Below are 55,237 nucleotides of genomic sequence, written 5' to 3'. Positions count from 1 at the left end.
AGATCGACTGCGCGCTGACGGGCACGTCGGTGCCGTCGATCGCGCGGATCACTCCTTCGCCGGCGAGGCGCACCATGCGCTCGGCGACCGCGACGGGGTCGTGCAGCACCGAGCCCGCCTCGGTTCGTGAGACGAGCTGGCCGTCGGGCTGATACGCCCGATCGGCGAAGGCCTCGGCCGCGATCTGCAGGCCCGCACGCTCGGCGACGTCGAGCACGACGCCTCCGGCCAGACCCAGCAGCACGAGGTTCGGGTCGATCGCGCGGATCGCCGCCACCACGTCCTTCGACTGCCGCTCGTCGCGGGCGATCGTGTTGTAGAGCGCTCCGTGCGGCTTGACGTAGGCGACCGTGCCACCGACGGCTGCGGCAAGACCGATCAGGGCACCGAGCTGGTACTCGACGTGCGCCTGCAGGGTGGCCGAGTCGATCTCGACCTTCGTGCGGCCGAAGTTCTCGTAGTCGCGGTAGCCGGGGTGCGCGCCGATCACGACGCCTCCGGCCACGGCGCTCTCGAGAGTCGATCGGATGCCCTCGGGGCTGCCCGCGTGGAACCCGCACGCCACGTTCGCGCTCGTCACGAGGCGCAGCATGCTCTCGTCGTCGCTGACCACCCGGTCGGGGACGTTCTCGCCGAGGTCGGAGTTCAGGTCGATCGATGTCATGGGGTCACGCTCCGATTCCGAGGAAGGCGAAGATGGGGCCGACCGAGACGATGCCCATGTACCAGGTCAGCAGCGTCACGAGCGTGCCGGCGATGAGCAGCCACAGCGGGTACTTCTTCGAGCCGAGCAGGTCACGGCGGAACCAGCCGATGTACATGAACACCGTGAGGCCGATGGGGAGGATGAGCCCGTTGAAGCCGCCGACGAAGACGAGGATCGCGGCCGGCGCCGTGCCGATCGAGAGGTAGACGATCAGCGACACGACGATGAAGGCGACGGTGGCCAGCTGCAGCGGCCACCCGCCCCGGAGCTTCTTCGTGAAGGTCGAGAGGAAGGTCGCTGACGTGTATGCCGCGCCGATCACCGAGCTGATCGCGGCGGCCCAGAAGATCGCGCCGAAGATGCGGAGTCCCGCGTCGCCGAGCACGGCGCCGAAGGCCTGTCCCGCGGGGTTCGCGGCCTGGCTCGACAGGTCGAGCGAGACGCCCGAGGCGACCACGCCGAGGATCGCGAGGAACAGCACGTAGCGCATGATGCCGGTGACGAGGATGCCGTTCGCCGCGGCGCGCATCACAGGACCCGCCTGCTCGGGACCCGTGTGACCCGAGTCGAGGTAGCGGTGGGCACCCGAGTAGGTGATGTATCCGCCGACCGTTCCGCCGACGATCGTGGTGATCGTGGCGAAGTTGAGCTCGTCCGGCGCGAACGTCTGGCGCAGCGCCTCGCCGATGGGCGGCTGGGCGATCACCGCGACGATCACGGTCATCACGATCATGCCGATGCCGAGCACGACGAGCACGATGTCCATCACCGGACCGGCCTTCTTGATGAGGAAGATGATGATCGCGAGGGCGGCGGTCAGCGCTCCGCCGAGCTTGGGATCGATGCCGAGCAGCGCGTTCATGCCCAGGCCGCCACCCGCGATGTTGCCGATGTTGAAGGCGAGGCCGCCGATGACGACGAGCACGGCGATCACGTGCCCGGAGAACGGGATGGCCCTGTTGGCGAGTTCCCCGGCGCGCATGCCGGAGGAGGTGATCATGCGCCACACGTTCAGCTGCACGGCGATGTCGACGAGGATCGAGACGAGGATCGCGAACGCGAAGGCCGCCCCCATCGTCGCGGTGAAGGTGGCCGTCTGGGTGATGAACCCGGGACCGATGGCGCTGGTGGCCATCAGGAAGATGGCGCCGATCACGGCGCTGCGGCCGGCGCGTCTCTTGGCGGCGGAGAGCCGGACTTCGTCTTCGGCGGGCAGCGGGGCTGCGGTGTTCTCTGACATTGCGGGGGGATTCCCATCGTCGTTGGTGGGTGTCGAGTGACACCCAGTGTAGAACGGATCGAGCAATATTGTTCAACAACTTTGTTTCCGCTGTGCTACGGCCGAGTTGCATTCGCGTGATGGCGGAGATGCTTCCTCGAACGATCCGCTCAGGCCGCCGCCTACGATGAAGGCATGAACCAGCAGGGCATGCTCGCCGATGCGCTCCGACAGCAGATCATCGACGGCGCGTTCGCACCCGGTTCCCGACTGTCGGAATCGGCCATCGCGGAGCACTTCGGCGTGGCACGCAACACGCTGCGCGAGGCGTTCCGCGCCCTCTCCGAGCAGGGTCTGCTCGAGCACGTGCCGCACCGGGGCGTCTCCGTCGCCTCGCCGTCGATCGCCGACGTGATCGACATCTATCGCGCACGTCGCATCATCGAGTGCACCGCGCTCCTGCACTCCGAGCCGGAGCATCCGGCGGTCCAGCAGATGCAGGAGGCCGTGCTCGCCGCCGAGGCCGCGGCGCACGACGCACTCCTCGACGACGCCGAGACGTGGCGCGCGGTGGGCAGCGCCAACATGGCGTTCCATGTCGCCCTGGTGTCGCTCGCGGACAGCCCCCGTCTGGCCCGCACCTACCGTGACCTCGCGGCAGAGCTGAGACTCGCGTTCCTGAAGATCGACGATCCTCGCTCGCTGCACGAGCCGTTCGTGCGCAAGAACCGCGCGGTGCTCGACACCTTCCTCGCCCGCGGTGCGGCGGCCGGTGCGGCCGAGCTCGAGCGCTACCTCGTGCAGTCCGAGCGCGTGGTGCTCGGGGCCTTCGCCCGGATGCAGCTGGGCTGACGCCGTCCGCGATGGAGGGTCGGCCGCAGCTCGGTCACTCCTCGTCCCGCAGAGCCCCCGCCGCCCTGGTCCTCGCGTCCGGATCCCGGGGCGCGAGATGCAGCGGAAGCGGCGCCTCGGGCTGGGGCAGGCCGTAGAGACGCCGCACCCAGCGTCGGGCGTCTTCGAGCGGGTAGGTGTCGCCGTAGACGGCGTACTTCATGAAGACGCCCTCGAGGGTGGTGCGCAGCATGATCTCCTCGAGCGGAGGATCGGCGGCACCCCTCTCGCGGAAGATCTCGCGGACGGCGTTCTCCGATGCGGTCGCCTGCTCGGCGAACCGGGTCTCGGCCTCGGCGAACATGCGGTGGGTGCTGGGCTGCTGCTGCATCGCGAACACCGCTCGCTGCACCGGGAGGGCGAAACCGGTGGCGGCGAGAGCACCGTCGATGATCCCGGCGAGCCGGACGTCGGCGGGCCCTTCGACCTGCGGGATCGCGAAGAGCGCCTCGTACCAGCGGTCGATCACGGCGGCCACGAGCTGGTCCTTGCCGCCGAAGTGGTAGCTCACGAGTCCCTGCGCGACCCCGGCGCGGCGGGTGATCTCGGCGATGCTCGCGCCGGAGACCCCACGTTCGGCGAACAGGATGATGGCCGATTCGAGAATGGCTTCGCGGGCGCGCTCCCGCGCGGCCCGGTTGTGTTCGTCTGAACGTGCCATCGGTGTCCCGCTCCCCAGCATCGGACGACTTCGGATTTCCCCCCGGAGGCTATATATTAGCGACTGAATAGCTGTTCAAGCTATGAGCGGCCCCAGGCCCCACCCTCAGGAGTGTGATGAGCCCGACATCATGGTTCACGCGTCCCCAGAGGCTCGCGCCATCCGAGCGGTTCTCCACCACCGACACCGAGGCGAACGAGATCGCGCTGGGCCTGCTGCAGATCAGCTCCCTCCCGTCCGGGCCCTGGAACGACCCGACGGCCCCCTCTCTGGGACCTGACGACAGGGCGCTCGTCGCCGAGACGTGGGGCATCCGCTCCCGTGACGACTGGCTCGGCATGATCGACCACCTCAGCACCGTGCGACGTCGACGCCAGGCCTGGATGCTCCGTCTGGCTGTCCGCAACGACCTGGACACCGCCCTCGGGCGTGTGCCGACCACGCGGGAGTGGCTCGCGGGGATCGTCGCCGAAGGCGGAGATGCGCGCGACGCGTTGCCGTTCGTGGCCGGCATCGAGCGCATCGAGCGCGAGGTGCGCAGACGAGTCGGGAAAGATGTCGTGACGCCCGATGTGTATGTGCGCACTCTCGACGCGTATGCGCTCGGTCAGGCCGTGGCGATGACGACGTGGGGTGTCGCGCTCGGATACGCCGACGTCGCAGAGGCCCGCCGCATCATCCACCGGATCAACGTCGACACCCGCCCGTCGTTCGTGTCATGGGTCGATTTCGGCCTGAGCTACATCGCCGGACGGGTCATGCACTGGAGCGACGGGAACCTCGACGCGGAGTCGTTCGAGAAGTACGGCGAGGTGTGGACGGATTTCGCGACGGCAGTGATGCCCAAGCGCAACGGCCCGTGGGCGACGATGCCGTGGCCCGCGACGATCGATCAGCGGTCACGGGACCGGATCGGCTGATCGCCCGAAGACCCACGGATGCGGACCGACCTGGAGGGGCGTATGGTCCGCATCCGTGTTCTTCGGTCGCACCCGTTCGATCCCGGCCCGCGCGAGGTCACGACGAGGCGCGCACCACCAGTTCGGTCGGCAGGATCGTCGTGTGCGCCGGGTCGCGCCCGGCCAGGCGCGAGAGCAGCACTCCGGCCATGGCCTCCCCCTGCGCGTACATGGGCTGCCGCATGGTGGTCAGCGGCGGGTCGGTGCTCAGCGCGACCGACGAGTCGTCGAACCCGACGAGCGCCACGTCCTCGGGAACACGGATGCCGGCCGAGCGCAGCGCCGTGAGCGCGCCACGGGCCATGAGGTCGCTGGCGACGAAGATCGCATCCGGACGCCCCGCCGCGAGGATGCGGCGCGCGGCATCCGCTCCGCTGGCTTCGCTGTAGTCACCGGCCTCCTCGGCGAACGGCGAGAGCCCTGCATCGGCCAGTGCCCCGCGGAAGCCCTGCACACGGTCGACGGAGGAGACCATCGTGATGGGCCCGGAGATCGTGGCGATCCGCGTGCGACCGGTCTCGATCAGGTGCTGGGTGGCGGTGCGGGCGCCGGCGACGTTGTCGACGTCGACCACGTAGTCGCCCTCGCGGATGCGCACCGGCCTGCCGCCCCAGACCACGGGCACGGCATCGGCGACCCGGTCGATGAACGCGTCGCTCGTGTGGTGCGAGACGATGAGCGCGCCGTCCACACCGCCGTTGCGCACGAAGCTCGTCATCTTGTCGCCGGGGTCGTCGCTCGCGATCAGCAGGTTGAGCAGGTAGTCCGAGCCGCGGAGCGCCCCTGTGATGCCCGCGACGATCGCCGCGAAGAAGGGATCTCCGAAGAACCGCGTGGTGTCCTCGGGCACGATCAGGGCGATCGCGTGGGTCTGTCGGGACGCGAGTGAGCGAGCCGCGCGGTTGGGCACGTAGCTGAGCTCCTCGATGGCCCGCTTCACCGACTCGAGGGCTTCAGGACTCACCGCCGTCGACCCGTTGACGACGCGTGACACCGTCGACCGTGAGACTCCGGCGGCCGATGCCACCTCTTCGATGGTCGCTCGTGACGACACGACTCTCCCTCCGTCCGGCGGCGAGGCCGGATGCTCCCTGGTGACGCCGCCCGGCGTCAGAGAGCGCGAGCGGCGATGATGCGAGCGTACTCCCGACCGGAGTCCTTCAGACTCCGCTCCTGGGTGTCGTAGTCGACGCGCACGATGCCGAACCGCTTGTCGTAGCCCCAGGCCCACTCGAAGTTGTCGAACATCGACCAGTAGAAGTAGCCGCGCACGTCGACGCCGGCATCCGCCGCATCGAGCACGGCGGCCAGGTGCAGGCGCAGGAACTCGGTGCGGTCCTCGTCGTGCACGCGGGTCTCACCGTCTTCGACGACCGCGACGTCGTCATAGGCGGCACCGTTCTCGGTCATGTACAGCACGGTTCCGGCGGGCTCGGCGTACTCGGTCCACACGCGCTGCAGCAGGCGGGTGAGCCCCTCGGGCTGCACCTCCCAGTTCTGCGCCGTGCGCGGCAGTCCGCGTTCGACGGGGTGGATGCCCTCGCTCGACGGATACGGGCTCCGACCGACCCGGTCGGTCGCGGGGCCGCCGCTGAGCGGGGTCCGCTCAGGGGCGGGAGCCGTACCCGAGACGAAGTCGCCGTGGTAGTAGTTGACGCCCTGCGTGTCGATGCGCTGAGAGATGACGTCGAGGTCGCCGTCGTGCACGGCATCCGTGAAGCGGGCGACGGCATCGGCATCCACCGACCGGATGTCCCGGATGATGTCGTCCGGGTAGACGCCCCGGTAGATCGGGTCGAGGAACCACCGGTTGAACTGGCCGTCGACGCGACGCGCGGCGTCGATGTCTGCGGGGTTGGTCGGATCGGCGGGGTCTGCGACCGTGTGGTTCAGCGTGATGCCGAGATTCAGGCTCGCATCCCGGCCACGCAGCTCACGGACCGTCTCGCCGTGGGCGAGCAGCAGGTGGTGCGCCGAGAGCAGACCCTCGGCGACGCTCGTGTGACCCGGAGCGTGCTCGCCGCCGGTATAAGAGAGGAACGACGAGCACCACGGCTCGTTCAGGGTCGTCCACACGTTCACCCGATCGCCCAGGGCGTCGTGCATCGTGCCGGCGTACTCGAGGAAGCGGGCGACGGTGTCACGGTTGGTCCACCCGCCGGTCTCCTGCAGCGCCTGCGGCATGTCCCAGTGATAGAGCGTCAGCCAGGGAAGGATGTCGTTCGCGAGCAGCTCGTCGACCAGGCGCTCGTAGAAGTCGACGCCCTTCGCGTTGACCGCGCCGCCGTCGGGCCGGACGCGCGACCACGAGGTCGAGAAGCGGTAGGTCTGCAGCCCGAGCTCCTTCATGAGAGCGACGTCCTGCGGATAGCGGTGGTAGTGGTCGCACGCCACATCGCCGTTGTCGCCGCCGATCACGGCGCCGGGCTCCCTGCTGAAGGCATCCCAGATCGACGCGGTGCGCCCGTCTTCGAAAGCCGCCCCTTCGATCTGGTACGCCGCTGTCGCGGCGCCGAACAGGAAGTTCTCGGGAAAGGCACGGGTCATAGGGGTCATCCTTTCACCGCGCCCGCCATGATGCCACTGACCAGCTGCCGACCCGCCACGACGAACAGGACGAGCAGCGGAAGGGTCGCGAGCACCGCACCGGCGAGCACGATGGAGTAGTCGATGTAATAGCCGGACTGCAGTTGGCTGAGGGCCGTCTGCAGTGTCGGGTTCTGCGGGGAGAGCACGATCAGCGGCCAGAGGTAGTCGGTCCACGCCGTCATGAAGGTGAAGAGGCCGAGGATCGCCATGGCAGGACGAGCGGCCGGGATGCCGACGGTGAGGAACGTGCGGAACTGGTTCGCGCCGTCCATCCGCGCCGCCTCGATCAGCTCGTCCGGGATCACGTCGACCAGGTACTGCCGCATGAAGAAGACGCCGAAGGCGGTGACCAGGGTCGGCACGATGACCGCGCCGATCGATCCGGTCCAGCCGAGCTCCCGCATCAGCATGAACAGCGGGATGATGCCGAGCTGCGTCGGGATCGCCATGGTCGCGATCACGAAGATCATCAGTCCGTCGCGGCCCTTGAAGCGCAGCTTGGCGAAGGCATAGCCGGCCAGCGTCGAGAACGTGACGACCGAGACCGTGATGATCGCCGAGATGAGGAACGAGTTGCCCAGAGCGAGCCAGAACGGGATCGCGTCGAACACCTTGGCGGCGTTGGTGAAGAAGTTGCCGCCGGGGATCAGCGGCAGGGTTTCGCCACGCGTGGCGTTCGTGCCGCTCGCCACGACGACCGACCACCACAGCGGGTAGACGCTGCCGATGATGAACGCGGCGAGCAGGCCGTAGGTGAGGAAGCCGGGGCGGCTGCCGATCCCGGCGTTGCCGCCCACGGCGCCTCGACGGCGGCGGATCTTCTCGGGGACGCTCAGCGCCTGGGTGGCGGTCATCGCGCATTCTCCTCGGTCGTGGTGGCGATCGTCGTGCCGGCGGCGGCCGTCGCGGCTGCCGCGGCAGCGGCGGTGCGGGCTCGTCGGCGCGCGGCGCGGCTCTTCGGAGCATCCCCGGTCGAGATGCGTCGGGAGATCAGGAAGTTGATGACGCCGATGCCGACGATGAGCAGGAACAGCAGGATGGCGACGGCGGACGCTTCGCCGAGGTCCCGGCGGAAGAAGGCGAGCTCCCACAGGAACAGCACGGTCGTCTGGAACTGCCGGTCGCTGCCGCCGATGCCGCCCGCGGTCGAGACGTCGAACAGCCGCGGCTCGGCGAAGATCTGCAGACCGCCGATCGTCGCCGTGATGATCACGAAGATCAGCGTCGGGCGGATCGTGGGGATCGTGATCGAGAAGAACCGGCGGGCAGCGCCGGCTCCGTCGAGGGCTGCCGACTCGTAGAGATCGCGCGGCACCGCCTGCATGGCGGCGAGGAGGATGAGGGCGTTGTAGCCGGTCCAGCGGAAGTTCACCATCACGGCGATCGCGAGGTGCGACAGGGCCGTGTTGTGCTTCCACTCCTGGTCGGCGATGCCGATCAGATTGAGCAGGTTGTTGGCGAGGCCGTCGGCCTCGTTGAAGATGCTCGAGAAGATGATGGCGACGGCGACGGGGGTGACGACGAACGGGATGAGAACGCTCATGCGCCAGAACGTCGGGGCACGCAGGCCGCGGTCGAGGAGGTAGGCGATCACCAGGGCGACCGCGAGCTGCGGGATCGCCGACAGCAGGAAGATGCTCAGGGTGTTGAAGATCGAGTTCCAGAACATCGGGTCGCCGAGGATCTCGACGAAGTTCCCGGCGCCGATGAACTCGCCCTGCCCCTTGAGCAGGTCCCACTCGTGCACGGCCACCCACACCGTGTAGAGCAGCGGGAAGAGTCCGACCAGCCCGAAGAGCAGGAAGAACGGCGAGATGTAGAAGTACGGGGAGGCGTTCTGGTCGAACCGCGAGATGCGGTGCCGCCAGGGACGCCGAGCCGCGGCATCCGTCTTCGGGCTCTTCGCGTCGTTCGACGACGCGGATGCCGTCTCCGAGCGCTCATGCGTGAGGGTCATGACTCTTCCTTGGTCCTGTTCCGGGCTTCCGTGGTGCTCCGGTCGCAGTCCGTGCCGCCCCGGTGAAGGCGGCGCGGCACGAACTGCGACCGGAACGGATGCGGTGGCTGGGTCAGTCGACCAGCTCGTTCAGGAGCTCGACCGCGGCATCCCAGGCGCCCTGGGTGTCGGTCTCGCCACGGTCGAGGCCGCTGAGGGCCGGACCGAAGACGTTCTCCTGGATCACCGAGTCATCGGCGCCCTTGAACTGGGCGACGACGCCCTTGGCGCGCTCGGCGAGGATGGCACCGGTGGGTGCGTCGTTGAAGAACGCGTTCGGAGTCGCCTCGGACGAGAGGGTCTCCTGCGCCTTGATCGTCGACGGGAAGTTGCCCGCGGCGGCGGACTGCTTGACCTGCTGCTCGGGCTGCGTCAGCCAGTCGGCGAGGTCGGCCGCGGCCTCCTTGTGCTGCGAGCTCTCGGGGATCGACAGGAATGCGCCGCCCCAGTTGGCTGCGCCGCCGGGGAAGACGTCGGCGAAGTCCCAGCCGGTGGAGGCGTCGCCGCCGCCGGCCTCGACCTGGCCCTGCACGACGCCGAGCATCCAGCCCGGGCAGACGAACGTGGCGAAGGTGCCGTCGACGAACGACTTGCCGCCGTTCCAGTCCCACGCGGTCTGTGCAGCGGACTGACCGCCTTCGGTCGCGGCCCCGAGCAGCTCGAAGCGCTCCTTCAGCTCGGCGTTGTCCTCGACGTTCAGCTCGCCGTCAGAGGTGTAGTACCCCTCGTCGAGCTGGTTGACCATGGCGTTCCAGACGAAGCCCGAGTGGTCGTACCAGGCCTTGCCGGTCTTGGCCGTGTACTCGGCGCCGACCGCGAAGTAGTTCTCCCAGTCGCCGTTCAGCAGCTCGGCGACGGACTCGCGGTCGCTGGGCAGGCCGGCCGCCTCGAAGGCGGCGCCGTTGTAGCAGATGCCGCTCGGGCCGATGTCGGTGCCGTAGCCGATCACGCGGCCCTCGGCGTCGGTCGCCTGTCCGTACTTCCAGTCGACCCAGTCGGACTTGCGGTCTTCGATGCCGTAGTCGCGCAGGTCGACGAAGGTGTCGGAGACGTCCATGATCGCGCCGAGCCACCCCTCCTCGATCGCGACGACGTCGCTGAGACCCGAGCCGGCTGCGATCTTCGTGAACGCGTCGGTGCGGGCGTTGCCGCCGGTGTCGATGTTGGTCGCCTCGATCGTGACGTTCGGGTTCGCCTTCTCGTACTCGTCGTAGAGGTCGTCGTATCCGAAGGTACCGAAGGTGGTGACGGTCAGTGTGACCTTCTCGTCACCGGAAGCGCTGTCGCCGGCATCGGCGGAGGCGCAGCCGGCGAGGGCCAGGGCGGAGACGGATGCGACGGCTGCTGTCGTCAGGATCCGCTTGCGGGCACGTGTGTTCACAGTTCACTCCTTTGTGGTGGGTCGTGCAGTGGTGGTGCGGGTGGTGCTCGGGGTCGTGCGTGGGCTTTCCGTGATGGCTTCCCGTGAGGATTCCTGTGGGAGCGCTCCCATGCACTGTCCAGTGACTCTATGGGAGCGCTCCCACGGTGTCAAGCCCGAGCCTTTCGCGTAGCCTTGACCGGTGCCCGACACCGATCTCTCCCCCGCCCTCGTCCGCGCCGAATCCCTGATCCGCAGCATCCCCGACTATCCCGAGGCGGGGATCATCTTCCGCGACATCACCCCGCTGCTCGCCGACGCCGAGGCTCTGCAGGCGACCACCGATGCGATCATCGCGCCGTTCGCCGGACAGTTCGACGTCGTGGCGGGCATCGAGGCACGCGGCTTCATCCTCGCCGGAGCGGCCGCGATCGCCGCAGGCGTCGGCCTCATCCCGATCCGCAAGGCCGGCAAGCTTCCCCGCCCCGCGGCATCCGTCGACTACGCCCTCGAATACGGCACCGCGACGATCGAGATGCACGACGATCTGCCCGCCGGATCCCGCGTGCTGCTCATCGACGACGTGCTCGCCACAGGGGGCACGCTCGCCGCCGGACGCGAACTGGTCGAGCGCCTGGGCAGCCACGTCGTCGGCATCTCCGTGCTGTTCGAGATCGACGGTCTCGGCGGCCGCGAGGCGATCGGCGACCTGCACACCGTCTTCCACGCCTGAGCCCCGTCACCCGGGAATCGGGCGAGTCCCGAGCCGGTAGACTGGACACGCCCGTCCGCCCGCGACTTCCGGAGCCGTTCATGCCCACCATCGTCGTCGACGTCATGCCCAAGCCCGAACTGCTCGACCCGCAGGGGAAGGCCGTGTCCGGCGCATTCTCCCGTCTGGGCGTCGAGGGCTTCTCCGATGTCCGCATCGGCAAGCGCTTCGAGCTCACCGTCGAAGGCGAGGTCACCGACGAGATCCTCGCCGAGGCCCGCCGCATCGCCGATGAGGTGCTCTCCAACTCCGTGATCGAGGACGTCGTCGGCATCGAGGTCGCCGAGTGACCACGCGCATCGGCGTCATCACCTTCCCGGGCTCGCTCGACGACCGCGACGCCCAGCGCGCCGTGCGCATCGCCGGCGCCGAGCCGGTCGCCCTCTGGCACGGTTCGCACGATCTCGAGGGCGTCGACGCCCTCGTGCTGCCCGGCGGCTTCAGCTACGGCGACTACCTGCGCGCCGGTGCGATCGCCGCGCTCTCGCCGATCATGGCGGAGGTCAAGGACGCCGCGGCCAAGGGCATGCCGATCCTCGGCATCTGCAACGGCTTCCAGATGCTGGTCGAGGCGCACCTGCTGCCCGGCGGGCTGATCCGCAACGACCACCAGCACTTCGTGCGGCGCGATCAGAAGCTGATCGTCGAGAACTCCGACACCGCGTGGACCAACCGCTTCCGCACGGGCCAGGAGATCACGATCCCGCTGAAGAACGCCGACGGCGGGTACATCGCCGACGAGGAGACGCTCGACCGTCTCGAGGGCGAGAACCTCGTGGCATTCCGCTATGCGGGCGTGAACCCGAACGGCTCCCTGCGCGACATCGCCGGACTCACCAACGAGGCGGGCAACGTCGTGGGGCTCATGCCGCACCCCGAGCACGCGACCGAGGCCGGCTTCGGCCCCGACACCTCGGCCGCCATGCGCTCGGGCATCGACGGCGTCGACTTCTTCACCAGCGCGATCGCCGCCGTCGCCCGCGTCGCCGCGTAAGCGGTAGGCGCGCGCAGCCGGGGCCAGTTCCGCACCCCGCCCGCAGCCGGGGCCAGTTCCGCACCGCGCCCGCAGCCGGGGCCAGTTCCGCACCCGCTCGCACAGCCGGGGCCAGTTCTGCACCCGCGCGCACAGCCGGGGCCAGTTCTGCACCCGAATCGCCGGTTTCGGATGCGTTATTGGCCCCGCATCAGCGGAGGATGCGCTTTTGGCCCCGCACCGGCGCGATGACGCCGGCCCCAGCACCGAGGGGGTCGGTTCCGCACCCGCTCGCGCAGCCGGGGCCAGTTCCGATCCCGCTCGCGCAGCCGGGGCCAATTCCGATCCCGCTCGCGCAGCCGGGGCCAATTCCGATCCCGCTCGCGCAGCCGGGGTCGGTTCCGCACCCGCTCGCGCAGCCGGGGCCAGTTCCGCACCCGCTCGCGTAGCCGGGGCCAGTTCCGATCCCGCTCGCGCAGCCGGGGCCAGTTCCGCACCGCGCCCGCAGCCGGGGCCAGTTCCGCATCCGAATCACCCGAATCCGGTGCAATAGTGACCACGCACCGCGCCGGAGGTGCACTAGTGACCCCGCACCGCGCTGGAGGTGCACTAGTGACCCCGCACCGCGCCCGACGTGGCGGCAGTGGTGACGGCGCGCGACGGGTCAGCCGACGGGCAGCGCGAAGGGATTGTCGCCTGCGGCGGCGAGCAGGTACCAGGCCGTCGCACCGGTGTGCAGGCTGGCGTAGTAGAGGTCGCCGAAGCCCGAGTCGAGGCCGTCGGTCGACGTCGCCACGATCCCCTTGCCGTCGCCGTTGGGCGCGTCGCGCTGACCGAGGCGGATGCTGCTCAGCAGCGACTCCACGCGCTCGGCGTCACCGGGCGCATCGCGCAGCGTGAGAGCGAGCGCCAGGTGGCCGGATCCCTCGAACCACACCTTCGACACGTCGGCGTCGCTGATCGACGCGCCCTGATACTGCCCGTCCGTCGCGATGAGGTGGGTCAGCGTCCAGTCCAGCGAGGTGTCGTAGCGGGGGTCGCGCGTGGCGAGCGAGCTCCAGGTCTGCGCGTCGAGGGGAATGGGGCGGGTGTTGACCGTCGACCCGTCCAGCAGGGTGCCGGTGTCGACATGGCCGTCGGCGCTCTGCATCGCGGCCACGAAGGCCGACGCGACGCCCGCCCGATCGGCCCAGACGGAGTCGCCGGTGAGCTGTGCGAGCTGCGTGAAGAAGCCGGCGATATCGCTGTTGTGCTCCGTGGACTTCCACTCCAGCGACGAGCCGTTCTCGAGCTGGCCGCCGGTGTATCCGAAGGGCGCTCGCACCATGTCGGCGGTGTTGTTCTGGATCCATTCGGCGATCTGCACCGCCCCGGCGAGGTACTTCGAGTCACCGGTCGCGTGGAAGAGACGCGCGAGCGCCATACCGGTCCAGGCCTGGTTGCCGGTGAACGTGCCGGGGCCGGTGATCTCGACCCTCCCCTGACGGATGCCGTGCGGCTCGTACGAGGTGCGCACTCGGCCGTCGCCGATCGGGTCGTTCGCCTGCACGAAGAGCAGGGTGTCGCCGATGGTCCGCGCCCGACGGATGTCGTCGGGGAGCCCGCGTGCCGTGTACGCGATCACGACGAGGGCGTCGTCGTAGACGAACGACGGGGTGAAGTCCCAGGTCGGCAGGTCGGTGAAGAAGCCTCCTTGATAGCTGCGGGGAAGGCAGTGCCCCGCGCCGTCGCAGAACTCGTCGACGCGCGCATCGAGGAACTCGTAGGCGAGGGCGACCGACAGAGTCGGATCCGGTGCGGCGGTCGGGTCGTCGGCGGGGGCATCACCGGAGGCCGCGGTGGTCACGCCCGCGACCATCGCGGCGGCGATGAGTGCGGCGGCGAGCATCCATGGCGCTGAACGGCGCGATGAACCCGACATGAAGACCCCCTCGGTCCGAACCGCAGTCGGCGACCGCAGGCGACCAGGAGGTCACGTGCAAAATGCTGGCATACCAGGAAGTCTCGGCGGAAGTGGCGAAGGTCTAGTCTTTCGAGGCGCCCGGCGTGTCGCGCCCCGCGAGTAGCATGCGAGCCATGCCCATCACACTGGAGAACGTCGGCATCGCCGTGCGCGACCTCGAGGCGACGATCGCCTTCTTCACCGATCTCGGCCTCGCCGTGCTCGGTCGGGACGAGGTCAGTGGCGAATGGGCCGACACCGCCGTCGGCCTCGACGGCAACCACGCGAAGATCGCCGTGCTGCAGACACCCGACGGCCACGGTCAGCTCGAGCTGTTCGAATACATCCATCCCGACGCGATCGAGACCGAGCCGACCCTGCCGAACGAGATCGGGATGCACCGGGTGGCGTTCTCCGTCGACGACATCGACGAGTCCCTGGCCATCGCTGCCCGGCACGGATATCACCCGCTGCGAGGAGTCGCGAACTACCAGGACGTCTACCGGCTCACCTATCTGCGCGGCCCGAGCGGGATCCTCGTCATGTTCGCGCAGGACCTCACGAAGGATGCCGCGGCGAGCTAGCCGAGAGCCGGCGGCCAGACGCCGATGATCACGGCCATGACCACGATCGTGACGATCTCGTGTGCGATGTTCATGGTGGTCAACGCCGTCGGGCGGCCCTCGAAGGCGTCGTGCGTGATGAACCGCGCGGCCGTGAACCCGGCCCACAGCAGCACGCCGGTGACGACGGCGGCCCAGAAGAACGATCCCTCGTAGAAGTGCCAGGCGATCGCGGATGCTCCGGCGAGCACCCACGCCGTCGCGAAGCTCACGATCACGGTGGTGATGATCGCCATCGTCGCGCTCGCCCCCGGACGGTCCATGTCGACGTTCGCGAGCTTCGACCAGCGGGTGCCGAACACCTTCGGCGCGTACCAGATCGAGCCGACGATCATGCTCGAGGCGGTCGCGAGCAGAACGGCCCAGTAGTTGATCTCGGGAACCATGACAGCCTCCTGTGGTCGGATGCCCGAAGCATACTCCCGGGCCTGCAAGCGGCTGCGGACCGGCGCAGAATATCGGCTCCCCGAATCGATTCGATGCTCGCTCTGGCAATCATGTAAGCGTTTGCACTAATCTGTTGCCATGGCACAGCTTGAGCAGATCGCAGCCCCCGGTTCCGAGTGGTGGCGCAGCGCGGTCATCTACCAGATCTACCCCCGTTCGTTCGCCGACGCCTCGGGCGACGGCATCGGCGACCTGCCCGGCATCACCAGCCGGCTCGACTCGCTGAAGGAGCTCGGCGTCGACGCGATCTGGCTGAGCCCGTTCATGACGAGCCCCCAGCGGGACGCCGGCTACGACGTCGCCGACTACCGCGACGTCGACCCGCTGTTCGGCACCCTCGACGACTTCGACACGATGCTGAACGAGGCGCACGCCCGCGGCATCCGCGTCGTGGTCGACCTGGTCCCCAACCACTCGTCGGCGCAGCACGCCTGGTTCCAGGAGGCCCTCAAGGCTGCTCCCGGCAGCCCCGAGCGCGCGCGGTACATCTTCCGCGACGGAAAGGGCAAGAACGGCGAGCTGCCCCCGAACAACTGGGAGTCCGTCTTCGGCGGCGGCATGTGGGAGCGCGTGACCGAGGCCGACGGCACGCCGGGCCAGTGGTACCTGCACATCTTCGACCCGACGCAGCCCGACTTCGACTGGAACAACGAAGAGGTGCGCGAGGAATTCCGCTCGATCCTGCGCTTCTGGCTCGACCGCGGCGTCGACGGCTTCCGGGTCGACGTGGCCCACGGCATGATCAAGGCCGACGGCCTGCCCGACTACACGCCCCCGGCAGACGCCGACTCGATGGGCGGCGGCGAGGCGAACGTGCCGTACTGGGGCCAGGACGGAGTGCACGACATCTACCGCGACTGGCACAGGGTGCTGGCCGAGTACGACGGCGACCGCGCGCTGTGCGGTGAGGCCTGGATGCCGACGCTCAAGCAGACCGCCCTGTGGGTGCGCCCCGACGAGATGCACCAGACCTTCAACTTCCCCTACCTCATGACCGAGTGGGACGCGAAGGCTCTGGGGTCTGTCATCCGCGAATCCCTCGACGCGTTCGGCGAGGTCGGCGCACCCAGCACCTGGGTGCTGTCGAACCACGACGTCGTGCGCCACGCGTCGCGACTCGCGCTCACGGCCGAGAACCCGCAAGGCGAGGGCATCGGCCCGAACACCCCGCACAAGCCCGACACCGCCATCGGACTCGCCCGCGCTCGCGCGGCGACGACCGTGATGCTCGCGCTTCCGGGTTCGGCATACCTCTACCAGGGCGAGGAGCTGGGCCTGCCCGAGGCGATGGAGATCCCCGACGCCTTCCGTCAGGACCCGACGTGGTTCCGCACCAACGGCGAGCGCTACGGTCGCGACGGATGCCGTGTGCCGCTGCCGTGGGAGGCGGATGCTCCGGCGTTCGGCTTCAACGAGACCGGTGCGTCGTGGCTGCCCCAGCCCGCCGACTGGGCGTCGTACTCGCGCGAGGTCGAGGAGAAGGACGAGACCTCGACCCTGTCGCTGTACAAGCAGCTGCTCGCCGGTCGCCGCGAGCACGGCTTCGGAAGCGGCTCCCTCGTGTGGGAGGATGCCGGAAAGCACGCGGTCGCGTTCCGTCGCGGTGCGGTGCACGTGGTCGCGAACCTCGGCAAGAAGCCTCTCGCGCTCCCGGCCGACGCGACGATCGTCGTCAGCAGCCAGCCGTTCGAGGGCACCGACCTGCCCGTCGACACGGCGGTCTGGTACACCACGGCGTAAGCCGCACGACGTTCAGGTCGCAGTTCGCGCCGCCCACGGCACCGCCCGACGGCACGAACTGCGACCGGAACGGCTCAGAGAGGATCCCCCATGGCGAGCATCGATGAGGTCGCCCGGCTCGCCGGCGTCTCGACCGCGACGGTCTCGCGCGCGCTGAGCGGCCGAGGCCATGTGTCGGAGTCGGCCCGCCTGCGCGTGCAGGAGGCGGCATCGGCGCTCGGCTACGTCGTGTCCTCCCGCGCGTCGAGCCTGGCATCGGGCCGCACCCGCAACATCGGGGTCGTGGTTCCCTTCCTCGACCGATGGTTCTTCAGCACCGTGCTGTCGGGGGTATCGTCCGCGCTGATGCGCGAGGGCTACGACATCACCCTCTACAACATCACCGCCGACAAGGACGTGCGCCGCCACGTGTTCGACACCTTCCTGCGACGGCAGCGAGTGGACGCCGTGATCGCGGTCTCGATCGAGCTCGACGACGACGAGACGCAGTACCTGCTCGACCTCGGCCTGCCGGTGATCGCGATCGGCGGGCCGAACCCCAAGCTCGACACCCTCACCGTCGACGACGTCGCCGTGGCCCAGCTGGCGACCGAGCACCTGATCGGTCTCGGACACCGCGACATCGCCCACATCGGCGCGAACCCCGAGTTCGACATCGACTTCCACATCCCGACGAATCGTCGCCTGGGCTTCGAGAAGGCACTGGCGAAGGCCGGCATCCCTCTGAATCCGGCCTTCCTCGAGCCCGCCGACTTCACGGTCGAGGGCGGATACCGCGCGGCGAAGCAGCTGCTCGGACGCCCCGGCCCGCGACCCACCGCCGTGTTCGCGGCATCCGACGAGATGGCGATCGGGGCGATCCTCGCCGCCCGCGACCTCGGATTCGCCGTGCCGGACGACCTCTCGATCGTCGGCATCGACGGTCACGAGCTCGGCGAGTTCTTCCGACTCAGCACCGTCGACCAGTTCCCCCTCGGGCAGGGCGAGCGTGCGGCGGATGCCGTGCTCGCGAAGCTCGCCGACGGCGAAGCCGCGGGAATACCGGCCGAGCTCCCCTACGAGCTGAACGTCCGAGGCACGACCGCGCGCTTGGTCTAGAAGCGGAATATCACCACGGGCGCCAGCATGCCGCCATACTGATGCGATGGACGCGCTCAACGATTTCGTGCTCTCTGCCGGCGATGGGCTCTGGACGTGGGTGGTGCTGCCGATCCTCGTGGTCCTCGGCCTGTACTTCACCGCGCGATCGGGCGTGGTGCAGTTCCGGCTGATACCGGAGATGTTCCGCACCCTCACCGACCGGACACCCCGGAAGGAGAACGGCGAGCCGCAATCGGTCTCGGCGTTCCAGGCGTTCACGATCTCAGCGGCCTCCCGCGTCGGCGTCGGGAACATCGCGGGCGTCGGCACAGCGATCGCCATCGGCGGCCCCGGCGCGATCTTCTGGATGTGGACGATGGCGTTCATCGGCGGTGCGTCGAGCTTCATCGAGTCGACCCTCGGTCAGGCGTTCAAGGTCCGCGACAAGGACGGCTTCCGCGGCGGTCCCGCGTACTACATGCAGCACGGACTCAAGGCGCGCTGGATGGGCATCCTGTTCGCCGTCATCCTGATCGTCTGCTTCCCCTTCGCCTTCAGCTCCCTGCAGGCGAACACGATCAGCGCCACCGTCTCCTCGAGCTTCGGCGGCGAAGTGGGCTGGATCCCCTGGGTCGTCGGCATCATCCTGGCCGTCCTGACCGCCCTCGTCGTCTTCGGTGGCATCCGTCGCATCGCCAGCGTCACGCAGGCGGTCGTCCCGGCCATGGCGCTGGGATACCTGCTGCTCGGCCTCGTGATCGTCGGTATGAACTTCGAGCGCCTCCCCGAGGTGTTCGCCTCGATCTACACCCAGGCGTTCGGGTTCAACGAGGTCGTCGGGGCCGCACTCGGAACCATCATCATGACCGGGGTCAAGCGCGGCATGTTCTCGAACGAGGCGGGTCTCGGCTCTGCGCCGAACGCGGGCGCCACCGCGGCGGTGACCCACCCGGTGAAGCAGGGACTCGTCCAGACCCTCGGGGTCTACTTCGACACGTTCCTCGTCTGCTCGATCACGGCGTTCATCATCCTGGTGTCCACGCCCGACCTCGCGAACGCGACCCGGGGCATCGGGCTCACGCAGAATGCGATCGTGAGCAACCTCGGCGAATGGTCGAACATCCTCCTGAGCATCATCATCTTCCTGCTGGCGTTCAGCTCGATCCTCGGCAACTACTACTACGGCGAATCCAACATCGAGTTCATCAGCAGTCGACCCGCCGTCCTCACCGCCTACCGCGTGCTCGTCGTCGCGATCATCTTCCTCGGATCGATCGCCTCGGCGGACATCATCTGGAACACGGCCGACGGCATCATGGGGCTCATGGCGATCGTGAACCTCGTGGCGATCGCGCTCCTGTCGGGCATCGCGTTCAAGCTGCTGCGCGACTACTCCGATCAGCGGCGTGCGGGGCTCGACCCTGTCTTCACCCGCGCGCGGATGCCCGAGGTCACGGGCATCCAGTGCTGGGAGGACGAGCTGAGCGTCACCGGTCCGATCCCCGTTCAGGGCGAGCAGCGCACCCGCCGGGGCTAGCGCGCGGCCGGTCGGCTAACCCGGCGCGGGCGACCGTGGCCGCTCCCGCTCCGGCGCGGACGCTACGCTGACGCGGGTGACGAACATTCGCGACATGGTGCTGATCCCCGGCGGAACCTTCCGGATGGGGTCCGAGGACTTCTACCCCGACGAGCGCCCGGTGCACGAGCGCGAGGTCGCCTCGTTCGAGATCGACCGCTACGAGGTGACCAACGCGCAGTACGCGGAATTCGTCGATGCCACGGGATATATCACTGTGGCCGAGCGGCCTCTCGACCCGGCTGCCTTTCCGGATGCGGATCCGAAGGACCTCGTGCCGGGTTCCATGGTCTTCACGCCGACCGCCGGCCCGACCGACCTGCGCAACTGGCGCAACTGGTGGCGCTGGCAGGCGGGCGCCTCCTGGCGGCATCCGTTCGGCCCCGACTCGTCGATCGACGATCGGCTGCAGCATCCGGTCGTGCACATCGCGTTCGAGGACGCGGTCGCCTACGCCGACTGGGTCGGGATGCGGCTGCCCACCGAGGCCGAGCACGAGTACGCCGCCCGGGGCGGGGTCGACGGCGCGCCTTTCGCCTGGGGCGAGGAGATCTACCCCGGTGGCGAGGCGCAGGCGAACTCCTGGCTGGGTCGCTTCCCGTATGACAACCAGGGCGTCGGCGGCACGGCGCCGGTCGGGTCGTACGCCCCCAACGGCTATGGGCTCTACGACATGATCGCGAACGTCTGGGAGTGGACGAGCGACTTCTACACGCCGCGGCATCTGAAGCTGTCGGAGAAGCCGGTGGATCCCGGCAAGCGCGCGAACCTGTTGGCGGCGGCGAGCGCGCAGGAGGGCTTCCCGAGCATCCCGCGCCGGGTGCTGAAGGGCGGATCACACCTGTGCTCCCCCGACTACTGCCTGCGCTTCCGCCCGGCCGCCCGCTCGCCCCAGGCGGAGGACACCGGCATGTCGCACATCGGATTCCGCCTCACCCGCTCCGTGTGAGGCCCCCCTGGGCATCGGCCCGAGCCCCTGGTTGGCTGAGCCGCACGGGCGCCTGCCCGGCCTCACCGCCGACCGAGGAGCGACAATGTCCGACAAGCCCAACATCCTCATCATCTGGGGCGATGACATCGGCATCGCCAATCTGAGCACCTATACCGACGGCCTGATGGGCTATCGGACTCCGAACATCGACCGGATCGCCGATGAGGGCGCGAAATTCACCGATTACTACGGCGAGCAGAGCTGCACCGCCGGGCGTGCGGCGTTCATCACCGGACAGAACCCCTATCGCACGGGTCTCACGAAGGTGGGGATGCCGGGGGCGAAGCTGGGGCTCCAGCCCGAGGATCCGACGATCGCGGATGCGCTCAAGCACCACGGCTATGCGACCGGCCAGTTCGGCAAGAACCATCTCGGCGACCGCGATGAGCACCTGCCGACGGCGCACGGCTTCGACGAGTTCTTCGGCAACCTCTATCACCTGAACGCCGAGGAGGAGCCGGAGCACCCGGACTACCCGACCGACGAGGAGTACCCCAGGTTCAGCGAGCGGTTCCGCCCGCGCGGCGTGATCCACTCGTGGGCGAACGACGACGGCACGCAGCGCATCGAAGACACCGGTCCGCTGACGAAGAAGCGCATGGAGACCGTCGACGAGGAGTTCCGCGATGCTGCGGCGGACTTCATCCGCGCCCAGGCCGACGACGACACCCCGTTCTTCGTGTGGTTCAACTCGACGCACATGCACTTCCGCACCCACACCAAGGAGGAGAGCAAGGGGCGGGCCGGACGCTGGCAGTCGGAGTATCACGACACGATGCTCGATCATGACGACGTGGTGGGCAGTCTGCTCGATCTGCTCGACGAGCTCGGCCTCGCCGAGAACACGATCGTCATGTACTCCACCGACAACGGCCCGCACATGAACAGCTGGCCGGATGCCGGCATGACGCCGTTCCGCAACGAGAAGAACTCGAACTGGGAGGGTGCCTACAGGGTCCCGGCGATGGTGCGCTGGCCCGGGCACGTCCCCGCGGGCACGACGCTCAACGGCATCGTGAGCCACAACGACTGGTTCGTGACGCTGCTCGCGGCGGCCGGCGACACCGACATCGCCGAGCGTCTGAAGGCGGGCACGGATCTGCATGGCACCGACTTCAGGGTCCATCTCGACGGCAACAACCAGCTCGACTACATCACAGGAGTCGCCGAGCACAGCCCGCGACGACACTTCTTCTACGTCTCGGACGACGGCGACCTCACGGCGCTGCGCTTCGAGAACTGGAAGTTCGTCTTCCTGGAGCAGCGCGCGGTCGGAACCCTGCAGGTGTGGCAGGAGCCCTACATCGAGCTGCGGTTCCCGAAGCTCTTCAATCTGCGCACCGATCCGTTCGAGCGCGCCGACATCACCTCGAACACCTACTGGGACTGGGTGCTCGACCACATCTTCCTGTTCATCCCGGCCCAGGCGTATGTGGCGAACATGCTGCACACCCTTGCCGAGTTCCCTGCTCGCCAGGAATCGGCATCGTTCACGATCACCCAGGTGATGGCGAAGCTGCAGTCGACGGTCGGCAGCTCCTGACCGTCGCCCTCAGGCGTCGAGCGGCGATCGGCGGGCGAGCGCGTTGCGCCTCGCGAGCATCAGCCCGCCGATCACCGCGGCGATCAGGGAGCCGAGGAGCACGCCGATCTTGACGTGCTCGTCGGCGACCGAACTCGACCCGTAGGCGAGCTCGCCGACGAGCAGGGAGACGGTGAATCCGATTCCGGCGAGGAACGCCATGCCGGTGAGGTCGGGCCAGCGCAGCGATTCGTCGAGACGCAGAGCGGGCACCCGGCTGAGCAGGAACGTGGTCGCGAGGATCCCGATCGGCTTGCCCAGGACGAGGCCGACGATGATGCCGATCGCGATCGGATCGGTCAGCGCCGACGCGAGCCCCGCGAGTCCGCCGATCGTGACGCCCGCCGCGAAGAAGGCGAACACGGGCACGGCGAACAGCGTCGCCACGACACCCCACCGGTCGGCGAAGTGCGGGGCGAGGCCGTCGTAGAGGGGCTCGCCGTCGGCATCCGTCCCTCGCGGCACCCGAGCGCGCTCGGTCGGGATGACAGGAACGACGAAACCGAGGAGGACTCCGGCGACGGTCGCGTGGATGCCGGCGGCATGGATGCAGACCCACACGGCGATCGCGAGAGGCATCAGGATCCACCACGCCCGCACGCCCTTCTGCACGAGCAGCGCGAATCCTGCGAGGGGCAGCAGCGCGAGAGTCAGCCAGGGGAAGCTGATCGAGTCGGTGTAGAAGGTCGCGATGATCGTGATGGCGATCAGGTCGTCGATGATCGCGAGTGTGAGCAGGAAGACACGGAGCGCCGGTGGGAGGAACTTCCCGACCACGGCGATCACGGCGACCGCGAACGCGATGTCCGTGGCGGTCGGGATGGCCCAGCCGCGCAGGGCGTCGCCGTCGCCCGCGTTGATCAGGGCGAAGATGATCGCCGGCACGATCACCCCGCCGACGGCTGCGGCGATCGGCAGCGCCGCCTGACGCGGATCGCGCAGTCGGCCGGTGGCGAACTCCTCCTTCAGCTCGAGACCCACGACGAAGAAGAAGATCGCGAGCAGGCCGTCCGCGGCCCAGGCCCCGATGCTCAGATCGAGATGCAGCTCGGGGACGCCGAACGTGAAGTCGCGCACCGACTCGTACCACGACACGGCGGGGGTGTTGGCGAGGATCAGCGCGGCGACGGTGGCGGCGAGCAACAGCGAACCCCCGAGCACCTCGCTGCGGGCGTTGGAGCGGATGCCTCGCCACAGCTCATGGGGAGCCAGGCGGAGACGGGGACGGGTGCGGACAGGAGAAGCGGACATGACGAGACCTCACGCGAGAGAAGGGGTGAACGACGCGGAAGACCGCACCCCACTGAGGCGCGGTCTAGTCCCGTGGCGGCGGGCAGCCCGCGATCTCGCCGTGCGAGAGAGTGCCCCAGACGCTGGTCCACCCGTTCGTGCCCGGGTGGAGCACGACGCGCATCCATTCCTTCATCGGAGTCGCCGAGCGCAGCTCATGCGGAGCGCGCGCCGAACCGGCGATCGAGAGGAGGGCCATGGAATCAGCCTATCGGGATGACCGCCCGCCGACCTGAGGAGCGCAGCAGGATCAGACGGCTCGCAGCGCGTCGCCGGCGGCGTCGAGAGCGCCCTCGGCGAGGGAGAAGTACGCCCACTTGCCGCGCTGCTCACGCGTGACGAGTCCGGCGTCCGCCAGCAGCTTCATGTGGTGCGAGACCGTGCCCTGCGACAGACCGACCGGGTCGGTGAGGTCGCAGATGCAGGCTTCGCCACCTGCGGCCGACGAGATCAGCGAGAGCAGGCGGATGCGCGTCGGGTCGCCGAGCGCCTTGAACAGGCGGGCGATCCGTTCGGCCTCGGCGAGCGGAAGAGCGGATGCCGCGCGCGGCGTGCAGCAGCCCGTCTGCTCGATCGTCACCGGAAGCGTCATGCGCTCATCCTCTCACGTATTGACAATCTTCGATACGTGGGCGACGCTTCTCATATTGAAGTCTTTCGATCTGAGGAGATGTCGTGTCCGAGCTTCCGATCGTCGTCATCGGCGCGGGGCCGCAGGGTCTCGCAGCGGCGGCGCATCTCGTCGAACGCCGCGAAGACGTCGTCGTCCTCGAACGAGGGCGCGGCCCTGCCGCCGCGGTCTCCGAATGGGGCCACGTGCGCCTGTTCTCGGCGTGGCCCGAGCTGACGGATGCCGCCGCGCGTCGTCTGCTCGAGCCGACCGGGTGGACCGCACCGACCGCAGGCTGTCCGACCGGGGCGGAATGGGTGAGCGACTACCTGGCGCCTCTCGCGGGCGCACTCGGTGAGCGGATCCGGTACAGCACCGCCGTCACGGGCGTCGCTCGCCAGGGTCGCGACAAGGTCGTCGAGTCCGGACGCAGGAACCAGCCGTTCGTCGTGCACACCCGCGACACGGACGGCACCGAGTCGCGGATCCGCGCCCGGGCGGTCATCGACGCGAGCGGCACCTGGGGCCTCCCCCACCCCGCGGGCGCAGACGGCTTCCCCGCCGTGGGCGAGGCCGCGGCATCCGATCTGATCTCCTACCGCATCCCCGACGACGTGTCCGAGCTCGCGGGTTCGCATGTGGTCGTCGTCGGAGCGGGGCACTCCGCCACGCACGCCGTGCTGCGCCTGAGCGAACTGGCCCGCCGGTCGCCGGGGACCCGCGTCACCTGGCTGCTCCGCCGAGGGAGCGCCGCGAACGTTCTCGGGGGCGGCGCCGGAGACGAGCTGCCCGAACGCGCAGCGCTCGGCTCTCGGGTGTCGAAGGTGATCCATGACGGTGTCGTCGAGGTGGTGACAGGATTCCGAGTCGCCGAGTTCCGGCGGGACGGGAGGGGCCTGGTGATCGTCGCCGAAGACGGACGCGAGATGGCGGAGATCGCGCACGTGTTCGCGCTCACCGGATTCCGGCCGGACACCGGCATCCTGCGCGAACTCCGAATCGATCTCGACCCCGCTCTCGATGCGGTCGCCGGCATCGCCTCCGAGATCGACCCCAACATCCACTCCTGCGGTTCGGTGGGCGCGACCGGTGCCCGACAGCTCATGCAGCCGGAGGAGGGCCTCTTCATCGTCGGCGCGAAGTCCTACGGTCGAGCTCCGACCTTCCTCGCCCTCACCGGATACGAGCAGGTGCGCAGCGTCGCGGCCCACCTCGCCGGCGATCACGAGGGCGCGGCGCGCAACGAACTCGCCCTGCCCGCGACCGGGGTATGCGGGGGATCAGGAGACTTCGACGACGGCGCGGGCAGCTGCTGCGCCGCGCCGGCCGTGCTGCAGATCGGCAGGACGCCGTTGACGACCCTCGACCCCGCACGCTCGCTTACCCTGGAGACATCATGACCACCACCAAGCCCTCCGTCCTCTTCGTGTGCGTGCACAACGCCGGACGGTCGCAGATGGCCGCAGGCTTTCTGCGCGAGGTCGCCGGCGACCGCATCGAGGTGCGCTCCGCCGGATCCATGCCCGCCGACCAGATCAACCCGATCGCGGTCGAGGCGATGAGCGAGCTCGGCATCGACATCACCGCCGAGCAGCCCAAGGTGCTCACGACCGAGGCCGTGCAGGCTTCCGATGTCGTGATCACGATGGGATGCGGCGACGCCTGCCCGTTCTTCCCCGGCAAGCGCTACGAGGACTGGGAGCTCGACGACCCGGCCGGGCAGGGCATCGACTCCGTGCGCCCGATCCGCGACGACATCCGCCGTCGCATCGAGGCGCTCGCGGGCGAACTGCTCGCCTGACTCTCACTCAATCGGGAGGAGATCTGCGATCCGGAGGGCGGATGCCGCGGCATCCTCCTCCGGATCGCGGATCTCCTCCCGATGCGGCGGGCTGGCTGCAACGCGGCGGGCTGGCGGCAATGCGGCGCAGATCTCCTCCCGACGCGCTGGCGCCGGGAGGAGATCCGTGAGATTCAGCGGGCGACGATGAGGCCCGCGGTCTTCTCCTGCACGGCCTGGAACCGGCGCTGCACGTCGGACCAGTTGACGAGCTCCCAGAACGCCTTGACGTAGTCGGCGCGCACGTTGAGGTAGTCGAGGTAGTAGGCGTGCTCCCAGACGTCGAGCTGCAGCAGCGGCGTGACGCCGAGCGGAGCATTGCCCTGCTGGTCGAACAGCTGGAAGATGACCGGACGCGCACCGATGCTGTCCCACGCGAGCACAGCCCAGCCCGAACCCTGCACACCGAGCGCGGTGGCGGTGAAGTGCGCGCGGAAGGCGTCGATCGAGCCGAACGCATCGGTCAGCGCGGCCTCCAGCTCACCCTCGGGGTTGCCGCCGCCGTCGGGCGACAGGTTCTCCCAGAACACCGAGTGGTTGATGTGACCGCCGAGGTTGAACGCGAGGTCCTTCTCGAGCTTGTTCACGGCGGCGAAGTCGCCGGACTCGCGGGCCGCGCCGAGCTGCTCGAGCGCCGTGTTGGCACCGGTGACGTAGGCCTGGTGGTGCTTCGAGTGGTGCAGCTCCATGATCTTGCCGGAGATGTGCGGGGCGAGCGCCGAGTAGTCGTACGGCAGCTCGGGAAGGGTGTACGGAGTGGGCATGCTGTTCCTTTCAGTCGTTCTGATCGGTGGGGAGTGAGTGGAATCGGCGGTCGAGGTAGACGAGCGGTCGGCCCGCCCGCCCGAGCAGCACCTCGTCGATCTCGGCGACCACGACGGTCGATGAGCCGACCGCGACCGTCGACATCGTGTGACCGCGCATCGCGGCGCGCGCCTCGGCGAGGTACGGCTCACCGGTCGGAAGGGTGCCCCACCCCTGCTCGGGGGTGAAGCGGTCGGCGCCGCTCACCGCGAAGCTCTGCGCCAGAGCCGAGTGCTCGTCGTCGATCAGGTGCACGACGAACGACTCGGCGTTGAGGATCGAGCCCGCGCTGCCGGTGGCCCTGGTGACCGAGAACACGATCGCCGCGGGGTCGACCGCGACGGATGCGACGCTCGACGCCGTGAGACCGACGGGACCGGCAGGGGTCATCGCCGTGATGATCGCGACCCCTGCCGGATGCGCGCGGAACGCGGCCTTGAGCCCTTCACCGACCTCGGACGGAACCGGCGCGGCGGGGTGCTGCTGACTGCTCATTCGGGTGCCTCCTGGTGCGGAAGTGCGGCGATGATCGGGTGGTCGCGCTCGATGATGCCGAGCTTCGCGGCGCCACCGGGCGACCCGAGCTCATCGAAGAACTCCACGTTGGCCTTGTAGTAGTCCTGCCACTCGTCGGGCAGGTCGTCTTCGTAGTAGATCGCCTCGACGGGGCAGACGGGTTCGCACGCGCCGCAGTCGACGCATTCGTCGGGGTGGATGTACAGCGAGCGTTCGCCCTCATAGATGCAGTCAACAGGGCATTCGTCGATGCACGCACGGTCCTTGACATCGACGCAGGGCAGGGCGATCACGTAGGTCATCGGGTGGCGGTCTCCGTTCGGGTCACGTTTGCCACCGTATGACCTCAAGTACACTTGAGGTCAAATCGAGGAGGCCGCGATGAGCACCGATCCGGACCGGATTGCGCACGGACCCGACGAGCCGCTGACGATCGGCGAGATGAGCAGGCGCACCGGCGTCGCCCCGTCCGCCCTGCATTTCTACGAGAGCCTCGGTCTCATCGCGTCGACGCGCACCGCCGGCAATCAGCGCCGCTACGCCCGACACATGCTGCGCCGGGTCTCGCTCATCACCGTGGCGAAGCGCCTCGGCATCCCCCTGTCGGATGTGCAGGACGCGTTCGCCGACGTCCCGCTCACGCAGACCCCGAGTCACGCCGACTGGCAGCGGGCGTCACGGCGCTGGAAGCGCGAACTCGAGAAGCGCCGCGAGGGCATCGAGCGACTCGAACGAGAGCTGACGGGATGCATCGGCTGCGGATGCCTGTCGATGAAGGCGTGCGGCCTGCTCAACCCCGACGATGCCCTGGGAAGTCAGGGCGCGGGGCCGCAGCGCCTCCGCGACGAGGACGCCTGAGCGCCCTCGTCGCAGACTCATGCCACGGTGAACGCAGCGCTCCGCAGGGCGTCTTCGCGCGAGCTCGGACCGACCAGCAGTTCGAACGCGCCGGATTCGACGCGACGGTTGCCGGCCGCATCCACGATCGAGCACTCAGCGACCGGCACCTCGAGCCGCACGCGCGCCGACTCTCCGGGCGCGACGTCGACCTGGCGGTAGGTCTTGAGCTCCTTGTCAGCCCAGCTCACGCTCGTGACGGAGTCGCGGACGTAGACCTGAACCGTCTCGCGCACCGGGCGCGAACCGGTGTTCGTCACCGTCACCTCGGCGACGATCGTGTCGGCGAGACCGAGCCGGTCGGTGTCGAGCGAGAGCTCGCCGTACGAGACCGTCGAGTACGACAGCCCCTCGCCGAACGCCCACGCGGGAGACTGCGTGAGGTCCGCGTAGCGGTCGCCGTGCTGGCCGCGGATCTGGTTGTAGTACGTCGGCTGCTGGCCGACGTGGCGCGCGAACGAGATCGGCAGGCGCCCCGAAGGCTCGACCGCACCCGAGATGATCTCGGCGAGCGCGCGGCCGCCCTGCATGCCGGGATTCGCCGCCCAGATCACGGCGGCGGCCTTCGATGCGGATGCCGGCAGCACGAGCGGCTTCGAGGCCAGGAGCACCACGACGACGGGCTTCCCCGTCGCGATGAGCGCGTCGAGCAGCGCGTTCTGTCCGCCGATCAGCTCGAGCGTCGCCGTCGAGCGGCCCTCGCCCACGAGCTCGATACGGTCGCCGACGACGGCGACCACGACATCGGACGCCTCAGCCGCAGCGACGGCCTCGGCGATCATCGTGTCGTCGGGTGCGCTCGGCACCACGACCGAGGGGCGGGGCTGTCCGTCGGGGAACTTCGTGCCCCGCGGATCGTCGTCGAGCGTGAGGATCTCGGCGCCGCGCGTGTGCGTCACCGACCATCCGTCGATACCGGCGAGACCGTCGAGCACGGTGGTGATCATCTCGCGCGGCTGTCCGTCGAGCCATCCGGCCTGACCCGATCCGCCCGCCCAGTCGCCGAGCTGCGTCTGGGCGTCGTCGGCGAGGGGCCCGACGACCGCGACCGTCAGCGGCGCGGACGCGTCGAGCGGCAGCACGCCGTCGTTCTCGAGCAGCACGATCGAACGGCGGGCCGTCTCGAGGTTGAGCTCGGCGTGGGCGGCGCTGCCGACCACGGCATCCAGATCCGCCTGCGGAAGTCGCGGGTCTTCGAACAGCCCCAGCTCGAACTTGAGCGTGAGGATGCGCGCCACGGCGTCATCGAAGGCGTCCTCCGCGAGCAGGCCGTTCGACACCGCCTCGAGAGCTCCGGCGAAGAAGCCCGGAGTGTTCATCACCATGTCGTTGCCCGCGCTGACCGCGGCGGCCGAGGCGTGCGCGTAGTCGGGCTGCACATGCTGTTCCCAGACCATGCGTCCGACGTTGTCCCAGTCGGTGATGAGCGTGCCGGTGTAGCCCCACTCGCCGCGCAGCACATCGCTGAGCAGCCAGTCGTTCACCGTGATCGGCACCCCGTCGGTGGTCTGGTAGCCGAGCATGAACGTGCGGCATCCTTCACGGGCCACCCGCTCGAACGGCGGCAGGAACCACGACCGCAGCTTGCGTCGCGAGATGTCGGCCTCGCTGGCGTCGCGCCCGCCCTGCGTCTCGGAGTAGCCGGCGAAGTGCTTCGCCGTCGCGAGGATCGCGGTGGGGTCGTCGAGGCCCTCGCCCTGGTATCCGCGCACCATGGCGGAGGCGAGCTCGCCGATGAGGAACGGGTCTTCGCCGAACGTCTCGTCGATGCGGCCCCAGCGCAGGTCGCGCGCGATGCAGAGCACCGGCGAGAAGGTCCAGTGGATGCCGGTCGCCGCGACCTCGACCGCGGTGGCCCTCGCCACCTTCTCGACCAGCTCGGCGTCCCACGTGGCCGCCATGCCGAGCTGCGTCGGATAGATCGTCGCTCCCGGCCAGAAGGAGTGGCCGTGGATGCAGTCCTCGGCGACGAGCAGCGGGATGCGCAGTCGCGTCTGGGCGGTCAGCTCGTTCGCCCGGATGATGCGCTCGGGCGAGGTGTGCAGGATCGAGCCGACGTGCTTGCCCAGCACGTGATCGTCGAGGTCGTCGCGAGCGTCGAGCTGCAGCATCTGCCCGATCTTCTCCTCGACCGTCATGCGGTCGAGGAGGTCGGCGACGCGCGCGGCGATCGGCAGTTCTGGGTCGAGGTAGGGCAGGGATTCGGTCAGGGTCTGAGAGGTCATCACTCGGCGTTCTGTGTCTTCTTGTCGGTCTTCGTATGGGTCGTCGTCGCTGTCGCCGCGCTCTGCACGGTACCCGAGTCGGTCGTCGGCGCGCTGCGCACCGCCGTCACCGGATCGTTCACGTCGAGCCCCTTCTTCTTCATCGCGCGGGCACGCTCACCGGCCGACCGCAGCCTCGGGTTGACGTACTCGTCGATGCCGAAGTTGATGAGCGACAGGGCGACGCCGATGATCGCGATGCAGAGTCCTGCGGGCACGTACCACCACCACAGCCTCGGGAAGGCGCCGTTCTGCTGCGCCCAGAACAGGATGGTGCCCCAGTTGAGGTTGCTCACCGGGATCACCCCGATGAAGGCGAGGGTCGTCAGACCGAGGATGGCGGCGGTGACGGTGCCGACGAAGCTCGACGCGATCAGCGCCATGAGGTTCGGCAGCATCTCGACGGTGATGATGCGGTGCAGCGGTTCGCCGTTGGCGCGCGCCGCCTGGATGAAGTCGCGGTTGCGCAGTGACATGGTCTGCGCGCGCAGAACGCGCGCGCCCCATGCCCAGCCCGTGAGGCCCAGCACTGCGGCGATCACGATCAGCGGCGGGTTCTCGAACTGCGACGCCACGATGATGATCAGCGGGATGCCGGGGATCACCAGGAACACGTTCGTGAGCGCCGACAGCGACTCGCTCTTCCACCCGCGCACGTATCCGGCGATGACGCCGATCGTGATCGCGATGACGGTGGCGATGATCGCCGACAGGAATCCGACCACGACGACGCCGCGCGTGCCGAAGATGAGCTGGCTGAGCACGTCCTCGCCCATGTGCGTGGTGCCGAGCCAGTGGTCGAGCGAGGGCGGCTGCCGCAGCGCCGTGCGGTCCTTCTGCGTGGCTCCGTAGGGGGCGAGCAGCGGCGCGAAGATCGCGATCAGCACGAACACCCCGAGGATGATCAGGCCGGCGATCGACTTGGGGTTGCGGAACATCGCGAACGATTGGGCGAGCTGCGACCAGAACGTCTTGCGGGTCGGCTGGTCGCCGTGGGCCGTGCGGAACGTGGCAGTCTCCGGCATCCCGGTGGGGATCGTGCTGCCGTCGGGCGCGGTCGTGTCGGTCGAGGTGGGAACGCTCATGTCAGGCCTCCGTCTGGCGCGTGCGCGGGTCGAGGTATGCGTAGACGATGTCCGCCAGGATGTTGGCGACCAGCACCGACAGCGTGATCACGAGGAACACGCCCTGCATGAGGGCGAAGTCCTTCGCGTTCGTGGCGTCGAGCAGCAGCTTGCCGACGCCCGGGTAGCTGAAGACCATCTCCATGACGATCGTGCCGCCGACGATGAACCCGATCGAGAGGGCGAAGCTCTGAATCTGCGGCAGCACCGCGTTGCGAGCGGCATACGCCCACAGCACCCGCCTGTTCGGCATGCCCTTGGCCTGGGCGACGGTGATGTAGTCCTCGTCGAGCACCGTGAGCATCATGTTGCGCATGCCCAGCATCCATCCGCCGAGCGAGGCGATGATGATCGTGACCGCCGGCAGGGTGCCGTGCACGATGACCTGGCCGATGAAGTCGAGGCTCCATTCGGGTGACTGCCCCTTGTCATAGGCGTGCGACGACGGGAACCACTTGAGGGTCGACGAGAAGATCGCGATCGCGATGAGACCGAGCCAGAAGTACGGGATCGTGTTGAAGAACGTCGTGATCGGGATGAGGGCGTCGAGCCTGCTGCCGCGCTTCCAGCCGACGATCGCGCCGCCGACCGTGCCGAGCGCGAACGAGATGATCGTGGCGAGACCGACGAGACCGAGCGTCCACGGGAGAGCGGATGCCAGCACCTCGCTCACCGGACGCAGGCCGTGCAGTGTCGAGATGCCGAGGTCGCCGCGGAACAGCATCGCCCAGTACTCGATGTACTGCTGCCACATCGACTTGTCGGTGTCGATGCCGAGCAGCGCCCGCAGCGAGTCCGCCGCCTCGGGACTGATGTTGCGGTTGCGCGCGAGGTACGAGCTGACCGCGTCGCCCTTCATGAACCGCGGGAGGAAGAAGTTGATCGTGATGGCCGCCCACAGCGTGAACAGGTAGAAGCCGGCCCGCCCGGCGAAGAACCGCCAGGGCACGACGGCTCGCCCCTTCTGCGCGACGGTCGCGGTGGTGCCGACCTCGAGCGCGTCGCGGTTCTCCTGGTCGATCTGACCCAGATCGGGGGATGCGGTGGTCACAGTGCACCTCCGTGCGAGCCGGTCGTCGCGAAGTGCTTGTCGGGGTCGGGCGACGCCGCCCGCAGCTCGCGCGTGTAGGGGTCCTGCGGGGTGAGGATCACGTCGTCGGCGTCGCCGTACTCGACGACCCGACCCTGGTTCAGCACCATGATCTTGTCGCTGAAGTGACGGGCGGTGGCGAGATCGTGGGTGATGTAGAGCACGCCGAGGCCCTCCTCGCGCTGCAGATCGGCGAGCAGGTTCAGCACTCCGAGACGGATCGACACGTCGAGCATCGACACCGGCTCATCGGCGACGAGCAGCGACGGACGCGAGGCGAGCGCACGGGCGATGGCGACGCGCTGACGCTGGCCGCCCGACAGCTCATGAGGGCGGCGGTCGATCACGGCATCCGCGTCGAGGCGCACACGCTCGAGCAGTCGGCGCACCTCGGCCTCGGTGTCCTTCTTGGGAACGACGTCGTCGAGACGGATCGGGCGCTCGAGGTGATAGCGGATCGAGTGGTACGGGTTGAGCGAGGCGAACGGGTCCTGGAACACCATCCGCAGCTGCTGGCGGTACTTCCGCAGTCCCCTGCCGCGCCGCGGGATGGGTGCGCCGTCGAGCCGCACCTCGCCGGACGTGGGAGTCTCGAGCTGGGTGAGGATCTTCGCGATGGTCGACTTGCCGCTGCCCGACTGGCCGACGAGACCGATGGTCTGGCCGGAGTTCAGGGTGAAGCTGATGTCGTCGAGCGCCTTGAGCTGGCCGGCTCCGCGGACGTTGTAGATCTTGCTGACGTGGGCGAACTCGAGAGTGGTCATCGGGTCAGCACTCCTCTCGCACCGGTGAGTCGGGGGAACGACGACAGCAGGGTCTTCGTGTAGTCGTTCTGCGGGTCGGTCCAGATCTGCTCGGCGGAGGCCAGCTCGACGATCTCGCCCTCGCGCATGATGGCGATGCGGTCGCTGATCTCGAGCAGCAGCGGAAGGTCGTGGGTGATGAAGATCACCGAGAAGCCGAACTCGTGCCGCAGCTGCGAGATCTGCTTGAGGATCTCCCGCTGCACGAGCACGTCGAGCGCCGTGGTCGGCTCGTCCATGACCATCAGCTGCGGGCGCAGCGCCAGGGCCATCGCGATCATGACACGCTGGCGCATGCCGCCGGAGAGCTCGTGCGGGAACGACCGGGTGCGCTGACGCCCGACCTTGACGATCTCGAGCAGCTCCTCGGCCTCGGCCCTGCGCTGCCGTCGCGTCATGTCAGGGCGGTGGATCTCGAACACGTCCTCGAGCTGCGAGCCGATCGTCGCCACCGGGTTCAGTGCGTTCATCGCGCCCTGGAACACCATCGAGACCTTGTCCCAGCGGAACTTCTGCATCGCCTCGACGTCGAGCGCGTTGATGTCGACGTCGACACCGGATGCATCGTGGAAGGTCACGCTGCCGCCCGCGATCACCGCAGGGGCCCGGAGCAGACGCTGCACGCCGTAGGCGAGCGTGGTCTTGCCGCATCCGCTCTCCCCGGCGAGACCGAGGATCTCGCCTCTCTGCAGTTCGAGCGTGACGTTCTTCACCGCCTCGACGGGAGGGTCGACGTCGTACACGACCGAGAAGTCGCGCACGCTGAGCAGTGGTTCTGACATGAGGGGTCCTTCGTCGGTCGGGAGGTCGGTGGGAGGGGCGGATGCTGCTGCATCCGCCCCTCCGGGACTGCTTACTCGGCCGGCTTCAGCTTCGTGAGGATCTGCACGATGTTCTGCTGCGTCGGGTCGCCCGAGGCGTACGGGTCGTCCTCCGAGGGCCACCCGACGTAGTTGCGGGTGTTGTACTCGCCGAGCAGCGGGTGCGCGCCCAGCGGGATCGCCGGGACCTGCTCGACGAAGATCTGCTCGAGCGTGGTGATCGCCGCGGTGCGCTCCTCATCGGACGACGCGTTCGCGTAGGTGTTGAGCGCCTCGGTGGCCGCGGGGTCTTCGAAGCGTCCGAAGTTGAACCCGGCGATGCCCTCGGGCGAGATCCAGCGCGGGTCCATCGTCGACGTGTACAGGCCGTAGGCCGTGCCGCTGTCTTCCAGCCAGTGGATGATGGCCGAGAACGAGCCGTCGTCGCGGGGGCCCGCCCAGCCGCCCCAGTCGGGCATGTCGATCTTGACCTCGGCGCCGATGGCCTCGGTGACGTCTTCGGCGATGAGCTCCTGCGCGGTGTTCCAGTCGCTCCAGCCCGAGGGCACCGAGAGCGTGAACGAGACGGGCGTGCCGTCGGGGTCGATCAGCGCGTCGTCCTTCCACGTGTATCCGGCGCTCTCGAGCAGGTCGCGCGCCTTCTCGGCGTCGACCGAGTACTCCTCGCCCTGGAACTCGGGCTGGATCTCGTCCTCGAGGATCGACGACAGACCGGTCACCGACCAGACCGGCTCGCTCGCGCCCTCACGGGCGATGTCGACGTAGGCGTCGCGGTCGATGACCCAGGCGAGCGCCTGGCGGAACGCCACATCGTCGAACGGCTTCTGCTGCAGGTTCATGAACAGCGTCGCCGAACCCGTGGTCGGCGCGACGAAGAACTTGTTGTGCTCGGGGTCGGCGTCGAGGAACTGCTCCTGGATCTGCGGGATGAACGCCTGCGCCCAGTCGGCCTCGCCCTGCGCGAGAGCCGTCGTCAGAGCGGTGTTGTCGCCGTACGAGACGTAGTGCAGCTCGGGAACGGCGAGATCGCCGCCCCAGTAGTCGTCGCGGGCCTCGAGCGTGACCGACTCGGTCGACCAGTTGGACAGGGCGTAGGGGCCGGTGCCGACCAGGTCGTCGCCCTTGACGGGGTCGGTGGCCGGCTCGTCGAGGTTCTCCCAGATGTGCTTCGGCACGATCGGCACGTGCAGGACGCGCGCCTGGTTCACGTACTTCGATTCGCCGAAGTTCAGGGTGACGGCGTCGCCCTCGACGGTCGCCCCCTCGAACTTGAGGCCGGCGGTGTCGAGCTCGGGGGTCGACACGAGCTCATAGGTGAAGACGATGTCGTCGGCGGTGAACGGCTCGCCGTCGCTCCAGGTGACGTCCTTGCGGGGCACGACGGTGAGGGCCGTGTAGTCGTCGTTCCACTCGATGCTCTCGGCGAGCCAGGGGGTGACCTCGCGGTCGCCGGTCTGGTTGACGAGACCGAGGGTCTCGAAGATGACCTTGCCGTAGCCGTACTTCGACGCCGACGAGTCGCCGACGTAGGGGTTGTTCGACTCGGTGGTGATCGCGCCGTCGGGCTTGGCGATCGTCAGTGCTGCGCCGCCGGATCCGGCGTCACCGTCGTTCGATCCGCCGGCTGCGCAGCCGGCGAGGGCCGAGACGCCGAGGGCGGAGATCGCCGCGACGGCGATCATGGACTTTCTGAGCTTCATTGCTTCTCCTTGGGCACGGGTCGTTGTGCTGTGTGGCTGTCGGTGCCCGGGCATCCGACTGCATTCGCTTACTGGCGAGAAAGTAAGCTGGTGCGAGGTTACTCGTTGGTAAGTAGAGTTGGCAAGTACGATCCAGTGCAGGATTCCGTGCAGAAGAGGATGGACCATGTCGAAGGATGCTGTCGCCCACACGTCCGTCCGGCCTGCCACCCGCGAGAAGCGCGAGCAGATCCTCAAAGCCGCCGTCGAGATCTTCGGCAACAAGGGATCGACCAACGGCACCCTCGCCGATGTCGCCGAGCAGGTGGGCATCACCCACGCCGGCGTGCTGCACCATTTCGGGTCGAAGCAGAAGCTGCTGCTCGAGGTGCTCGCCTACCGCGACCAGGCCGACGTCGCCGAGCTCGCCGAGAAGCACATCCCCGGCGGACCCGAGCTCTTCCTGCACCTCGTGCGCACCGCCATCGCCAACGAGCGGCGCCCCGGGATCGTGCAGGCGTACACCGTGCTCTCATCGGAGTCCGTGACCGACAACCACCCCGGCCGCGAGTACTTCGAAGAGCGATACACGACGCTGCGACGCGAGGTGACGGAGGCCTTCCACGCCCTGTGCGCGCAGGAGGGGGTGACCGAGCCCTCGACGATCACGACGGCCGCCGCCAGCATCCTCGCCGTGATGGACGGCCTGCAGCTGCAATGGCTGCTGCATCGCGACGTGTTCGACCTCGGCGAGGCGAGCGAGTTCGCGATCCGGTCGATCGTCAACGGCGTACTGCATCCAGGACCGGCACTGGAGTCGTACCGCCGCGACTAGGCTCGGGCCATGACGATCGACCTCGAAGCGCTCTACACCGACCTGCACCAGCATCCCGAGCTCTCGTTCCAGGAGACGCGCACCGCCGGCATCGCCGCGGGCCACCTGCGGGATCTCGGCCTCGAGGTGCACGAGGGAATCGGCGTCACCGGCGTGGTCGGCATCCTGCGCAACGGCGACGGCCCGGTCGTGTGGGCGCGCGCCGACATGGACGCGCTGCCCGTCGGCGAGGAGACCGGGCTGGCGTACGCGAGCACCGCGACCGGCATCGATCCGGCCGGCAACACCGTGCCCGTCATGCACGCCTGCGGCCACGACATGCACGTCACGGCGATGATCGGCGCCGTCGAGAAGCTCGTCGCCGAGAAGGCCGACTGGTCGGGAACCGTGGTCGTGCTCATCCAGCCCGCCGAGGAGTACGGCGCCGGGTCCCGCGCCATGCTCGACGCCGGACTGCGCGATCTCGTGCCGCACCCCGACGTCGTGCTCGGCCAGCACGTCACTCCCCTGCCCGCCGGAACCATCGGCGTGCGCCCCGGTACGCAGATGGCGGCATCCGACGGACTCACCGTCGTGCTGCACGGACGCGGCGGACACGGCTCACGCCCGCACTCCACGATCGACCCGGTCGTCATGGCCGCGGCGACCGTCATGCGGCTGCAGACCATCGCATCGCGCGAGGTCGACCCGCGCGATGTCGCGGTGGTGACGGTCGGCTCGATCCATGCGGGCCTCAAGAACAACATCATCCCGGCCGAGGCCAAGCTCGAGCTCAGCCTGCGCTATCCGAACGACGAGATGCGCGACAAGGTGCTCGCGAGCGTCGAGCGCATCGTGCGGGCTGAGGCGGCGGCATCCGGAGCCGAGCGCGAGCCCGAGATCCGCACCGACCACACCCTGCCGCCGACGATCAACGACGCCGATGCCACCGCGCGCGTCACCTCCGCCCTGCAGCGCGCGCTCGGCGAGGCGTCGGTCGTCGACCCCGGGATGTTCACCGGCAGCGAGGACGTGTCGTGGTTCGCCCGCGACACCGGCGCGCCGCTGGTCTTCTGGTTCTGGGGCGGCATCGATGCGGCGAAGTTCGCGGCATCCGCCGCCGCCGGCACGCTCGACAAGGACATCCCGACCAACCACTCGCCGTTCTTCGCGCCCGAGATCCACCCGACGATCGAGGTCGGCGTCACCGCACTGTCGGCCGCCGCGCGGGAGTTCCTCGACTGAGGCGGCTTCTCGCCGTTCACAATTCAGCATGAACAGCCGGAACTGCGCCGGATACGCACTCTGGACGCGCGGAACGCACGTTCTCTGCTGAATTGTGAACGCGAAGCGGGGCTGACTCAGCCGCCGATGGCGTTCATGCCTCGGGCGGGCTGCAGGAATGACGGGTCGTTGATCGCGTGCCCCGGCAGCTTGCCGTGCACGCAGGAGCGCAGCATGTCGGCGATCCCGCCAGCACGCCGGGCGGAGTCGGATGCTCCGTCGCCGCGCAGCACGCCGATCAGGTCGTACTCCGCGTTCGAGAACAGGCAGTTGCGCAGTTGTCCGTCGGCGGTCAGTCGAAGTCGGTCGCACGCGCCGCAGAAGGGGGCGGTGACCGAGGCGATGACGCCGACCTCGTGCGGTCCGCCGTCGATGCGCCATTTCTCCGCCGGCGCACCGCCGCGGCCGGGAACCGGCTCCAGATCCCACCGCGCGCTGAGCTTCTCGAGGATCTCCTCGCGCGTCACCATCGAATCGCGATCCCAGGTGTGCCCGGCGTCGAGCGGCATCTGCTCGATGAAGCGCAACTGCGCGCCGACCTCCATCGCGAACGCGACCAGGTCGGGCAGCTCGTCGTCGTTGACGCCGCGCATAGCGACCGTGTTGAGTTTGAGCGGGCGCAGTTCGGATGCCGCCGCTGCCGCGATGCCCTCGAACACGTCGTCGATGCGGTCTCGACGCGTGAGGTCGGCGAAGCGCTGACGATCGACCGTGTCGATGCTGATGTTCAGTCGCGTGAGGCCGGCGTCGATCAGGTCGGGCAGGTGCTTCGCGAGCGTGATGCCGTTCGTCGTCATGGCGACCTCGACAGGGCCTTCGTCCCCCTCGATCGCCGAGACACGGCGCACGACGTCGACGATGTCGGCACGCAGCAGCGGCTCACCGCCGGTGAGCCGGAAGGTGCGGGTGCCGAGCGATGCGGCGACCTGCGCCACTTCGACGATCTCGTCGGTCGACAGGATGCTGGTGCGCGCGAGCCATTCGTTTCCCTGCTCGGGCATGCAGTAGGTGCAGCGCAGCGAGCAGCGGTCGGTCAGCGAGATGCGCAGGTCGCGGTGCACGCGACCGTGGGTGTCGATGAGTCCCTGCGACGCGGGCGCGGGGTCTGTGGCGACCACGGGATGCGGCGAGCGCACACCGATCACGACCGGCACGGCCGTCATCGCAGTTTCCCTCTCCCCGACATGTTCCGAGACTACCCGCGCCCCGCGTCGCGCGGCCCATGCGGGCGCGACGACCGGCATATTGCCAGGTCCTCTCGGGACGCGCGGCGCTCGCCCAGGCCACCTGGCTGGAGATTCAGCCGGGAGTTCACCAGTCATCGGGCGAGCTCAGCGCACGGCTGCAGCTCACGGAACTGCGACGAACCTCACCAGCGCCGGGTCCACCCGCAACCGAACCCGGTCGCCGACCGCCAACCCTCCGGCAGCATCCAGCGACAGGTCGATCGCGCCTGCATCGGTGTGCACGCGCACGCCTCCCAGCGTGGGCTCGATGCGCGTCACCGCAGCCGGCCACGACTCCGGTCCCGCCTCGGCGATCCGCACGTCGCCCGGGCGGAAGACCGCGGCGAGCGCAACGCCGTCGGTCGCCGCGAGAGCACGCGATGCAGGATGGGCGCTGGTCAACCGCGCGTCGCCGCTGCGCCATGCTCCCCCACTCGCGACCCCGACCAGGCGATTGACCCCGGCGATCGACGCGACGAAACCGGATGCCGGGGCGGCGAGCACCTCGCGCACCGGGCCCTCCTGCGTCACGCGACCAGCCTCGACGACGATCAGCCGGTCGGCGAGCGCGACGGCATCCGCGGCATCGTGCGTGACCGCGACGGTCGTGGTCGAGATGAGCTGGTCGCGCAGCATCCGCCTGATGTCGCCTGCCGTCTCGGGGTCGAGGGCGACGAGCGGTTCATCGAGCAGCACGACGCGAGGGGATGCGGCGAGCGCGCGAGCGACCGCGACCCGTTGCTGCTCGCCTCCGGACAGCTCGTGCGGCATCCGCTCTCCGGAGCCGGGGAGACCGACCCGTGCGAGCCAATCGTCGGCCCCCGCCCGCGCCGCGCGCGCGTCAGTGCCCGCCGCCCGTGGCCCGAACGCCACGTTCTCGCGCGCCGAGAGATGAGGGAACAGCCGCGGTTTCTGCCCGAGCAGCACGACCCCGCGGCGCATCGGCTCGGTCCGCATCCGAGGCTTCGCTACCCGGTCGACGACCCGGCCCTCGACGGCGATCTCGCCCCCGCCCAGCGGCTCGAGTCCGGCGAGCGCCTGCACCAGCGTCGACTTGCCCGCTCCGCTGGGTCCCATCACGGCGACCGTCTCGCCGGTCTCCACCTGCAGCGAGACATCGACGGTGAAGTGCTCTCGCGGCACGACCACGCGGGCGCGCAGCCCGGCGACAGCAGGCGCGCTCATCGAGCGGCACCCGGTCGCCAGCCGCGCACGAGCAGCAGCACGAGGATCGCCGTGGCGAGCAGCAGCAGCGCGAGGGCGACCGCGGCCCCCTGGGTGACGCCTGCGCCGTTGAAGGCCGTGTAGATCGCCAGGGGCATGGTCTGCGTGACGCCGGGTCGGTTGCCCGCGAAGAGTGCCGTCGCGCCGAACTCGCCGATGGCCCGGGCGAAGCACAGCACCACGCCCGCGACGATCCCGGGCGCCGCGAGCGGCAGCGTGATGCGGCGCAGGATCGTCCAGCGGCCGGCTCCGAGCGCGGCGGCTGTCCGCTCGTACTCGACGCCGGAGGTGCGCACAGCCCCTTCGACCGCCAGCACGAGGAACGGCAGCGCCACGAAGGTCTGCGCAAGCACGACGGCCGGCGTGCTGAAGGAGATCCCGAGACCGCCGAACCACCCCGCCCGCCCGAACAGGTAGAGCAGGGCGACACCGCCGACCATCGGCGGCAGCACGAGCGGCACCGTGACAGCGGCCCGCAGCACGGCGGCCAGGCGGGGCCCGGAGCGGGCGATCGTCAACGCCAGCGGCACACCGATCACGATGCACAGAAGAGTGGCGACGAGCCCGGTGCCGAGCGACAGGAGCAGAGCCGAGCGCGCGGCCTCCGACGTCACGTCGGCGATGAAGGTCGACCACTCGACACGGGCGACGAGCGCCGCGAGCGGGAGGATGAGGAACGCGAGACCGATCAGGGCCGGGATGGCCAGGGCACGCGGCGCGTATCCGTGTGAAGCGGCCGCAGTCACGGCGCTCCGAAGCCGAAGTCGGCCAGGATGCTCTGGCCATCATCCGACAGCACGAACGCGACGAACGCGTCGGCGGCCGCAGAGTTCGATGCCTCCGACAGCGTCGCGATCGGATAGTGGTTGACGACCTCGTCGGCACCGTCGGGCACGATCACCTCGACATCGTCGCGACCGACGACGTCGGTGGCGTAGACGAGGCCCGCATCCGCCTCACCGGCTGCGATCTTGGTGAGCACCGCGGTGACGTTCTGCTCGAGGCTCGCGGCGTCGACCGCGACGCCGGCGTTCGAGAGCAGCGTCGCCGAGGCGGCGCCGCACGGCACCTCGGGGGCGCACAGCACGGTGGTGACGTCGGCCAGATCGGCGAGGGTCTCGACGCGACCCGGATCGCCCGAGGGAACGGCGATCACGAGCGTGTTGGAGGCGAACAGGGTCGGGTCGACCGCGGCATCCTCGAGCTTGTCCATGTTCGCCTCGTCGGCTGAGGCGAAGACGTCGGCCGGAGCGCCCTCGCGCAGCTGGGTGACCAGCGTCGACGATCCGTCGTAGACGCCGCTGAACGTCACATCGGGGTTCTCGTCGGTGAAGGCCGCACCGATCTCGTCGAAGGCGCCCGACAGCGACGCGGCGGCGTACACCGTGAGCTCGCCGCTGACGGCACTCTCCGGTGCATCTCCCGAGCTGGCAGGCGCCGGGGCTTCGGCGGTGCACCCTGTGAGGGCGAGAGCGGCGGCGGCCAGGACGACCGCGACGGTGCGACGCAGGGCGCGATTCATGTCAGCCCTTCGGCACTTCGACGACGACGTTGGTCGCCTTGACGGATGCGGTGGCGAGCGAGCCGACCTCCAGGTTCAGCTCGCGGGCGGCCTCGGCCGACATGAGCGAGACGACGCGGTGGGGTCCGGACTGCAGGTCGACCTGTGCCATGACTCCGTCGATCTGCACGCGCGTCACGATGCCGACGAAGCGGTTGCGGGCGCTCGAGAGAGCATGATCTGACGCCTGCGCCTCCTCGGCGAGCTCCACAGCACGGGCGGCGAGAGCGTCACCGGGGATCTCGGCCGGGACGGCATCCGTCGTCGGCAGCAGGCCCTGATCGATCCAGCGCCGCACCGTGTCATCGCTCACTCCGAGCAGCTGTGCTGCGCGGGCGATCCGAAAGCTCTGCATGGGTGCACACTACCGCAGACGCGGACGCTGAAACACTAAATCACCGCATTCGCGGAAGCAACGCGCTCGCTCGGCATCCGTCCGCGGCGAACTCCGGACGAATCCACTCGCCCCCGCCGCAATCGCGCACCCCGGGCATAGCCTGGTGCCATGCAGCCGCTCGTCGCTCCCGCGCCCGCCCTCGACCCGGCCGAACTCGTCCGCACCGCCAGGCACGCGGTGCTCACGGGCATCGGAGAGGAGGGGCAGCGCCGTCTCGCCGCGGCCCACGTCACCGTGGTCGGCGCCGGCGGCATCGGCTCCCCCGTGCTCCTCGCACTGGGGGCGGCAGGAATCGGCAGCATCACGGTGATCGACGACGACATCGTGGAGCTGACCAATCTGCAGCGCCAGCTCGCTCACCGTGTCGAGGACATCGGCCGCCCCAAGACCGTTTCGGCGGCGCGCGCGATCAGCGCACTGTCACCGGGGGCGGAGGTCGTGACGGCCTCCGAGCGACTCGACTCCGAGAACGCCGAGCGCCTGTTCGCCGGGGCCGACATCGTGGTCGACACGAGCGACTCCTTCGCGACCCGCCGCGACGTCGCCGCTGCGACCGAGACCCTCGGCATCCCGCTCGTGTGGGGTGCCGTGCAGGAGTGGCACGCGCAGGCCACCGTGTTCTGGTCGAATCCCCCCGAAGGCCACACGCCCGTGGTGCTCACCGATCTCTTCCCGCTCGGCACCGAGGGCGAGCCGCCCAGCTGCGCGCAGGTCGGCGTGCTCGGGGCCCTGTGCGTGCAGGTGGGCGGGATGCTGGCGGGCGAGGTCGTGAAGCTCATCACCGGCGCGGGCGAGCCGCTGCTCGGCCGGCTCGCGATGATCGACTCCCTCACCTCGAGACAGCACGAGATCGCCATCCGTTCGGCGGTGTCGGCATGAGCGCCGCGGGCGGCGGTCGCCGATCCGTCGAGGATCAGCTCGCGCGGGTGCTGGATGCCGTACGCGCACTGCCCGCCGAGACACGGGCGATCCGGGACGCGGCCCAGCGCACGCTCGCAGAGCCTGCGACGGCGGCGCACGACATCCCGCTCTTCGACAACTCCGCGATGGACGGCTTCGCCGTGCGTGCAGCGGATGTCGCCTCGGCATCCGACGAGAGCCCTGTCGTGCTCCGCGTCGTCGCAGATCTGCCCGCCGGGGTGTCGGACGACCCGGCACTCGGAGTCGGCGAGGCGGCACGCATCATGACCGGCTCACCCGCCCCGACTGCGGCGGACGCGATCGTGCCTTTCGAGGACACCGTCGGCGGTCTCGCCGATTCGCTCGGCGAGGTGCGGGTGCTGCGCGCACCGTCGACCGTAGGAGCGTTCATCCGCCGTCGCGGCGCCGACCTGCGCGCCGGTGACGCAGTGGTGCTCGCCGGCGAGCGCCTCGGAGCGTTCCAGCTGTCCGCCGCCGTCGCCGCCGGGGTCGAGAGCGTGACGGTGACACGCGCACCCCGGGTAGCCGTCGTATCGACCGGCAGCGAGCTGCTCGAGCCGGGCGAGCCCGCAGCGCGCGGCCGCATCCCCGATTCCAACGGTCCGCTGCTCGAGCTCCTCGTCGCCGATGCCGACGCCGAGGTCGTGCTCGTCGCCCGCGTCGCGGATGACGCCGATGCCGTGCGCGCCGTCACGGCGACCGCCGTAGAACGCGGCGCTGACGTGATCGTGTTCACCGGCGGCGTGAGCGCCGGTGCGTACGAGCCCGTGCGCGGCGCGTTCGACGGACAGGGCGAGGTCGAGTTCGCGAGCGTCGCGATGCAGCCGGGCAAGCCGCAGGCGTTCGGCGTGCTCGACGCCGGCACTCTGGTGTTCGGTCTTCCCGGAAACCCCGTGAGCGTGGCGGTGTCGTTCGAGGTGTTCGTGCGCCCCGCGCTGCTGGCGCTGCAGGGTCGCTCCGAGATCCACCGCCCGCGCGCATCCTTCACCGCGGATGCCGCGTGGACCACCCCGCCGGGACGCCGTCAGTACCTGCCCGCCGTCGTCGACCTCGTGAACAGGACCGTGCGCCCGGCGACCTCGGGCGGCTCGGGATCGCACCTGGCCGGCGGACTCGCCCGCGCCCACGCGTTCGCCGTCGTGCCCGCTGAGGTCGAGGCCGTCGCCGTGGGCGACGCGATCGATGTCATGCTGGTCGGATGAGCTTCACGCATCTCGATTCGGCCGGCCACGCCCACATGGTCGATGTGACCGGCAAGCAGCCGACGGTCCGCACCGCCACCGCGCGCGGATTCGTGCGCTGCGGCGCCGAGGTCATCGCGGCCCTGCGCGACGGCACCGCACCCAAGGGCGACGTGCTCGCGGTCGCCCGCATCGCCGGCATCCAGGCCGCCAAGTCGACACCCGCTCTGCTGCCGCTCGCGCACGTGATCGGCGTGCACCGCGCGTCGGTCGAGCTCGACATCGTCGACGACGGCGTGCACGTCGAGGCGACCGTCGGCACCGCCGACCGCACCGGCGTCGAGATGGAGGCCCTCACAGCGGTCTCGGTGAGCGCCCTCGCGATCGTCGACATGATCAAGGGCCTCGACCGCTCGGTCGTGATCGAAGACGTGCGCATCGTCGCGAAGTCGGGCGGGCGCTCGGGCGACTGGGTGCGCGAGGGAGAGACGCTGTGACCACCCGCGTCCGCTATTTCGCTGCGGCCGCCGAGGCCGCGGGCACCGACGCCGAGAACCGCGGCGAGCACTCGCTCGAGCAGCTGCGCGCCGCCGTCGTCGCCGACCATCCGGCGCTCGCCGACATCCTTCCGCGGTGCGCGGTCATGGTCGACGGCGTGCGCAGCGATGACGACCGTCCGCTCGACGACGCCCAGCTGATCGACGTGCTTCCCCCGTTCGCCGGGGGATAGGCCGCAGGCGAAGCGATGCCCGCTGGGCGTGCGCTTCGTGCGGCGATCTGCGCGTCAGAAGGACGCGGATGCCGAAAACGGCCTTCAGAAGCGCGAATGGCCGCGTGAAGCAGCCGCGACTCGACTCAGCCGCCGATGCCCTTCCACGAGGTCGAGCCGTCCGACTCGACCTGGCGCTTCCACACCGGCAGCGACGTCTTGATGTCCTCGATGACCGCACGGCACACCTCGAAGGCCTCAGCACGATGCTCTGCCGCGACCGCGATGACCACGGCCGCATCCCCGACGTCGAGGCGACCGATGCGGTGGCTCACGGCGACCACGACCCTGGCGTCGCCGACGGCATGCGCTGCCGCCTCCTCGGCGATGCGTCGCAGCGTCGGCTCCGCATCGGGGTGTGAGCTGTATTCGAGCCCGACCACCGGGGTCGTCGCATCGGGGTCGTTGTCGCGCACGCGCCCGATGAAGGTCGTGACCCCACCCAGGGCCGGGTCGTCCACCGCAGCGAGATGCGCGTCGACGTCGAGCTTCTCCTCCGAGATCGCTGCGATCCGCACCTCGTTCACGAGTGATCACCGCCCTCGACCTGGTCGACGACGTGTCTGGCGACGGTGAGCACGACGGGAACACCGGATGCCACGGCCCGGGGCGACCCGGGAAGATTCACCACGAGCGATCCGGCCGGGTCGACGATGCCCGCCACGCCACGAGAGAGCACGGACAACGGGGTGTCGGCGAGGCCGCTGCGGCGCAGCTCCTCGGCGATGCCGGGCACCTCGCGGGTGATGACCCGACGGGTGCCCTCCGGCGTCTCATCGCGCGGGCTGACGCCGGTCCCCCCGGTCGTCACGATCAGCCTCACGCCGCGGGCCACCGCTCGGCGCAGCGCATCCGCGACCGAGGTGGCGCCGTCGGCGATGACCTCGGCATCCGGGCAGTGCCACCCGGCATCCCGCAGCAGCCCGACCGCGATCGGCCCTCCCCTGTCTTCGCGTTCACCCGCGAAGGATCGATCCGAGACAGTGATCACGCAGGCGGGGAGCGACGTCATGGCTCCCACACTAGGGCGAGACCCGGGGTCGCGCACCGGCATCAGGCGACGCGGATCAGCGACCGCTGCCACCCCGACGAACCGTTCGGCGCGATCGGCGCCCGCTCTTCGATCTGCAGGTCGCCGTTCTTGTTGATGGCTCGCACGGCCACGTAGTGCGTGCCCGGCGTGGCATCCCACTCCATGAACCACTGCACCCAGGTGTCCTCGTTGATCGGTGCCGACAGCGTCGCCGGCATCCAGTCGCCCTCGTCGATGCGCACCTCGACCCGCTCGATGCCGACCGACTGCGCCCACGCGACGCCCGCGATCGGGATGCGGCCGGCCTTGACCGCCTCGCCGACCTTGGGAGTGTCGACGCGCGAGGCGAACTTGATCGGCGCCTCGGCGCTGTATCCACGCGGGGTCCAGTAGGCCTCGTCCTTGTCGAACGTCGTCACCTTGAGCTCGGTCAGCCACTTCGTCGCCGAGACGTAGCCGTAGAGACCGGGAACGACCATGCGCACCGGGAACCCGTGCTCGAGCGGCAGCGGCTCGCCGTTCATGCCCACCGCGAGGATCGCATCGAGGTTGTCGTCGGTCAGCGCCGACAGCGGCGTGCTCGCGGTGTATCCGTCGACGCTCTTCGACAGCACCATGTCGGCTCCGGACTTCACCCCTGCCTTCTTGAGAACATCGCGCAGCGGGACGCCGAGCCACTTCGCATTGCCGACGAGGTCGCCGCCCACCTCGTTCGAGACGCAGGTGAGGGTGATCGCATACTCGTCGAGCCCCATGTCGAGGATGTCCTGGAAGCTCATCTCGACGCGCTGATCGACCATGCCGTCGATCACGAGACGCCAGGTGCTGGGGTCGATCGTGGGCACGGTCAGCGCGGTGTCGACGCGGTAGAAGTCCTTGTTCGGGGTGAACAGCTTGCTCAGGCCCGGGATGTCGAGCTCGGCGCCCTTCGGCACCGTGACCGTCGACTTCGGCGCCGGGAGCTTCAGCGCCTCCCGGATCGACGCCACGGAGGCGACCGTCATGCTCACCGTGCGCGACGCGATGCCGACGACGACCGCCGAGACGCTCGCGATCCCGGCGAGGATGAAGAACTGCCGACGCCCCAGATCCTTCCGCGGCTGCGCGGCATCCTGGCCCACCGTCCCGGTGCCGGTCGCGGCGAGACCCTCGCCCTTGCGGTCGGCCATCACGGCGGGAACCGCCGAGGCCCTCCACGTCTTCAGACGGCGGATCAGGAGCACCATCAGGATCGACCCTGCGATGGTGCCGAGCACGGGAGGCAGGAAGGCGAGGGGCGTGACTCCCGCCCGCGTCACGATCGCCGCGGTGGAGAGCGCGCCCGCGACCACCAGGGCGATCACGCCGAGCGGGGGACGGAGCAGCTGAAGGATTCCGGCGATCGCCGACGCGATCACCACCGCGAGACCGAGACCGACCAGCAGCGCGATCTTGTCGTACTCGCCGAAGGTCGCGATCGCGAATTCCTTGAAGGGCTGCGGCACGATGTCGATCACGAAACCGCCGACCGCGAGTATCGGGCTCGCTGAGCGCGCGAAGATCAGCGCGAACAGCTCTGCGGTGGCCAGGAAGACGGCACCGCTGATCACACCCGAGAGTGCTGCCCAGAGGATGAATCGTCTGCCCTTGCTGCGCTGTGGGTCTTTGCTGCGCTGTGCCATGATCTGCTCCTTCGCACCGCCGACGGTGTGGTCAGCGGTTGTTCGGAGCGAAGGCGCGAACGGATGGTCGCGAGCGCCGGCGCGTCAGAGACGCCGCGCGGTGATGGTGTCGCGGTCCTGCAGCTGGCGCAGAGTGCGCAGGCACCGGGAGCACAGGATCTCGACGCGACGCGGGTGGTTCTCCCCGCAGACGCAGTCGACCGTGACGCGCCACTTGGCCTTGCGTCCGCAGGCGGCATAGGCCTCGTCGTCGCCGTGGTCGCACTCGCACAGCTGGCGTCCTCGGTCGAGACCGGGGAGCTCGACGAGGGTGCGCTCGAGGTCGGCGACCGGGGGCTGCTGCGTCTTCACCACCTGCCCATGCTCCCGGAGCCCGCCGCCGCGCGCAACACCGCGCCGCTCGCGTGCGCCGCGCACCGGAGACGACGAGCGTCGGGTCAGACCTGCACGACGTGCGGCGGGGGCGGCGGCGCGAGCTGGCGCTGCGGCACTCCGTGCGCCTCGCGATGCAGACGCTCCATGCGGCTGTCGAGCTCGGCGGCGGCCTCGGCCGCATCGGTCAGGCTGTCGACGAGGTGCGAGGGCACCTGGTTCGAGAACTTGTAATAGATCTTGTGCTCGAGGCTGGCCCAGAAGTCCATCGCGATGGTCCGGAACTGCACCTCGACCGGCACCGCGAGCGCCCCGGTCGACAGGAACACCGGCACCTCGATGATCGCGTGCAGGCTCTTGTAGCCGTTCTCCTTCGGCGTGGCGATGTAGTCCTTGACGGTGCGCACGGTGACGTCGTCCTGCGCGGTGAGCAGGTCGAACAGGCGGTACACGTCGGCGACGAAGCTGCACGTCACGCGCACGCCGGCGATGTCGGTGATCTCGGAGCGGATGCGCTCGAAGTCCGGCTCGACGATGCCCTTGCGGGCGATCTTCTCGACGATGCTGTCGGGGGTCTTCAACCGGCTCTTGACGTGCTCGATCGGGTTGTACGCGTGGTGATGGGTGAACTCGTCACGCAGGATCGAGATCTTCGTCTCCACCTCCCGCATCCCGAACTCGTACTCGCGCAGGAAGCGCTGGAACTCATCGCGGAGCTCCCGAGTCTGCTGGATCGCATCGTCGGTGAGCTGAAGGGACGTCATGCATCCGACGTTACGCGTTCGTGATCGGCGCAGGCTGTGCATCGCCGATGAGAAATTCGGTCCGGCGCGGTCTTGACGATGTCGGAGGCCGGGTCTACAACGGACGACATGGCTACCGCAGGCGAGAAGTGGACAGAGGCGTACGTCGAGGCGTGGCGATCGAACGACCCGCAGCAGATCGCGGCGCTCTTCAGCGAAGACGCGATCTACCTCACGAGCCCCGACGCCGAGCCGCGGGTCGGTCGGGCCGACATCGTCGCCGGCTGGCTCGAGGACCTCGACGATCCGGGCACGTGGTCGTTCGAGTGGTGGATCGTCCGCGAGGATGACGACTTCGTGGCGATCGAGGGGCGCACGCAGTACCCGTCTGAAAGGGACTATCTCAATCTCTGGATCGTCCGACTGGATGCCGAGGGCCGGGCGACCGCGTTCACCGAGTGGTACATGCCGCGCCCTCATTCCGAGTGACCGCCTCGGCCCCGTAAGGATTCCGTTAGGGACACCGGGGCACCCGTAGGGATTCCGTGAGGAACGCGTGAGGAAGCCGTTCGCGGGCGTAATGTCGCCCGACGTGTCAGATGAAACCCGGGACAACCTCGACGCTCCTCCTCGCGTGAAGCGCATTCTCATCGGCGACCCGCTGACGAGCGCACAGGTCGACGATCAGCTGCTCCAGAAGAAGATGGCGTTGCCGATCTTCGCGTCGGACGCTCTGAGCTCGGTCGCCTACGCGCCGCAGGAGCTCGTGATGATCCTCCTCATCGGCGGACTGACGTTCCTGTCGTTCACGCCGCTCGTCGCGGTCGCGGTCGTCGTGCTGCTGATCGTCGTCGTGCTCAGCTACCGGCAGCTCATCAAGGCCTACCCCTCGGGCGGCGGCGACTACGAGGTCGCCTCGAAGAACCTCGGCGAGATCCCCGGCGTCATCGTCGCGGCCGCGCTGCTGGTCGACTACGTGCTGACGGTCGCCGTGTCGGTGGCATCCGGCGTCGACAACATCATCTCGGCGGTGCCGGGCCTCGATCCGCTGCGCGTCGAGCTGGCGGTCGGATTCGTGATCCTCATCATCCTGGTGAACCTGCGAGGAGTGCGCGAGGCCTCGCTCGTCTTCGCGATCCCGACCTACGTGTTCATCGCCTCCGTCGGCTTCATGATCGTGACCGGGCTGTTCCGCACCTTCCTCGGCGATGCGCCGGTCGCCTCGAGCGCCGAGTTCGCCGTGCACTCCGAAGACCTCGGCCAGGCCGCGGTGATCCTTCTGATCCTGCGGGCGTTCTCGAGTGGATGCTCGGCCCTCACCGGCGTCGAGGCGGTGTCGAACGGCGTGCCCGCCTTCCGCACCCCGAAGGTCCGCAACGCCCAGACCACGCTCGTGCTGATGGGTTCCATCGCCGCGTGCCTGTTCGCCGGGCTCACCGCCCTGGCCCTGATCACCGGCGTGCACTACGCCGAGAACCCGTGCGACCTGATCGGCTTCGACTGCTCGAACCCGCAGCCGAGCCTGATGGCGCAGATCGCGTCTGCGACGTTCGGCGGCGGCAGCATCCTGTTCTTCATCATCCAGGCGGCGACCGCCTGCGTGCTGCTGCTGGCGGCCAACACCGCCTTCAACGGATTCCCGCTGCTCGGCTCGGTGCTCGCCCGTGACGGCTACGCCCCCAAGTCGCTGAACACCCGCGGCGACCGCCTCGTGTTCTCGAACGGCATGATCGTGCTGGGGATCGCGGCGATCATCGTGCTCGTGGTGTTCCAGGCGAAGCTCACCACGCTGATCCAGCTCTACATCATCGGCGTCTTCGTGTCGTTCTCGCTCGGGCAGATCGGCATGGTCCGGCACTGGCGCCGCGTGCTGCGCGGGCCGCTCGAGACGACTCCCGGGTCGGGCGTCGACGGCGCCTCGGCATCCGACCGCCGCTCGGCGAAGATCGGGCTGGTCATCAACTCGGTGGGCGCCGCGATGACGGTGGCGGTGCTGCTGATCGTGACGATCACGAAGTTCACGCACGGCGCCTACCTGGTGTTCTTCGCGATCCCGGTACTGGCGTTCCTGATGATGGGTGTGAAGCGGTACTACCGCGACGTCGAGCATGAGATCGCGATCGACGACACGACGAAGTTCGGCGCGACCGGCGACCTGGCGATCGTGCTCGTCAACCGCCTGCAGAAGCCCGTGATCAAGGCCATCGACTATGCGATCGCCGCCAAGCACGGCAAGACTCTGGCGGTGCACGTCGCCGTCGCATCCGACGATGCCGCGCAGCTGCAGAAGGACTGGGCAGACCACCTGGTGCCGATCCCGCTGGTGATCGTCGAGTCGCCGTTCCGGTCGTTCGCACAGCCGGTGACGCAGTTCATCAAGCAGTACCGCGAGAAGCACGGCTCGTCCGTGGTCACGGTCTATCTGCCGCAGTACATCGTGGGGCACTGGTGGGAGACGTTCCTGCACAACCGCCGCTCCCGCCGCCTGGCCAACCAGCTGATGCTCGTGCACGGGGTCTCGATCACGCTCGTGCCGTGGCTGCTCGACTCGTCGGAGCTGATCTACGGCCGACGCTCGCGCCCGCTGCCGGGGCAGGAGCGCGCAGGGCGCCCGGTCGTCGTGAACGGCCGCCGCGCGCACCGGCCCGAGGGTCCGCCCGAGAGCTGACGCCGGTCAGGATGCCGCGAGCACACCGCCGAGGATCTCCGCCGCCTCGGGGAATCGCGTCGGGTCGGCGTTCGCGTAGTTGAGTCGCACATAGGCTCCGGAGGGCTCCGCGGGGAACCATTCGGATCCGGGAGAGATGATGAGGCCGCGTGTCTCGCATCCTCGGACCACGCCGACGACATCGGTGCCCTCCGGAAGCCGCACCCAGAGGTTGAGGCCACCGGCCGGCACCGTCTCGACCGTCGCGGTCGGGGCGTGCTCGGCGAGGCTCGCGAGCAGCAGGTCGCGTCGCGCCCTCAAGTGGTCGCGGAAGCCACGCAGGTGGCTCTTCCACGCCGGCTGGGTCACGACGTCGAGCGCGGCAGCCTGCAGCAGCCCGCTCACGTACATCGACTCGGCGGCGCGGTCGGCGAGGATGCGCTCGCGCGCCGGACCCCGCACGATCACCGCGGCGATCCGCAGTGCGGGCGAGACGCTCTTGGTCAGCGAGCGGAGGTAGACGACATGGCCGTCGTCGTCCATCGCCGCGATCGGCCGCGGATCGCCGTCGATGGCCAGATCGTGCGCCCAGTCGTCTTCGATGAGGAAGGCACCGTGTCGCCGCACGCTCTCGAGAACGGCGAGGCCCGTCGACGTCGGCCACCTGGCGCCCGTCGGGTTGGCGAATGTGGGTTGCGCGTAGAACGCACGAGCGCCGGTCTCGGCGAAGGCGCGCTCGACGGCATCCGGATCGGGCCCGTCCGGCCCCGACGGGATCGGCACCAGCACCACCCCGGCCTGCTCGGCGGCGAGAAGAGCGCCCCAGTAGGTGGGCGACTCGATCAGCAGAGGCTGCCCTGCCCCGACCACGGCTCGGAAGATGGAGCTCAGCCCGCTCTGGCTGCCCGCGATCACGAGCGCATCCCTGGCAGATGCCGGAGTGACGTCTGCGGGGGCGGATGCCGCGAGCTCAGCCGCGAACCAGGCCTGCAGCTCCGGCATCCCGGCGGCGGGCGAGCGAGTGAGCGCTGACGAGGTGCGTGCCGCACGGGTGATCGCCTGACGGACCAGCCGCTCGGGAAGCAGGTCGACCGCCGGATACCCGGAATGCATGCCGATCGCGTCGGGAGCGACAGTGCGCTGCGTCGAGGTGAGCCCGGCGAGTCGCGCGGGAGGAGCCCCGAGCGCGGATGTCTGCCAGCCGTAGTCGGCGGGGCGCGGCGTCTTCTGCGCCCGTACGAACGTCCCCGCGCCTGGTCGAGATTCGATCAGGCCCAGCCGGGCGAGGCGTCCCATCGCCTTCTGCACCGTCACAGGGCTCGCTCCGTACTGCGCGACGAGCGCTCGATTCGAGGGAACCCGAGACCCCGGAGGCGCCGCCTCGATCCACCGACGCAGTTCTCCTACGATCCGGTCACTGCTATCCTGACTCATGAAAGAACAGAGTAGCGTTATCGCCCCTGCTCGCACAGCGCTATCCCGTGCGGGCCTCTGGTGGGGGCTTATCGGCGTCGCCGCCTTCTCGTTCACCCTCCCCTTCACCCGCATCGCGGTCGGCGGCCTCTCGCCTCTGTTCATCGGATCCGGTCGCGCGGTCGTCGCCGCAGCGCTCGCTGCCATCGCTCTGGCGGCCACCCGGCAGCATCCGCCGACCAGGGTGCAATGGTGGCGACTCGCGATCGTGGCCGGTGGTGTCGTCGCCGGGTTCCCCCTCTTGACGTCGTTCGCCATGACCGCCGCACCGGCGAGCCACGGCGCCGTGGTGATCGGCCTGCTCCCCGCAGCGACGGCCGTCATCGTCGTGCTCCGCACGCGCGAACGGCCGGGACGTGCGTTCTGGTGGTTCGCCGCACTCGGCGCCATCACGGCGGTGGTCTTCGCGTCACTGCAGAACGGGGATCTCGGCGAACTCCACTGGGCCGATCTGCTGCTGTTCGCCGCGGTGCTCGCTGCGGCTGTCGGCTATGCGGAGGGCGGCCTGCTGGCTCGGGAGCTCGGAGCCTGGCAGACCGTGTCGTGGGCGCTCGTGCTCGCCGCGCCGCTGATGCTCGTGCTGACCCTGGCCTCGGCGGTCGCCGACCCGCCGACGGCATCGCCGGTGCAGTGGCTCGCCTTCGCCTACCTCGCCGTGGTGAGCATGTTCCTCGGATTCTTCGCCTGGTATCGCGGGCTCGCGATCGGGCCCATGGCCCAGGTGAGCCAGATCCAGCTCGTCCAACCCGTGATGAGCATCGCGTGGGCCGCGCTGCTTCTTCATGAGCAGATCGGATGGCCCACCGCGCTCGGCGGCCTGGCCGTCATCGTGTGCGCCGCGCTCGCGGTGCGCACCCGACTGACCCATCCCCGACCCACCACCCACCCCCTGAACGAGGAGTTCTGATGCGCCACACACCCCGTTACCTGATGACCGACCCGCTCGAGGTGAAGCGCCTGATCCGCGGCAACCCGTGGGCGACCTTCGTGTCCCCCGCGAGCACAGGGCTGGTCGCTTCGCATTACCCCGCGCTGCTGATCGAAGACGAACACGAGATCGTGATCGCGAGCCACTTCGGTCGCCCCGACGAGCAGCTGCATGAACTGGGCGCGCACGAGGTGCTCGTGATCATCCAGGGACCCCACGACTACGTGTCGCCCAGCCTCTATGCGCCCGGCGACCTCGTGCCCACCTGGAACCACGTGACCGCTCATCTCTACGGCACTCCCGAGATCCTCACCGAGGAGGAGAACTACGCCATGCTCGCGCAGCTGACCGACCACTTCGAGAAGGGAACGCCGCACGGGCGCAGCCTGTCGGAGGACGAGGCCGGCACCCGGCGAGCGGCGAAGGGAACCGTCGGGCTGAGGATGCGTGTCGACCGGTTCGACGCGCGCGCCAAGCTGAGCCAGAACAAGTCTCCCGAGGTGCGAGACACCATCACCGGGCGGTTCGACGAGACGAACGCGGCACTCGCGGCCGAGATGCGTCGAGTGTCCGGCCACGCCCCTCAATAGGCTGGGGCGATGACCGATTCGCCGCACACCGACGTCTGGCCCGTCCGTACCGAGCGGCTGCAGATCCGGCCGATGACGGCACCCGACGTCGACGTCATGTGGGAGTGGCGTCGACGGCCGGAGGTGAACCGGTGGCTCGGACTCGCGCCGGCCACACTCGAGGAGTTCCGCGAGCGGTATCTCGACCCCGGCCGGCTCACGTCGATGTACCTCGTCGAGCTGATCACGGAGAACGACGGGCCCACGCCGATCGGCGACATCATGATCAGGATCGGTGACGGCTGGGCGCAGCTCGAGGTCGCCGATCAGGCGAGGGGCGTCGAGGCGGAGCTCGGCTGGGTGCTCGACCCCGCGCACACCGGTCGCGGCTATGCGACCGAGGCCATCCGCGCCGTGATCGACGTCTGCTTCGGTCCGCTGGGGCTGCGCCGGGTGCACGCCGGATGCTTCGCCGACAACGAGCCTTCGTGGCGTCTGATGGAGCGGCTCGGCATGCGCCGGGAGGAGTTCAGCCGCAAGACCGCTCTGCACCGGTCGGGCGAGTGGCTCGACGGGCTCAACTATGGCA

At 69.1% G+C, this 55,237-nt stretch carries 58 protein-coding genes (2 of these 58 running past the window's edge); 25 read left to right on the top strand and 33 right to left on the bottom strand.

Annotation, left to right across the window (positions count from 1 at the left end; all coding sequences use genetic code 11):
- Both SOM10_RS09960 and SOM10_RS09955 read right to left on the bottom strand, forming a co-directional pair.
- Nucleotides 1-664: the 5' portion of a LamB/YcsF family protein gene (locus SOM10_RS09960; protein WP_053098596.1), read on the bottom strand. It extends 101 nt beyond the left edge of the window; only the first 664 of its 765 coding nucleotides appear in the window; it begins with the start codon at nt 662-664; the stop codon falls past the left edge of the window.
- A gap of 4 nt (nt 665-668) precedes the next feature.
- Nucleotides 669-1,946 carry an NRAMP family divalent metal transporter gene (locus tag SOM10_RS09955; RefSeq protein ID WP_320489659.1) on the bottom strand — a complete coding sequence of 426 codons (1,278 nt, stop codon included), beginning with the start codon at nt 1,944-1,946 and terminating at the stop codon, nt 669-671.
- A gap of 174 nt (nt 1,947-2,120) precedes the next feature.
- Between SOM10_RS09955 and SOM10_RS09950 the strand changes: the two genes are divergently transcribed.
- A complete protein-coding gene (locus SOM10_RS09950; RefSeq protein ID WP_053098594.1) occupies nt 2,121-2,777 on the top strand; it encodes a GntR family transcriptional regulator in 657 nt (218 codons plus the stop codon).
- A 34-nt stretch (nt 2,778-2,811) separates the two neighbouring features.
- Here the strand turns inward: SOM10_RS09950 and SOM10_RS09945 are convergent, their stop codons facing one another.
- Nucleotides 2,812-3,477: a TetR/AcrR family transcriptional regulator gene (locus SOM10_RS09945; RefSeq protein ID WP_320489656.1), complete on the bottom strand. Its 666-nt coding sequence runs from the start codon at nt 3,475-3,477 to the stop codon at nt 2,812-2,814.
- A 116-nt stretch (nt 3,478-3,593) separates the two neighbouring features.
- On the opposite strand from SOM10_RS09945, the gene SOM10_RS09940 reads away from it, so the two are divergent.
- On the top strand, nt 3,594-4,397 hold the full coding sequence (locus tag SOM10_RS09940) for a DUF1266 domain-containing protein (RefSeq protein WP_320489655.1): 804 nt from the start codon (nt 3,594-3,596) through the stop codon (nt 4,395-4,397).
- A 97-nt stretch (nt 4,398-4,494) separates the two neighbouring features.
- Here the strand turns inward: SOM10_RS09940 and SOM10_RS09935 are convergent, their stop codons facing one another.
- From SOM10_RS09935 to SOM10_RS09915, 5 genes are all read right to left on the bottom strand, one after another.
- Nucleotides 4,495-5,490 carry a LacI family DNA-binding transcriptional regulator gene (locus SOM10_RS09935; RefSeq protein WP_056276469.1) on the bottom strand — a complete coding sequence of 332 codons (996 nt, stop codon included), beginning with the start codon at nt 5,488-5,490 and terminating at the stop codon, nt 4,495-4,497.
- A gap of 56 nt (nt 5,491-5,546) precedes the next feature.
- The gene (locus SOM10_RS09930) at nt 5,547-6,983 is read right to left on the bottom strand and encodes a GH1 family beta-glucosidase (protein ID WP_320489654.1); all 1,437 of its coding nucleotides are present in this window, start codon (nt 6,981-6,983) and stop codon (nt 5,547-5,549) included.
- Nucleotides 6,984-6,988: 5 nt separating this feature from the next.
- Complete coding sequence (locus SOM10_RS09925) at nt 6,989-7,879, bottom strand: carbohydrate ABC transporter permease (protein WP_053098590.1); 891 nt, start codon at nt 7,877-7,879, stop codon at nt 6,989-6,991.
- On the bottom strand, nt 7,876-8,982 hold the full coding sequence (locus tag SOM10_RS09920; protein ID WP_053098589.1) for a carbohydrate ABC transporter permease: 1,107 nt from the start codon (nt 8,980-8,982) through the stop codon (nt 7,876-7,878). The genes SOM10_RS09925 and SOM10_RS09920 overlap by 4 nt, the downstream gene beginning before the upstream one ends.
- A 112-nt stretch (nt 8,983-9,094) precedes the next feature.
- Nucleotides 9,095-10,402 (bottom strand): ABC transporter substrate-binding protein, encoded by a 1,308-nt coding sequence (locus SOM10_RS09915; RefSeq protein WP_072590620.1) that lies wholly within the window; start codon nt 10,400-10,402, stop codon nt 9,095-9,097.
- A gap of 181 nt (nt 10,403-10,583) precedes the next feature.
- On the opposite strand from SOM10_RS09915, the gene SOM10_RS09910 reads away from it, so the two are divergent.
- From SOM10_RS09910 to purQ, 3 genes are all read left to right on the top strand, one after another.
- Complete coding sequence (locus tag SOM10_RS09910; protein ID WP_053098587.1) at nt 10,584-11,114, top strand: adenine phosphoribosyltransferase; 531 nt, start codon at nt 10,584-10,586, stop codon at nt 11,112-11,114.
- 80 nt (nt 11,115-11,194) lie between these two features.
- Complete coding sequence (gene purS / locus SOM10_RS09905) at nt 11,195-11,443, top strand: phosphoribosylformylglycinamidine synthase subunit PurS (RefSeq protein ID WP_053098586.1); 249 nt, start codon at nt 11,195-11,197, stop codon at nt 11,441-11,443.
- Complete coding sequence (gene purQ / locus SOM10_RS09900) at nt 11,440-12,147, top strand: phosphoribosylformylglycinamidine synthase subunit PurQ (protein WP_053098585.1); 708 nt, start codon at nt 11,440-11,442, stop codon at nt 12,145-12,147. Before purS ends, purQ begins: the two co-directional genes overlap by 4 nt.
- A gap of 643 nt (nt 12,148-12,790) precedes the next feature.
- Here purQ and SOM10_RS09895 read toward each other — a convergent pair.
- Complete coding sequence (locus SOM10_RS09895; protein WP_320489650.1) at nt 12,791-14,047, bottom strand: hypothetical protein; 1,257 nt, start codon at nt 14,045-14,047, stop codon at nt 12,791-12,793.
- A gap of 155 nt (nt 14,048-14,202) precedes the next feature.
- On the opposite strand from SOM10_RS09895, the gene SOM10_RS09890 reads away from it, so the two are divergent.
- A complete protein-coding gene (locus SOM10_RS09890; protein ID WP_320489648.1) occupies nt 14,203-14,652 on the top strand; it encodes a VOC family protein in 450 nt (149 codons plus the stop codon).
- Here SOM10_RS09890 and SOM10_RS09885 read toward each other — a convergent pair.
- On the bottom strand, nt 14,649-15,077 hold the full coding sequence (locus SOM10_RS09885) for a DUF1761 domain-containing protein (protein ID WP_320489647.1): 429 nt from the start codon (nt 15,075-15,077) through the stop codon (nt 14,649-14,651). The genes SOM10_RS09890 and SOM10_RS09885 overlap by 4 nt on opposite strands.
- A 139-nt stretch (nt 15,078-15,216) precedes the next feature.
- On the opposite strand from SOM10_RS09885, the gene SOM10_RS09880 reads away from it, so the two are divergent.
- The 5 genes from SOM10_RS09880 to SOM10_RS09860 all read left to right on the top strand — a co-directional run bounded on the left by SOM10_RS09880 (nt 15,217) and on the right by SOM10_RS09860 (nt 22,068).
- Nucleotides 15,217-16,878 carry a glycoside hydrolase family 13 protein gene (locus SOM10_RS09880; protein WP_320489646.1) on the top strand — a complete coding sequence of 554 codons (1,662 nt, stop codon included), beginning with the start codon at nt 15,217-15,219 and terminating at the stop codon, nt 16,876-16,878.
- A gap of 90 nt (nt 16,879-16,968) precedes the next feature.
- A complete protein-coding gene (locus tag SOM10_RS09875; protein WP_187248936.1) occupies nt 16,969-17,976 on the top strand; it encodes a LacI family DNA-binding transcriptional regulator in 1,008 nt (335 codons plus the stop codon).
- A gap of 46 nt (nt 17,977-18,022) precedes the next feature.
- Complete coding sequence (locus tag SOM10_RS09870; protein WP_187248937.1) at nt 18,023-19,495, top strand: alanine/glycine:cation symporter family protein; 1,473 nt, start codon at nt 18,023-18,025, stop codon at nt 19,493-19,495.
- A 94-nt stretch (nt 19,496-19,589) separates the two neighbouring features.
- Nucleotides 19,590-20,483 (top strand): formylglycine-generating enzyme family protein, encoded by an 894-nt coding sequence (locus tag SOM10_RS09865; RefSeq protein ID WP_320489788.1) that lies wholly within the window; start codon nt 19,590-19,592, stop codon nt 20,481-20,483.
- Between the two features lie 85 nt (nt 20,484-20,568).
- Nucleotides 20,569-22,068: an arylsulfatase gene (locus SOM10_RS09860; protein WP_320489641.1), complete on the top strand. Its 1,500-nt coding sequence runs from the start codon at nt 20,569-20,571 to the stop codon at nt 22,066-22,068.
- Nucleotides 22,069-22,077: 9 nt separating this feature from the next.
- On the opposite strand, the gene nhaA is transcribed toward SOM10_RS09860, so the two are convergent.
- From nhaA to SOM10_RS09845, 3 genes are all read right to left on the bottom strand, one after another.
- Nucleotides 22,078-23,358, bottom strand: a complete 1,281-nt coding sequence (gene nhaA / locus SOM10_RS09855; protein WP_320489639.1) for a Na+/H+ antiporter NhaA — start codon at nt 23,356-23,358, stop codon at nt 22,078-22,080.
- Between the two features lie 64 nt (nt 23,359-23,422).
- Nucleotides 23,423-23,596 carry a hypothetical protein gene (locus SOM10_RS09850; RefSeq protein WP_171821976.1) on the bottom strand — a complete coding sequence of 58 codons (174 nt, stop codon included), beginning with the start codon at nt 23,594-23,596 and terminating at the stop codon, nt 23,423-23,425.
- Nucleotides 23,597-23,647: 51 nt separating this feature from the next.
- On the bottom strand, nt 23,648-23,989 hold the full coding sequence (locus SOM10_RS09845) for an ArsR/SmtB family transcription factor (protein WP_053098578.1): 342 nt from the start codon (nt 23,987-23,989) through the stop codon (nt 23,648-23,650).
- Between the two features lie 83 nt (nt 23,990-24,072).
- Here SOM10_RS09845 and SOM10_RS09840 point away from each other — a divergent pair, with 83 nt between their 5' ends.
- Nucleotides 24,073-25,407 carry an NAD(P)-binding domain-containing protein gene (locus tag SOM10_RS09840; RefSeq protein WP_320489636.1) on the top strand — a complete coding sequence of 445 codons (1,335 nt, stop codon included), beginning with the start codon at nt 24,073-24,075 and terminating at the stop codon, nt 25,405-25,407.
- Nucleotides 25,404-25,808: an arsenate reductase ArsC gene (locus SOM10_RS09835; RefSeq protein ID WP_053098576.1), complete on the top strand. Its 405-nt coding sequence runs from the start codon at nt 25,404-25,406 to the stop codon at nt 25,806-25,808. Before SOM10_RS09840 ends, SOM10_RS09835 begins: the two co-directional genes overlap by 4 nt.
- Nucleotides 25,809-25,981: 173 nt before the next feature.
- Here the strand turns inward: SOM10_RS09835 and SOM10_RS09830 are convergent, their stop codons facing one another.
- From SOM10_RS09830 to fdxA, 3 genes are read right to left on the bottom strand one after another with little or no spacing between them, the layout of a single operon-like run.
- Nucleotides 25,982-26,611: a superoxide dismutase gene (locus SOM10_RS09830; protein WP_320489635.1), complete on the bottom strand. Its 630-nt coding sequence runs from the start codon at nt 26,609-26,611 to the stop codon at nt 25,982-25,984.
- 10 nt (nt 26,612-26,621) lie between these two features.
- A complete protein-coding gene (locus SOM10_RS09825; protein WP_053098574.1) occupies nt 26,622-27,146 on the bottom strand; it encodes a flavin reductase family protein in 525 nt (174 codons plus the stop codon).
- On the bottom strand, nt 27,143-27,469 hold the full coding sequence (fdxA, locus tag SOM10_RS09820) for a ferredoxin (RefSeq protein WP_320489634.1): 327 nt from the start codon (nt 27,467-27,469) through the stop codon (nt 27,143-27,145). The genes SOM10_RS09825 and fdxA overlap by 4 nt, the downstream gene beginning before the upstream one ends.
- Nucleotides 27,470-27,548: 79 nt before the next feature.
- Between fdxA and soxR the strand changes: the two genes are divergently transcribed.
- Nucleotides 27,549-28,025: a redox-sensitive transcriptional activator SoxR gene (gene soxR / locus SOM10_RS09815; protein ID WP_053098572.1), complete on the top strand. Its 477-nt coding sequence runs from the start codon at nt 27,549-27,551 to the stop codon at nt 28,023-28,025.
- A 17-nt stretch (nt 28,026-28,042) separates the two neighbouring features.
- Here soxR and SOM10_RS09810 read toward each other — a convergent pair whose 3' ends face one another.
- The 6 genes from SOM10_RS09810 to SOM10_RS09785 form a co-directional block, all read right to left on the bottom strand.
- Nucleotides 28,043-30,289, bottom strand: coding sequence for a glycoside hydrolase family 3 N-terminal domain-containing protein (locus tag SOM10_RS09810; RefSeq protein ID WP_295101804.1), 2,247 nt, complete (start codon nt 30,287-30,289; stop codon nt 28,043-28,045).
- A complete protein-coding gene (locus tag SOM10_RS09805) occupies nt 30,289-31,413 on the bottom strand; it encodes an ABC transporter permease (protein WP_320489628.1) in 1,125 nt (374 codons plus the stop codon). The genes SOM10_RS09810 and SOM10_RS09805 overlap by 1 nt, the downstream gene beginning before the upstream one ends.
- Nucleotide 31,414: 1 nt before the next feature.
- Entirely contained in the window at nt 31,415-32,503 is a 1,089-nt protein-coding gene (locus SOM10_RS09800) for an ABC transporter permease (RefSeq protein WP_053098570.1), read from the bottom strand.
- The gene (locus tag SOM10_RS09795; RefSeq protein WP_320489626.1) at nt 32,500-33,306 is read right to left on the bottom strand and encodes an ABC transporter ATP-binding protein; all 807 of its coding nucleotides are present in this window, start codon (nt 33,304-33,306) and stop codon (nt 32,500-32,502) included. The genes SOM10_RS09800 and SOM10_RS09795 overlap by 4 nt, the downstream gene beginning before the upstream one ends.
- The gene (locus SOM10_RS09790) at nt 33,303-34,127 is read right to left on the bottom strand and encodes an ABC transporter ATP-binding protein (RefSeq protein WP_053098568.1); all 825 of its coding nucleotides are present in this window, start codon (nt 34,125-34,127) and stop codon (nt 33,303-33,305) included. The genes SOM10_RS09795 and SOM10_RS09790 overlap by 4 nt, the downstream gene beginning before the upstream one ends.
- A 71-nt stretch (nt 34,128-34,198) precedes the next feature.
- A complete protein-coding gene (locus tag SOM10_RS09785; protein ID WP_072590603.1) occupies nt 34,199-35,866 on the bottom strand; it encodes an ABC transporter substrate-binding protein in 1,668 nt (555 codons plus the stop codon).
- A 166-nt stretch (nt 35,867-36,032) separates the two neighbouring features.
- On the opposite strand from SOM10_RS09785, the gene SOM10_RS09780 reads away from it, so the two are divergent.
- Nucleotides 36,033-36,680, top strand: a complete 648-nt coding sequence (locus SOM10_RS09780; protein ID WP_056276425.1) for a TetR/AcrR family transcriptional regulator — start codon at nt 36,033-36,035, stop codon at nt 36,678-36,680.
- A 9-nt stretch (nt 36,681-36,689) separates the two neighbouring features.
- Nucleotides 36,690-37,904 carry an amidohydrolase gene (locus tag SOM10_RS09775; protein WP_053098565.1) on the top strand — a complete coding sequence of 405 codons (1,215 nt, stop codon included), beginning with the start codon at nt 36,690-36,692 and terminating at the stop codon, nt 37,902-37,904.
- Nucleotides 37,905-38,020: 116 nt separating this feature from the next.
- On the opposite strand, the gene moaA is transcribed toward SOM10_RS09775, so the two are convergent.
- The 5 genes from moaA to SOM10_RS09750 form a co-directional block, all read right to left on the bottom strand.
- Nucleotides 38,021-39,106, bottom strand: coding sequence for a GTP 3',8-cyclase MoaA (moaA, locus tag SOM10_RS09770; RefSeq protein WP_320489621.1), 1,086 nt, complete (start codon nt 39,104-39,106; stop codon nt 38,021-38,023).
- Between the two features lie 186 nt (nt 39,107-39,292).
- Complete coding sequence (locus SOM10_RS09765) at nt 39,293-40,354, bottom strand: ABC transporter ATP-binding protein (RefSeq protein WP_320489620.1); 1,062 nt, start codon at nt 40,352-40,354, stop codon at nt 39,293-39,295.
- Complete coding sequence (gene modB, locus SOM10_RS09760) at nt 40,351-41,139, bottom strand: molybdate ABC transporter permease subunit (RefSeq protein ID WP_053098563.1); 789 nt, start codon at nt 41,137-41,139, stop codon at nt 40,351-40,353. Before modB ends, SOM10_RS09765 begins: the two co-directional genes overlap by 4 nt.
- Complete coding sequence (gene modA / locus SOM10_RS09755) at nt 41,136-41,915, bottom strand: molybdate ABC transporter substrate-binding protein (protein ID WP_320489618.1); 780 nt, start codon at nt 41,913-41,915, stop codon at nt 41,136-41,138. Before modA ends, modB begins: the two co-directional genes overlap by 4 nt.
- Nucleotide 41,916: 1 nt before the next feature.
- Nucleotides 41,917-42,309, bottom strand: coding sequence for a TOBE domain-containing protein (locus tag SOM10_RS09750; RefSeq protein WP_056276411.1), 393 nt, complete (start codon nt 42,307-42,309; stop codon nt 41,917-41,919).
- 150 nt (nt 42,310-42,459) lie between these two features.
- Between SOM10_RS09750 and SOM10_RS09745 the strand changes: the two genes are divergently transcribed.
- Genes SOM10_RS09745 through SOM10_RS09730 form a run of 4 tightly spaced genes read left to right on the top strand, consistent with a single transcriptional unit; the run spans nt 42,460 to nt 45,183 of the window.
- Nucleotides 42,460-43,230: a HesA/MoeB/ThiF family protein gene (locus tag SOM10_RS09745; RefSeq protein WP_295100613.1), complete on the top strand. Its 771-nt coding sequence runs from the start codon at nt 42,460-42,462 to the stop codon at nt 43,228-43,230.
- Entirely contained in the window at nt 43,227-44,474 is a 1,248-nt protein-coding gene (gene glp, locus SOM10_RS09740; RefSeq protein WP_320489615.1) for a gephyrin-like molybdotransferase Glp, read from the top strand. The genes SOM10_RS09745 and glp overlap by 4 nt, the downstream gene beginning before the upstream one ends.
- Nucleotides 44,471-44,950, top strand: coding sequence for a cyclic pyranopterin monophosphate synthase MoaC (gene moaC / locus SOM10_RS09735; RefSeq protein ID WP_053098558.1), 480 nt, complete (start codon nt 44,471-44,473; stop codon nt 44,948-44,950). The genes glp and moaC overlap by 4 nt, the downstream gene beginning before the upstream one ends.
- On the top strand, nt 44,947-45,183 hold the full coding sequence (locus SOM10_RS09730; RefSeq protein WP_320489614.1) for a MoaD/ThiS family protein: 237 nt from the start codon (nt 44,947-44,949) through the stop codon (nt 45,181-45,183). Before moaC ends, SOM10_RS09730 begins: the two co-directional genes overlap by 4 nt.
- A 125-nt stretch (nt 45,184-45,308) precedes the next feature.
- Here SOM10_RS09730 and SOM10_RS09725 read toward each other — a convergent pair whose 3' ends face one another.
- The 5 genes from SOM10_RS09725 to SOM10_RS09705 all read right to left on the bottom strand — a co-directional run bounded on the left by SOM10_RS09725 (nt 45,309) and on the right by SOM10_RS09705 (nt 49,052).
- Entirely contained in the window at nt 45,309-45,749 is a 441-nt protein-coding gene (locus tag SOM10_RS09725; protein WP_295100622.1) for a molybdenum cofactor biosynthesis protein MoaE, read from the bottom strand.
- Nucleotides 45,746-46,234 (bottom strand): MogA/MoaB family molybdenum cofactor biosynthesis protein, encoded by a 489-nt coding sequence (locus SOM10_RS09720; protein ID WP_285363782.1) that lies wholly within the window; start codon nt 46,232-46,234, stop codon nt 45,746-45,748. Before SOM10_RS09720 ends, SOM10_RS09725 begins: the two co-directional genes overlap by 4 nt.
- A 41-nt stretch (nt 46,235-46,275) precedes the next feature.
- Nucleotides 46,276-47,916 (bottom strand): molybdopterin-dependent oxidoreductase, encoded by a 1,641-nt coding sequence (locus tag SOM10_RS09715; protein WP_320489613.1) that lies wholly within the window; start codon nt 47,914-47,916, stop codon nt 46,276-46,278.
- Between the two features lie 84 nt (nt 47,917-48,000).
- Complete coding sequence (locus tag SOM10_RS09710; protein WP_053098553.1) at nt 48,001-48,270, bottom strand: hypothetical protein; 270 nt, start codon at nt 48,268-48,270, stop codon at nt 48,001-48,003.
- Between the two features lie 83 nt (nt 48,271-48,353).
- On the bottom strand, nt 48,354-49,052 hold the full coding sequence (locus SOM10_RS09705; protein WP_053098552.1) for a GTP pyrophosphokinase: 699 nt from the start codon (nt 49,050-49,052) through the stop codon (nt 48,354-48,356).
- 108 nt (nt 49,053-49,160) lie between these two features.
- Between SOM10_RS09705 and SOM10_RS09700 the strand changes: the two genes are divergently transcribed.
- Nucleotides 49,161-49,520: a nuclear transport factor 2 family protein gene (locus SOM10_RS09700; RefSeq protein WP_056276387.1), complete on the top strand. Its 360-nt coding sequence runs from the start codon at nt 49,161-49,163 to the stop codon at nt 49,518-49,520.
- A gap of 91 nt (nt 49,521-49,611) precedes the next feature.
- Complete coding sequence (locus tag SOM10_RS09695) at nt 49,612-51,699, top strand: APC family permease (RefSeq protein ID WP_320489787.1); 2,088 nt, start codon at nt 49,612-49,614, stop codon at nt 51,697-51,699.
- A 6-nt stretch (nt 51,700-51,705) separates the two neighbouring features.
- Here the strand turns inward: SOM10_RS09695 and SOM10_RS09690 are convergent, their stop codons facing one another.
- A complete protein-coding gene (locus tag SOM10_RS09690) occupies nt 51,706-53,112 on the bottom strand; it encodes a PLP-dependent aminotransferase family protein (RefSeq protein ID WP_320489612.1) in 1,407 nt (468 codons plus the stop codon).
- Between SOM10_RS09690 and SOM10_RS09685 the strand changes: the two genes are divergently transcribed.
- The 3 genes in view from SOM10_RS09685 to SOM10_RS09675 are tightly spaced (at most 9 nt apart) and all read left to right on the top strand, a layout consistent with a single transcriptional unit that may run on beyond the window.
- Nucleotides 53,111-54,058, top strand: a complete 948-nt coding sequence (locus tag SOM10_RS09685) for a DMT family transporter (RefSeq protein ID WP_320489611.1) — start codon at nt 53,111-53,113, stop codon at nt 54,056-54,058. The two genes, SOM10_RS09690 and SOM10_RS09685, sit on opposite strands and share 2 nt — an antisense overlap.
- Complete coding sequence (locus tag SOM10_RS09680) at nt 54,058-54,669, top strand: FMN-binding negative transcriptional regulator (RefSeq protein WP_053098547.1); 612 nt, start codon at nt 54,058-54,060, stop codon at nt 54,667-54,669. Before SOM10_RS09685 ends, SOM10_RS09680 begins: the two co-directional genes overlap by 1 nt.
- Nucleotides 54,670-54,678: 9 nt before the next feature.
- Nucleotides 54,679-55,237, top strand: partial view of a GNAT family protein gene (locus tag SOM10_RS09675; RefSeq protein ID WP_320489610.1) — the 5' portion only. Its footprint extends 65 nt past the window's final position; the window shows 559 of its 624 coding nt (coding positions 1-559); it begins with the start codon at nt 54,679-54,681; the stop codon falls past the right edge of the window.

It is taken from the genome of Microbacterium sp. CFBP9023, from assembly GCF_034045055.1.
Classification (GTDB): Bacteria; Actinomycetota; Actinomycetes; order Actinomycetales; family Microbacteriaceae; genus Microbacterium.
This window is presented reverse-complemented; position numbering and strand designations above follow the sequence as displayed.

Bases quoted from the DNA above. Each gene is read 5' to 3' on its own strand.
- SOM10_RS09850 (WP_171821976.1), bottom strand. From the start codon at position 23,596: ATGGCCCTCCTCTCGATCGCCGGTTCGGCGCGCGCTCCGCATGAGCTG.
- SOM10_RS09745 (WP_295100613.1), top strand. From the start codon at position 42,460: ATGCAGCCGCTCGTCGCTCCCGCGCCCGCCCTCGACCCGGCCGAACTC.
- purS (WP_053098586.1), top strand. From the start codon at position 11,195: ATGCCCACCATCGTCGTCGACGTCATGCCCAAGCCCGAACTGCTCGAC.
- SOM10_RS09845 (WP_053098578.1), bottom strand. From the start codon at position 23,989: ATGACGCTTCCGGTGACGATCGAGCAGACGGGCTGCTGCACGCCGCGC.
- SOM10_RS09895 (WP_320489650.1), bottom strand. From the start codon at position 14,047: ATGTCGGGTTCATCGCGCCGTTCAGCGCCATGGATGCTCGCCGCCGCA.
- SOM10_RS09680 (WP_053098547.1), top strand. From the start codon at position 54,058: ATGCGCCACACACCCCGTTACCTGATGACCGACCCGCTCGAGGTGAAG.
- SOM10_RS09885 (WP_320489647.1), bottom strand. From the start codon at position 15,077: ATGGTTCCCGAGATCAACTACTGGGCCGTTCTGCTCGCGACCGCCTCG.
- SOM10_RS09690 (WP_320489612.1), bottom strand. From the start codon at position 53,112: ATGAGTCAGGATAGCAGTGACCGGATCGTAGGAGAACTGCGTCGGTGG.
- SOM10_RS09940 (WP_320489655.1), top strand. From the start codon at position 3,594: ATGAGCCCGACATCATGGTTCACGCGTCCCCAGAGGCTCGCGCCATCC.
- SOM10_RS09955 (WP_320489659.1), bottom strand. From the start codon at position 1,946: ATGTCAGAGAACACCGCAGCCCCGCTGCCCGCCGAAGACGAAGTCCGG.
- SOM10_RS09945 (WP_320489656.1), bottom strand. From the start codon at position 3,477: ATGGCACGTTCAGACGAACACAACCGGGCCGCGCGGGAGCGCGCCCGC.
- SOM10_RS09880 (WP_320489646.1), top strand. From the start codon at position 15,217: ATGGCACAGCTTGAGCAGATCGCAGCCCCCGGTTCCGAGTGGTGGCGC.
- SOM10_RS09875 (WP_187248936.1), top strand. From the start codon at position 16,969: ATGGCGAGCATCGATGAGGTCGCCCGGCTCGCCGGCGTCTCGACCGCG.
- SOM10_RS09685 (WP_320489611.1), top strand. From the start codon at position 53,111: ATGAAAGAACAGAGTAGCGTTATCGCCCCTGCTCGCACAGCGCTATCC.
- SOM10_RS09925 (WP_053098590.1), bottom strand. From the start codon at position 7,879: ATGACCGCCACCCAGGCGCTGAGCGTCCCCGAGAAGATCCGCCGCCGT.
- SOM10_RS09695 (WP_320489787.1), top strand. From the start codon at position 49,612: ATGTCGCCCGACGTGTCAGATGAAACCCGGGACAACCTCGACGCTCCT.
- SOM10_RS09835 (WP_053098576.1), top strand. From the start codon at position 25,404: ATGACCACCACCAAGCCCTCCGTCCTCTTCGTGTGCGTGCACAACGCC.
- modA (WP_320489618.1), bottom strand. From the start codon at position 41,915: ATGAATCGCGCCCTGCGTCGCACCGTCGCGGTCGTCCTGGCCGCCGCC.
- SOM10_RS09860 (WP_320489641.1), top strand. From the start codon at position 20,569: ATGTCCGACAAGCCCAACATCCTCATCATCTGGGGCGATGACATCGGC.
- moaC (WP_053098558.1), top strand. From the start codon at position 44,471: ATGAGCTTCACGCATCTCGATTCGGCCGGCCACGCCCACATGGTCGAT.
- SOM10_RS09765 (WP_320489620.1), bottom strand. From the start codon at position 40,354: ATGAGCGCGCCTGCTGTCGCCGGGCTGCGCGCCCGCGTGGTCGTGCCG.
- SOM10_RS09950 (WP_053098594.1), top strand. From the start codon at position 2,121: ATGAACCAGCAGGGCATGCTCGCCGATGCGCTCCGACAGCAGATCATC.
- SOM10_RS09920 (WP_053098589.1), bottom strand. From the start codon at position 8,982: ATGACCCTCACGCATGAGCGCTCGGAGACGGCATCCGCGTCGTCGAAC.
- SOM10_RS09715 (WP_320489613.1), bottom strand. From the start codon at position 47,916: ATGGCACAGCGCAGCAAAGACCCACAGCGCAGCAAGGGCAGACGATTC.
- SOM10_RS09810 (WP_295101804.1), bottom strand. From the start codon at position 30,289: ATGACCTCTCAGACCCTGACCGAATCCCTGCCCTACCTCGACCCAGAA.
- SOM10_RS09700 (WP_056276387.1), top strand. From the start codon at position 49,161: ATGGCTACCGCAGGCGAGAAGTGGACAGAGGCGTACGTCGAGGCGTGG.
- SOM10_RS09775 (WP_053098565.1), top strand. From the start codon at position 36,690: ATGACGATCGACCTCGAAGCGCTCTACACCGACCTGCACCAGCATCCC.
- SOM10_RS09830 (WP_320489635.1), bottom strand. From the start codon at position 26,611: ATGCCCACTCCGTACACCCTTCCCGAGCTGCCGTACGACTACTCGGCG.
- glp (WP_320489615.1), top strand. From the start codon at position 43,227: ATGAGCGCCGCGGGCGGCGGTCGCCGATCCGTCGAGGATCAGCTCGCG.
- SOM10_RS09705 (WP_053098552.1), bottom strand. From the start codon at position 49,052: ATGACGTCCCTTCAGCTCACCGACGATGCGATCCAGCAGACTCGGGAG.
- SOM10_RS09805 (WP_320489628.1), bottom strand. From the start codon at position 31,413: ATGAGCGTTCCCACCTCGACCGACACGACCGCGCCCGACGGCAGCACG.
- SOM10_RS09795 (WP_320489626.1), bottom strand. From the start codon at position 33,306: ATGACCACTCTCGAGTTCGCCCACGTCAGCAAGATCTACAACGTCCGC.
- SOM10_RS09870 (WP_187248937.1), top strand. From the start codon at position 18,023: ATGGACGCGCTCAACGATTTCGTGCTCTCTGCCGGCGATGGGCTCTGG.
- nhaA (WP_320489639.1), bottom strand. From the start codon at position 23,358: ATGTCCGCTTCTCCTGTCCGCACCCGTCCCCGTCTCCGCCTGGCTCCC.
- SOM10_RS09930 (WP_320489654.1), bottom strand. From the start codon at position 6,983: ATGACCCGTGCCTTTCCCGAGAACTTCCTGTTCGGCGCCGCGACAGCG.
- SOM10_RS09750 (WP_056276411.1), bottom strand. From the start codon at position 42,309: ATGCAGAGCTTTCGGATCGCCCGCGCAGCACAGCTGCTCGGAGTGAGC.
- SOM10_RS09785 (WP_072590603.1), bottom strand. From the start codon at position 35,866: ATGAAGCTCAGAAAGTCCATGATCGCCGTCGCGGCGATCTCCGCCCTC.
- soxR (WP_053098572.1), top strand. From the start codon at position 27,549: ATGAGCACCGATCCGGACCGGATTGCGCACGGACCCGACGAGCCGCTG.
- SOM10_RS09720 (WP_285363782.1), bottom strand. From the start codon at position 46,234: ATGACGTCGCTCCCCGCCTGCGTGATCACTGTCTCGGATCGATCCTTC.
- moaA (WP_320489621.1), bottom strand. From the start codon at position 39,106: ATGACGGCCGTGCCGGTCGTGATCGGTGTGCGCTCGCCGCATCCCGTG.
- SOM10_RS09890 (WP_320489648.1), top strand. From the start codon at position 14,203: ATGCCCATCACACTGGAGAACGTCGGCATCGCCGTGCGCGACCTCGAG.
- SOM10_RS09865 (WP_320489788.1), top strand. From the start codon at position 19,590: ATGGTGCTGATCCCCGGCGGAACCTTCCGGATGGGGTCCGAGGACTTC.
- SOM10_RS09790 (WP_053098568.1), bottom strand. From the start codon at position 34,127: ATGTCAGAACCACTGCTCAGCGTGCGCGACTTCTCGGTCGTGTACGAC.
- SOM10_RS09825 (WP_053098574.1), bottom strand. From the start codon at position 27,146: ATGAGCAGTCAGCAGCACCCCGCCGCGCCGGTTCCGTCCGAGGTCGGT.
- SOM10_RS09780 (WP_056276425.1), top strand. From the start codon at position 36,033: ATGTCGAAGGATGCTGTCGCCCACACGTCCGTCCGGCCTGCCACCCGC.
- fdxA (WP_320489634.1), bottom strand. From the start codon at position 27,469: ATGACCTACGTGATCGCCCTGCCCTGCGTCGATGTCAAGGACCGTGCG.